Source organism: Agathobaculum sp. NTUH-O15-33, assembly GCF_033193315.1.
GTDB lineage: Bacteria > Bacillota > Clostridia > Oscillospirales > Butyricicoccaceae > Agathobaculum > Agathobaculum faecihominis_A.
Map to the genome: position 1 here is coordinate 1,993,967 of NZ_CP136187.1, position 57,671 is coordinate 2,051,637.

54 protein-coding genes, 1 tRNA gene, 1 pseudogene and 1 riboswitch (2 of these 57 running past the window's edge) are annotated in these 57,671 nt (G+C 54.7%); of the genes and pseudogenes, 14 read left to right on the forward strand and 42 right to left on the reverse strand.

What is annotated here, in order from left to right; all coding sequences use genetic code 11:
- The 9 genes from RWV98_RS10050 to RWV98_RS10090 form a co-directional block, all read left to right on the forward strand.
- On the forward strand, positions 1-131 hold the end of the coding sequence (locus RWV98_RS10050) for a cell division protein SepF (protein WP_280960640.1). The gene continues 331 nt to the left of window position 1, outside the view; only the last 131 of its 462 coding nucleotides appear in the window; its start codon lies off the left edge, out of view; the stop codon is at positions 129-131.
- 11 nt (positions 132-142) lie between these two features.
- Complete coding sequence (locus tag RWV98_RS10055) at positions 143-403, forward strand: YggT family protein (protein ID WP_280960641.1); 261 nt, start codon at positions 143-145, stop codon at positions 401-403.
- A 160-nt stretch (positions 404-563) separates the two neighbouring features.
- Positions 564-1,250 carry a DivIVA domain-containing protein gene (locus RWV98_RS10060; RefSeq protein ID WP_317865649.1) on the forward strand — a complete coding sequence of 229 codons (687 nt, stop codon included), beginning with the start codon at positions 564-566 and terminating at the stop codon, positions 1,248-1,250.
- Positions 1,251-1,285: 35 nt separating this feature from the next.
- Entirely contained in the window at positions 1,286-4,075 is a 2,790-nt protein-coding gene (gene ileS / locus RWV98_RS10065) for an isoleucine--tRNA ligase (protein ID WP_317865651.1), read from the forward strand.
- A 66-nt stretch (positions 4,076-4,141) separates the two neighbouring features.
- The gene (gene lspA, locus RWV98_RS10070; RefSeq protein WP_317865653.1) at positions 4,142-4,633 is read left to right on the forward strand and encodes a signal peptidase II; all 492 of its coding nucleotides are present in this window, start codon (positions 4,142-4,144) and stop codon (positions 4,631-4,633) included.
- Positions 4,626-5,546, forward strand: coding sequence for an RluA family pseudouridine synthase (locus tag RWV98_RS10075; RefSeq protein ID WP_317865655.1), 921 nt, complete (start codon positions 4,626-4,628; stop codon positions 5,544-5,546). Before lspA ends, RWV98_RS10075 begins: the two co-directional genes overlap by 8 nt.
- Entirely contained in the window at positions 5,543-6,352 is an 810-nt protein-coding gene (locus RWV98_RS10080) for a Cof-type HAD-IIB family hydrolase (RefSeq protein ID WP_317865657.1), read from the forward strand. The genes RWV98_RS10075 and RWV98_RS10080 overlap by 4 nt, the downstream gene beginning before the upstream one ends.
- Positions 6,353-6,491: 139 nt before the next feature.
- Complete coding sequence (locus RWV98_RS10085) at positions 6,492-7,100, forward strand: toprim domain-containing protein (RefSeq protein ID WP_280962119.1); 609 nt, start codon at positions 6,492-6,494, stop codon at positions 7,098-7,100.
- Positions 7,101-7,144: 44 nt separating this feature from the next.
- Positions 7,145-7,274: riboswitch (FMN riboswitch) on the forward strand.
- 96 nt (positions 7,275-7,370) lie between these two features.
- Complete coding sequence (locus RWV98_RS10090) at positions 7,371-7,985, forward strand: ECF transporter S component (RefSeq protein ID WP_280962120.1); 615 nt, start codon at positions 7,371-7,373, stop codon at positions 7,983-7,985.
- Between the two features lie 51 nt (positions 7,986-8,036).
- Here the strand turns inward: RWV98_RS10090 and holA are convergent, their stop codons facing one another.
- The 15 genes and pseudogenes from holA to RWV98_RS10165 form a co-directional block, all read right to left on the reverse strand.
- Positions 8,037-8,969, reverse strand: coding sequence for a DNA polymerase III subunit delta (gene holA, locus RWV98_RS10095; protein WP_317865661.1), 933 nt, complete (start codon positions 8,967-8,969; stop codon positions 8,037-8,039).
- Entirely contained in the window at positions 8,944-9,090 is a 147-nt protein-coding gene (locus RWV98_RS10100) for a hypothetical protein (RefSeq protein WP_317865663.1), read from the reverse strand. Before RWV98_RS10100 ends, holA begins: the two co-directional genes overlap by 26 nt.
- 3 nt (positions 9,091-9,093) lie before the next feature.
- Entirely contained in the window at positions 9,094-11,343 is a 2,250-nt protein-coding gene (locus RWV98_RS10105) for a ComEC/Rec2 family competence protein (protein ID WP_317860494.1), read from the reverse strand.
- A gap of 41 nt (positions 11,344-11,384) precedes the next feature.
- Positions 11,385-11,724 (reverse strand): annotated as a pseudogene (locus RWV98_RS10110) (histidine triad nucleotide-binding protein).
- Positions 11,725-11,745: 21 nt separating this feature from the next.
- Positions 11,746-14,379: an alanine--tRNA ligase gene (gene alaS, locus RWV98_RS10115; RefSeq protein ID WP_317860495.1), complete on the reverse strand. Its 2,634-nt coding sequence runs from the start codon at positions 14,377-14,379 to the stop codon at positions 11,746-11,748.
- Between the two features lie 247 nt (positions 14,380-14,626).
- Positions 14,627-14,869, reverse strand: a complete 243-nt coding sequence (locus RWV98_RS10120; protein ID WP_317860496.1) for a hypothetical protein — start codon at positions 14,867-14,869, stop codon at positions 14,627-14,629.
- A gap of 86 nt (positions 14,870-14,955) precedes the next feature.
- Positions 14,956-15,957 carry a hypothetical protein gene (locus RWV98_RS10125; protein WP_317860498.1) on the reverse strand — a complete coding sequence of 334 codons (1,002 nt, stop codon included), beginning with the start codon at positions 15,955-15,957 and terminating at the stop codon, positions 14,956-14,958.
- Positions 15,899-17,263 carry an S-layer homology domain-containing protein gene (locus tag RWV98_RS10130; protein WP_317860500.1) on the reverse strand — a complete coding sequence of 455 codons (1,365 nt, stop codon included), beginning with the start codon at positions 17,261-17,263 and terminating at the stop codon, positions 15,899-15,901. Before RWV98_RS10130 ends, RWV98_RS10125 begins: the two co-directional genes overlap by 59 nt.
- Positions 17,264-17,281: 18 nt before the next feature.
- Positions 17,282-18,523 carry an ABC transporter permease gene (locus tag RWV98_RS10135; RefSeq protein WP_280962126.1) on the reverse strand — a complete coding sequence of 414 codons (1,242 nt, stop codon included), beginning with the start codon at positions 18,521-18,523 and terminating at the stop codon, positions 17,282-17,284.
- Entirely contained in the window at positions 18,520-19,281 is a 762-nt protein-coding gene (locus tag RWV98_RS10140) for an ABC transporter ATP-binding protein (RefSeq protein WP_317860503.1), read from the reverse strand. Before RWV98_RS10140 ends, RWV98_RS10135 begins: the two co-directional genes overlap by 4 nt.
- 12 nt (positions 19,282-19,293) lie before the next feature.
- Entirely contained in the window at positions 19,294-21,249 is a 1,956-nt protein-coding gene (locus RWV98_RS10145) for an efflux RND transporter periplasmic adaptor subunit (protein ID WP_317860505.1), read from the reverse strand.
- Positions 21,250-21,459: 210 nt separating this feature from the next.
- Positions 21,460-21,738 carry a hypothetical protein gene (locus RWV98_RS10150; protein WP_317860507.1) on the reverse strand — a complete coding sequence of 93 codons (279 nt, stop codon included), beginning with the start codon at positions 21,736-21,738 and terminating at the stop codon, positions 21,460-21,462.
- A 22-nt stretch (positions 21,739-21,760) separates the two neighbouring features.
- Positions 21,761-21,970, reverse strand: coding sequence for a hypothetical protein (locus tag RWV98_RS10155; RefSeq protein ID WP_317860509.1), 210 nt, complete (start codon positions 21,968-21,970; stop codon positions 21,761-21,763).
- Positions 21,971-22,114: 144 nt separating this feature from the next.
- Entirely contained in the window at positions 22,115-23,593 is a 1,479-nt protein-coding gene (spoIVA, locus tag RWV98_RS10160) for a stage IV sporulation protein A (RefSeq protein ID WP_317860511.1), read from the reverse strand.
- 15 nt (positions 23,594-23,608) lie between these two features.
- Entirely contained in the window at positions 23,609-25,084 is a 1,476-nt protein-coding gene (locus tag RWV98_RS10165) for a DUF3794 and LysM peptidoglycan-binding domain-containing protein (protein ID WP_280962131.1), read from the reverse strand.
- A gap of 230 nt (positions 25,085-25,314) precedes the next feature.
- On the opposite strand from RWV98_RS10165, the gene RWV98_RS10170 reads away from it, so the two are divergent.
- Positions 25,315-26,703 carry a diguanylate cyclase domain-containing protein gene (locus tag RWV98_RS10170; protein ID WP_317860514.1) on the forward strand — a complete coding sequence of 463 codons (1,389 nt, stop codon included), beginning with the start codon at positions 25,315-25,317 and terminating at the stop codon, positions 26,701-26,703.
- A gap of 167 nt (positions 26,704-26,870) precedes the next feature.
- On the opposite strand, the gene RWV98_RS10175 is transcribed toward RWV98_RS10170, so the two are convergent.
- The 4 genes from RWV98_RS10175 to RWV98_RS10190 form a co-directional block, all read right to left on the reverse strand.
- Positions 26,871-27,017, reverse strand: a complete 147-nt coding sequence (locus tag RWV98_RS10175; RefSeq protein WP_280962133.1) for a hypothetical protein — start codon at positions 27,015-27,017, stop codon at positions 26,871-26,873.
- A gap of 101 nt (positions 27,018-27,118) precedes the next feature.
- Positions 27,119-27,646, reverse strand: a complete 528-nt coding sequence (locus RWV98_RS10180) for a dUTP diphosphatase (protein ID WP_280962134.1) — start codon at positions 27,644-27,646, stop codon at positions 27,119-27,121.
- Between the two features lie 95 nt (positions 27,647-27,741).
- Positions 27,742-29,103, reverse strand: a complete 1,362-nt coding sequence (locus tag RWV98_RS10185; protein ID WP_317860517.1) for a sensor histidine kinase — start codon at positions 29,101-29,103, stop codon at positions 27,742-27,744.
- A complete protein-coding gene (locus tag RWV98_RS10190; protein ID WP_317860519.1) occupies positions 29,103-29,813 on the reverse strand; it encodes a response regulator transcription factor in 711 nt (236 codons plus the stop codon). The genes RWV98_RS10185 and RWV98_RS10190 overlap by 1 nt, the downstream gene beginning before the upstream one ends.
- 132 nt (positions 29,814-29,945) lie before the next feature.
- Here RWV98_RS10190 and RWV98_RS10195 point away from each other — a divergent pair, with 132 nt between their 5' ends.
- From RWV98_RS10195 to RWV98_RS10205, 3 genes are read left to right on the forward strand one after another with little or no spacing between them, the layout of a single operon-like run.
- A complete protein-coding gene (locus RWV98_RS10195; RefSeq protein WP_317860521.1) occupies positions 29,946-30,860 on the forward strand; it encodes an ABC transporter ATP-binding protein in 915 nt (304 codons plus the stop codon).
- Complete coding sequence (locus RWV98_RS10200; protein ID WP_317860523.1) at positions 30,857-31,606, forward strand: ABC transporter permease; 750 nt, start codon at positions 30,857-30,859, stop codon at positions 31,604-31,606. The genes RWV98_RS10195 and RWV98_RS10200 overlap by 4 nt, the downstream gene beginning before the upstream one ends.
- Before the next feature lie 2 nt (positions 31,607-31,608).
- The gene (locus RWV98_RS10205) at positions 31,609-32,343 is read left to right on the forward strand and encodes an ABC transporter permease (RefSeq protein WP_317860524.1); all 735 of its coding nucleotides are present in this window, start codon (positions 31,609-31,611) and stop codon (positions 32,341-32,343) included.
- 78 nt (positions 32,344-32,421) lie between these two features.
- Here the strand turns inward: RWV98_RS10205 and RWV98_RS10210 are convergent, their stop codons facing one another.
- From RWV98_RS10210 to RWV98_RS10320, 23 genes are all read right to left on the reverse strand, one after another.
- Positions 32,422-32,889 carry a helix-turn-helix domain-containing protein gene (locus tag RWV98_RS10210; protein ID WP_280962139.1) on the reverse strand — a complete coding sequence of 156 codons (468 nt, stop codon included), beginning with the start codon at positions 32,887-32,889 and terminating at the stop codon, positions 32,422-32,424.
- Between the two features lie 213 nt (positions 32,890-33,102).
- Entirely contained in the window at positions 33,103-33,363 is a 261-nt protein-coding gene (locus RWV98_RS10215; protein WP_317860527.1) for a copper amine oxidase N-terminal domain-containing protein, read from the reverse strand.
- Positions 33,364-33,612: 249 nt separating this feature from the next.
- Positions 33,613-33,688 (reverse strand) — tRNA-Pro (locus RWV98_RS10220).
- Between the two features lie 145 nt (positions 33,689-33,833).
- On the reverse strand, positions 33,834-35,054 hold the full coding sequence (tyrS, locus tag RWV98_RS10225; RefSeq protein ID WP_317860529.1) for a tyrosine--tRNA ligase: 1,221 nt from the start codon (positions 35,052-35,054) through the stop codon (positions 33,834-33,836).
- A gap of 55 nt (positions 35,055-35,109) precedes the next feature.
- Positions 35,110-36,849, reverse strand: a complete 1,740-nt coding sequence (gene recN, locus RWV98_RS10230; protein ID WP_317860531.1) for a DNA repair protein RecN — start codon at positions 36,847-36,849, stop codon at positions 35,110-35,112.
- Positions 36,850-36,879: 30 nt separating this feature from the next.
- Complete coding sequence (locus tag RWV98_RS10235) at positions 36,880-37,335, reverse strand: arginine repressor (protein WP_280962143.1); 456 nt, start codon at positions 37,333-37,335, stop codon at positions 36,880-36,882.
- A gap of 18 nt (positions 37,336-37,353) precedes the next feature.
- Positions 37,354-38,205, reverse strand: coding sequence for an NAD(+)/NADH kinase (locus RWV98_RS10240; RefSeq protein ID WP_280962144.1), 852 nt, complete (start codon positions 38,203-38,205; stop codon positions 37,354-37,356).
- A 3-nt stretch (positions 38,206-38,208) separates the two neighbouring features.
- Positions 38,209-39,006, reverse strand: coding sequence for a TlyA family RNA methyltransferase (locus RWV98_RS10245; protein WP_317860533.1), 798 nt, complete (start codon positions 39,004-39,006; stop codon positions 38,209-38,211).
- The gene (dxs, locus tag RWV98_RS10250) at positions 39,003-40,868 is read right to left on the reverse strand and encodes a 1-deoxy-D-xylulose-5-phosphate synthase (protein ID WP_280962146.1); all 1,866 of its coding nucleotides are present in this window, start codon (positions 40,866-40,868) and stop codon (positions 39,003-39,005) included. Before dxs ends, RWV98_RS10245 begins: the two co-directional genes overlap by 4 nt.
- A 33-nt stretch (positions 40,869-40,901) precedes the next feature.
- Positions 40,902-41,645: a DUF21 domain-containing protein gene (locus tag RWV98_RS10255; protein ID WP_317860535.1), complete on the reverse strand. Its 744-nt coding sequence runs from the start codon at positions 41,643-41,645 to the stop codon at positions 40,902-40,904.
- Positions 41,646-42,744: 1,099 nt separating this feature from the next.
- The gene (locus RWV98_RS10260; RefSeq protein WP_317860537.1) at positions 42,745-44,193 is read right to left on the reverse strand and encodes a 4-hydroxyphenylacetate 3-hydroxylase family protein; all 1,449 of its coding nucleotides are present in this window, start codon (positions 44,191-44,193) and stop codon (positions 42,745-42,747) included.
- 28 nt (positions 44,194-44,221) lie between these two features.
- A complete protein-coding gene (locus RWV98_RS10265; RefSeq protein WP_317860539.1) occupies positions 44,222-45,529 on the reverse strand; it encodes an acetyl-CoA hydrolase/transferase family protein in 1,308 nt (435 codons plus the stop codon).
- A gap of 16 nt (positions 45,530-45,545) precedes the next feature.
- The gene (locus tag RWV98_RS10270; RefSeq protein WP_317860541.1) at positions 45,546-46,667 is read right to left on the reverse strand and encodes an iron-containing alcohol dehydrogenase; all 1,122 of its coding nucleotides are present in this window, start codon (positions 46,665-46,667) and stop codon (positions 45,546-45,548) included.
- 13 nt (positions 46,668-46,680) lie between these two features.
- Positions 46,681-47,472, reverse strand: coding sequence for a 5-deoxy-glucuronate isomerase (locus RWV98_RS10275; protein ID WP_317860543.1), 792 nt, complete (start codon positions 47,470-47,472; stop codon positions 46,681-46,683).
- 73 nt (positions 47,473-47,545) lie between these two features.
- Positions 47,546-48,613: a zinc-dependent alcohol dehydrogenase gene (locus RWV98_RS10280; RefSeq protein ID WP_317860545.1), complete on the reverse strand. Its 1,068-nt coding sequence runs from the start codon at positions 48,611-48,613 to the stop codon at positions 47,546-47,548.
- Positions 48,610-49,407 carry an MBL fold metallo-hydrolase gene (locus tag RWV98_RS10285; RefSeq protein ID WP_317860547.1) on the reverse strand — a complete coding sequence of 266 codons (798 nt, stop codon included), beginning with the start codon at positions 49,405-49,407 and terminating at the stop codon, positions 48,610-48,612. The genes RWV98_RS10280 and RWV98_RS10285 overlap by 4 nt, the downstream gene beginning before the upstream one ends.
- A gap of 158 nt (positions 49,408-49,565) precedes the next feature.
- Entirely contained in the window at positions 49,566-50,270 is a 705-nt protein-coding gene (locus RWV98_RS10290) for an ABC transporter ATP-binding protein (RefSeq protein ID WP_280962154.1), read from the reverse strand.
- Position 50,271: 1 nt separating this feature from the next.
- Positions 50,272-51,021, reverse strand: coding sequence for an ABC transporter ATP-binding protein (locus tag RWV98_RS10295; protein ID WP_317860550.1), 750 nt, complete (start codon positions 51,019-51,021; stop codon positions 50,272-50,274).
- 15 nt (positions 51,022-51,036) lie between these two features.
- Complete coding sequence (locus RWV98_RS10300; protein WP_317860552.1) at positions 51,037-52,056, reverse strand: branched-chain amino acid ABC transporter permease; 1,020 nt, start codon at positions 52,054-52,056, stop codon at positions 51,037-51,039.
- 16 nt (positions 52,057-52,072) lie between these two features.
- Positions 52,073-52,948 carry a branched-chain amino acid ABC transporter permease gene (locus RWV98_RS10305; RefSeq protein WP_280962157.1) on the reverse strand — a complete coding sequence of 292 codons (876 nt, stop codon included), beginning with the start codon at positions 52,946-52,948 and terminating at the stop codon, positions 52,073-52,075.
- Between the two features lie 71 nt (positions 52,949-53,019).
- A complete protein-coding gene (locus tag RWV98_RS10310; RefSeq protein WP_317860555.1) occupies positions 53,020-54,321 on the reverse strand; it encodes an ABC transporter substrate-binding protein in 1,302 nt (433 codons plus the stop codon).
- A 142-nt stretch (positions 54,322-54,463) separates the two neighbouring features.
- Positions 54,464-55,759, reverse strand: coding sequence for a helix-turn-helix transcriptional regulator (locus RWV98_RS10315; protein ID WP_317860557.1), 1,296 nt, complete (start codon positions 55,757-55,759; stop codon positions 54,464-54,466).
- 288 nt (positions 55,760-56,047) lie between these two features.
- Positions 56,048-56,764: a GntR family transcriptional regulator gene (locus tag RWV98_RS10320; RefSeq protein WP_317860559.1), complete on the reverse strand. Its 717-nt coding sequence runs from the start codon at positions 56,762-56,764 to the stop codon at positions 56,048-56,050.
- A gap of 322 nt (positions 56,765-57,086) precedes the next feature.
- Here RWV98_RS10320 and RWV98_RS10325 point away from each other — a divergent pair, with 322 nt between their 5' ends.
- On the forward strand, positions 57,087-57,671 hold the 5' portion of the coding sequence (locus RWV98_RS10325) for a thiamine pyrophosphate-dependent dehydrogenase E1 component subunit alpha (protein WP_317860561.1). It continues 372 nt past the right edge of the window; 585 of the gene's 957 nt are visible here — the first part of the coding sequence; the start codon lies at positions 57,087-57,089; its stop codon lies off the right edge, out of view.

Genomic DNA, 57,671 nt, shown 5'->3' on the forward strand with positions numbered 1-57,671 from the left:
GCGGAGTGGCTTATGCCAATGAAGGTAAAATAAAAAAAGTTGCAAACAGCACATACATCATAACGCCGTATAACGTCGATATCATGGGTGATCTGATCGATGAGCTGGAAAACAACGGCATGTACTTTTAAGGCTGAATAACGTGAATCATTTTGTAATTTATCTGGTTTCGTCCATCATCCGGTGTTTTGAGTTTATGTTCTTCGCGCGTGCGATCATGTCTTGGTTCTCTCAGGGCAGTAAGATTCAGGAGTTTCTTTATCTCATCACAGAGCCGGTCATTATGCCGTTTCGCGCCTTGTTCGATCGCTTACAGATCCTGCGCGGCTTTCCGCTGGACATACCGTTTTTTGCAGCGTTTTTAATGCTGGAGTTACTACAGGTTTTACTTTACAGCCTGTAGGCCTTTTCAGCGGGTATGCCGCAGCAAACTGACGAAACCATGGTTTCGGTTCGAGGTGGTCGGGTTCGCCCGGCCATTTTACCGTGTTTAACGGCAATATAGAAAGATAAGCAGAAAAAGCGCCGGGTAAACCGGCGCGAAAGTACGGAGGAAAAACGATATGACGGTGCAGGAAATTCAGGAAATCGGTTTTGAAAAGGCGGTCTTCGGCGGCTATGATATGAAGTCGGTCGATACCTTTTTGGAGCGCGTGGCCGAGGAATTTGCCGCGATGCAGAAGGAAAACGCCGCGCTCAAGGCCAAAATGAAGGTTCTTGTCGATAAGATCGAGGAATACCGCGGCGTGGAGGACGGCATGCGCCGCGCGCTGATGAGCGCGCAGAGCATTGCGCAGGAAACGGTCGACAAGGCCAAGGCGGAAGCGGAGCAGATCCTTGCCGCCGCCAAAAACGAAACGGAAAACAAGGTCAAGACCACGCAGGGCGAAATCGCGCTGGAAGAGCAGAAGCTGAAAACGGCGCGCAAATATACGTCGGACTTTATATATCGCGTTTCCGCGGTCTATCAGGCGCAGGCAAAGGCGCTGGCCGATCTGGCGAAGGCGGAAAAGCTTGTTCGCGAGCAAGCGCCCAAGTCCCCGGCGCAGCAACAGACCCAGCCGCTCGACCAGCAGGTGGGGCAGCAGGTATCCAATATCATCGAGGATGAAACCGCTGAAAAGGGGGATGAGCCGGTCGCGGAAGCGACCCGCCGGATACCCATGCCGGATAGCGGCAGAACAGAAAAAAACTTTGATTTTGGCGAACTGAAATTTGGGAACGATTACGATCCCAAGGATGTTAAATAAGGAAAGCCCAAACACGAAAGGACGGACACGACGGTATGTCGCAGGATTACAACCAGACGATCAATCTTCCCAAAACCGATTTTCCCATGCGCGCAGGTTTGCCAAAGCGCGAGCCTGATTTTCTGGCAGGCTGGGAAAAGGACGATCTTTATCAGACACTGATGCAAAAGAACGAAGGCAAGCCGCTCTTTGTTCTGCACGACGGCCCTCCGTATGCCAACGGCAATCTGCATATGGGGCATGCGCTCAACAAGATTCTAAAGGATTTCATTGTGCGCTATAAAAGTATGGCGGGCTTTCAGGCGCCCTATATCCCGGGCTGGGATACGCACGGCCTGCCGATCGAGCGGCAGGCGATCAAGGCCTACGGCATGGATCGGGACAAGGTGTCGACTGCGGAGTTCCGCTCTAAGTGCGAGGAATTTGCACAGGCGCACGTCGATACGCAGCGCACGCAATTCAAGCGCCTCGGCGTAATCGGCGAGTGGGATCGCCCGTACCTGACGCTGACGCATGATTACGAGGCCAGCCAGATCGAGATCTTCGGCGAGATGGCGAAAAAGGGCTATATTTACAAGGGCCTAAAGCCCGTCTACTGGTGCCCGCACGATGAGACCGCGCTGGCCGAGGCTGAAATTGAATATCAGGACGAGCCGTGCTCGTCCATCTATGTAAAGTTCCATGTGACCGACGATAAGGGCAAGATCAGCCCGATTACCGGCGGTCTGGATCATGTATACTTCGTCATCTGGACGACGACGACTTGGACGTTGCCGGGCAACTTGGCAATCTCGGTCAATCCCGCGTTTGCGTATGATCTGGTGAAGGTTCCTTCCGGCGATATCTATGTGCTGGCCAAGGAACTGGCCGCCGCGGTCATGAAGGCGGCGGGGATCGATTCGTATGAGGTCGTCGGCACGCTGATGGGCTCGGATTTAGAGATGATGCGCACCAAGCATCCGGTTATGGATCGCGAAAGTGTCATCCTCTGCGGCGACCATGTCACGCTTGACGCCGGTACCGGCTGCGTACACACCGCGCCCGGCTTTGGCGCGGACGACTTTGTCGTCTGTCAAAAGTACGACATTCCGATCATCGTCCCGGTCGACGGCAGAGGCATCACAACAAAGGATGCGGGCAAGTATGCCGGTATGTACTACGAAAAGTCCACGCCCGTCATTTTGGAGGATCTCAAGGCTTGTCATGCGCTGCTGGCGATTGAAAACATCGTGCACAGCTATCCGCACTGCTGGCGCTGCAAGAACCCGATCATTTTCCGCGCGACCGAACAGTGGTTCTGCTCGATCGACGCGCTCAAGGACGATGCGGTGAAGGCCTGCGCCGGTATCAAATGGATCCCTGCTTGGGGCGAGGAGCGCATGACCTCGATGATCCGCGAACGTTCGGATTGGTGCATTTCGCGCCAGCGCGTCTGGGGCGTACCGATTCCGATCTTTACCTGCAAAAAATGCGGTAAGCCGCTCGTAAGCGAGCAGACGATCCGCTTGGTTGCCGACCTGTTCCGCGAAAAGGGCTCGAACGCTTGGTTTGAACTGGACGCAAGCGAGATTCTGCCCGCCGATGTCACTTGCGAATGCGGCAGCCACGAGTTTGAAAAAGAAACCGATACCATGGACGTTTGGTTCGATTCCGGCTCGTCTTGGCGCGCGGTGATTGAAAACCGCGAGGGCCAGCAGACCCCGGTGGATGTTTATCTCGAGGGCAACGACCAATACCGCGGCTGGTTCCAGTCCTCCATGCTCACCTCGATCGCAACACAGGGCAAGGCGCCCTACAAGACCGTCATCACACACGGCATGATCGTGGATGAAGAACGTCAGAAAATGTCCAAGTCGCTTGGCAACGGCATTGCGCCGGACGATATCCTTAACCAGTACGGCGCCGACGTCATGCGCCTTTGGGTCGCTTCCGCCGATTATCGGCAGGATATGCGCATTTCCAAGGACATGCTCAAGCACTTGTCGCAGAATTATCTGAAAATCCGCAATACGGCGCGTTATATCCTCGGCAATCTCAGCGATTTTGATCCCGCAAAGGATCAGATCGCCTATGCGGATATGCCTGAACTGGATAAATGGGCGCTGATGAAGTTGAGCGAGCTTACCGCTAAGGTGCGCGCCGGTTATGATGCGTATGAATTCCACACCGTCTTCCACGCGATTCATAACTTCTGTGTGGTGGATATGTCGAATTTCTATCTGGATGTGATCAAGGATCGTCTGTACTGCGACGATACGACCGGCTTAAGCCGCCGTTCCGCGCAGACTGCGATGTACCTGATCCTCAACGCGCTGGTGCGTATGCTCTCGCCGATTCTTTGCTTTACTGCGGATGAGATCTGGCAGGCTATGCCGCACGGCGAGGGAGACGATACCCGCAATGTCGCCTATAACGATATGCCTTCCGCCTGCGACGCCTATACGTTCGATGAGGCCGGCATGGCAAAGTGGAGCAAGCTTACCGCTTTCCGCGATGACGTGAACAAGGCGCTTGAGGGCGCGCGAAACGAAAAGGTAATCGGCAAGCCGCTGGAAGCCAGCGTCACGATTTACGCGTCTGAAGAAGACGCAAAGATGCTTAGCGGCTGCGGTCAGGAGCTGGCCGATCTTTGCATCGTTTCCGAACTCAAAGTCGTTTCCGGCGAGGGCGAGGGGATGGCGAGCGAATACTTCCCGGGCCTGACGATTGCGGTTCAGCGGGCCGCTGGCGAAAAATGCCTGCGCTGCTGGAAACAATCCCACTCCGTCGGTACGGATGCCAAGCATCCGGCGCTGTGCGCGCGCTGCGCACAGGTCGTCGGCTGAAATGAAAAGGGGAAGGGGGAACAGAAATGTATCTGTTCCCCTTTTTTACGAAAAGGAGTTTCATCTATGCCTTTCTTCATCATCGCGGCTGTGCTGATGATCGCCGCCGATCAGGCGGTAAAATACTGGGCGCTGACTGTTTTGCAGCCACAAGGGACGATCCCGGTGATCGAAAACGTATTCCATCTGACCTATGTAGAAAATCGCGGCGCGGCGTTCAGCCTGTTTGCGAAGTTTGACTCTCCATGGCTTTTTGTCGTGCTCGCAACGGTGATCACTATTGTGATCATCTATGTGCTGCACAAAGGCGTCATCCAGAGCAATCTGGGCCGCTGGTCCCTTGTGCTGGTTGCCGCCGGTGCTCTAGGCAACGCGATAGACCGTGCGGTACGCGGTTTTGTGGTCGATCTTTTTGACTTTCGACTGATCCATTTTCCAGTGTTCAACGTTGCCGATATTTTTATTTGTTTGGGCGGGCTGCTGTTTGTGATCTACGTGCTGTTCCAGCATAAGGATAAAGAACCCGCCGTGGCTCAGGAGACGGAAGACCATGAATGAGCATATCCTTTCTGCTATGTCGGAGGACGCGGGCAAGCGGATCGATAGTTACCTATCGGAGCAGATCGAAGGATTGACCCGTTCGGCGGCGCAGAACCTACTCAGCGACGGTGCGGTCGTCGTGAAGGGGAAAACGCTGAAAAAGAATTACAAGCTGCTTGGCGGCGAACAGATTACCGTTACCATACCCGCGCTCCGCGAAACTGAGCTGCTTCCTGAAAATATACCGCTTGATATAGTCTATGAAGATGCGGATATCATCGTGGTCAATAAGCCGCGCGGCATGGTCGTTCATCCGGCTGCTGGAAACTGGTCGGGCACGTTGGTCAATGCGCTGATGTATCACTGCGGCGACAGCTTATCCGGCATTAACGGCGAGCACCGGCCCGGTATCGTGCACCGGATTGATAAAGATACGAGCGGTCTGCTCGTGGTCGCTAAAAACGATGCGGCTCACCAAGGCCTAGCCGCCCAAATCGCGTCACATAGCGCGTTTCGCGGCTATGAAGCAATCGTTGTGGGATCGCCGCGACTCGATGAAGGCGTGGTGGATAAGCCGATCGCCCGCCATAAGACCGATCGCAAGAAAATGGCGATCATCGAAGGCGGCCGCGAAGCGGTGACGCATTATCAGGTCATCAAACGGTATCACGGCTATACGCACCTGTCGTTCCAACTGGAAACCGGCCGCACGCATCAAATTCGCGTACACATGGCGTCGCTGGGACATCCGATTATCGGGGACCCGTTGTATGGCCTGAAAAAAGATCGTTTTTCGAGTATCGGGGGACAGTGTCTGCATGCCGCGCGTTTGACGCTGCGGCATCCCAAAACAGGGGAACTGATGGAATTTTGCGCCCCGCTGCCCCTATATTTTACAGAAATTCTTGCTAAACTGGAGCGTATGGAATGAAAAAGTTTGAAGGCGTCCTTTTGGCCTGCGACATGGACGGCACGCTGCTGGACAGCGACCGGCGCATTTCGCCCCGCAACGAGCAGGCACTCCGTCACTTTACCGAGGAGGGGGGACTGTTCTCTCTGGCGACCGGCCGCGCGCCTAAAGCGATTTTAGCCTATCTGCCGCAGCTGCCGTTTAATGCGCCGTATAGCCTGCTGAACGGCTCGCTGGTGATGGATGAACAGCATAATGTGCTGCGCTGCGCCGGCATGCCGGCGGACACGAAGGAACTGATCAGCGTAGCATTGTCAAATTTTTCACAAATTGGTTGTGAAATCTTTGTAGATGACCGGATCCTGATCCGGCAGATGGGTGAAGTCACGGCGGAACACCTACGGATCTTAAAGCTCGACTACGAATTGGTCGCACAGGATGAGCTTGGCGACACCGCCGACTGGTGTAAGATCAACTTAACCGGAGACCCGGCCGTGATGCGGCAGCTGAGAGAGCTGCTACAGCCTTACGCGGATCGGTTTTGTATCTCTTCCAGCATGCCGTCGTTCTGTGAGATCACAGCGCTGGGCGTACACAAGGGTACAGCCTTGCGATCGATCGCAGCGCGCTGTGGTGTGGCTGAACAAAACATCTATGCGGTCGGCGACAGCTATAACGATGAGATGATGCTGCGCACCGCGCATATCGGATTTGCACCTCAAAATGCCGAAGCAGATATCGTAAAGGTTGCGGACGTTGTCGTCTGCGATAACAATCGCGGCGCCGTGGCCGATGCTGTGGAATGGCTGGACAAACAATACACATAAAATAAAATTCAGAGGGCCGTCCTGATTTGGTTGGTAGACCCCTCCCCTCAATTATACAAAATCTTTATTTTGTATAATTGGATATATACTTTTTACCTGCCTTGAACGACTCCCTCCTTGTTTAGGAAGTTCTGTGTTTATGAAAACACGCATCAAAGAAGCAATATTGGTTGAAGGACGCTACGATATCAACACCGTTCGTCAAGTCGTTGATACCGTTGTGTTGGAAACCGGCGGTTTTCGTATCTTTAAGGATGACGAAAAGCTAAATCTTCTACGCCGGATCGCGGAAACGCGCGGGCTGATCATCCTGACGGATTCGGATGGCGCGGGCTTTGTCATTCGAGGTTATTTAAAGGGTGCACTCGCGGCTGGTACGATCAAGCAGGCCTATGTGCCGGATATCGCCGGTAAGGAACGCCGCAAGCGGCATGGTTCCAAGGAAGGAAAACTTGGTGTGGAAGGCATGCGTCCGGAAACGATCTTGGAAGCGCTGCATCGTGCCGGCGCTACCTTTTTAGACGGCGATGGATCGTATGCCGCCCAGCACCCGCCCCTCACCAAAGCCGATCTATATCAAATGGGCTTGACCGGGCGACCGGACAGCGCGATCCGCCGCCGCGCTCTGCTGCGCGCGCTGCGCCTGCCCGAGCATATGACCGCGGGCGCCCTACTGGATTTCGTCAACGCTGTGGGCACGCGCGAAGAAATTGATCGAATTTTAGCGGATTTTTCGGATAGTCATTGACAAATGTGAGCGACAGCGCTATACTGATACCGTAAACTAAATCAGTTCTGTTTCAGGGCGGAGTGAAATTCTCCACCGGCAGTGAACGGGGTTTTCCCCGATAGTCTGCGAGCCGCAAGGCATGATGGGTGTGAATCCCAACCGACGGTATAGTCCGGATGAAAGAAACAGGTGTATTTCGGTACGTCTGCACGCCCTTGGACTTTTATGTCCAAGGGTATTTTTGACCCCGTTGAAAGCAGAACTCCTATAAAAAGGAGATCGACGACTATGACAAAAGCAAGTAAGATCACGTACACCGCGGTATTTGCCGCCATCGCCACCATCCTGATGTTTTTTGAATTCCCGCTACCGCTCATGCCTCCGTTTCTGAAGGTCGACCTGTCCGGCGCTGTAGTGCTAATCGGCGCGTTTATCTTTGGCATCGGTCCGGCCATTACCATGATCGGTATTAAGGATCTGATCCATTTAACCATGTCGCAGACCGCCGGTTCCGGTGAGTTGGCAGATTTCCTCATGCTTTCCACGCTGGTTGTGGTTGCCGTACTGCTCTATCGTACGCATAAAAGCCGCAAGATGGCGGTGCTGGGCTGTGTGCTGGGCGGCGTCGCCATGTCGTTCGTCGGCATGCTGACCAATTACCTGCTGATTATCCCCTTCTATTCCACGATGATGCCTCTGGAAGCGATCTTTGGCATGTGTGCGCAGGTCAATCCCTCTATTACCGGTATGGCGGGTTATTTGCTGTTCGGTATTTTGCCGTTTAACCTGATTAAGGGCGCGATCCTGACTTTGATCACCATGCTGGTCTATAAAAAGCTTAGTGTTTTTATTAAATCCAAGCAGATCTCGTTCCACCATGCAGGCACCGAGGTCAACCGTTAATTTGATTTAAAGCGATAAAAAAAGCGTTCCGAAGCTTTTCGGAACGCTTTTTTATCGCTTTTTGTCGTTTTTAAAATTTGCTGCAAGCGTGAGTAACGTCAGTTCTATTTGCTTTTGACGGTCCACGGCGCTGCCCTTGAGCGCGGCGTCTGTCTCTGCACAGATGGCCGCGGCGCGGCGCAGCCAGCTCAGCGGCACTCGCCGCGCGGACGTTTGAATGCGGCGCGCATAGTAGGGGGATTTTGTGCCAAGAAGTTCAAGGAGCATCCGCTCCCCTCCCCTTGCCTCGTCGCAAAGCTTCGCCCCGTAAAGGCGCTGGATATGACGCAGAATGACCGTAAAGATCATGACCTCGTTATTTTTCTGCGCGATCAGATCGCCGGTAAGGGCAACGGCGCGGTCGAACCTTCCCTCGGTGATCGCGTCGGTCAGGTCAAATACGACAGCCTCAAGCACGCGGGAACAAACGGAATCGATGTTATATTTTAAAATCTCGCCGGTCGTGGCATGCGCTGCTGCTTTTTCGATTTCGCCGGAAAGATTGGTCATGGAATTGCCGCACAGGAAAATCATGTAGGAGCAATTTTCCGGCGAAATCGCCCGATCAAGCGCGCGGCACCGGCGCTCGATCCACGCGCAGAGCTCTCGTTCCTCCAAGTGGTCGAACTGAGCGAAGCAGGCCTTTTTTTCAAGCGCTTTATATAGCTTGGTGCGCTTATCCGGCTTGCCGTCCATGACATCGTAATAAAAGACAAGGCATAAATAGTCGGGCAGATCGGAAAGAAGACCGGGCAGCAGATCGGCAAAACCGCCGGGCGGCTTCCAAAGATCGAAATCGGTGACGACGACCAGCTTTTTTTCCGCCATGGCCGGGTAGCTGTCTATTGCTTCGGTCAGTAGCTCCGGCGTAAGGGATTTGCCTTCAAACTCTGTCAAATTGAACTCCGCAAAGGTCGGATCAACGACCACTCGCTTCCAGCTCACTTAGATAGTGTTCCTTCATATAGGTCTCTTCGCCGGAAATAAGGTAGAGCGAACCGACGCTCCCCTCCCGCAGGTCGCGGATCAGCTGCGCCTTCCCTTCGGACGCGTTTTTTGCCGCCAAGGATTATTCCTCCTTCCAAGGATAAACTTGTTCGATCTCTCCGACTTCATATGGCGTCACCACAGGAATCCCGTCAAACCGGCCTATCGCGGGCGCACCCGATGCCAGCAGGATACTTTCCGCGCCTGTTTTCGCAATTGTACGGCGCAATAAATCCGGGTCTTCGATATGGCTCTGCGAGAGCACAAGCGTTTGCCCGTGCACCTCGTTTTCTTGCAGAAATGCAGCAAGCTGTTTTTGTGTGGGACTGTGCAAAATCAGCGTATGTGTGCCGATCTGCACGCCAAGCTTTCCATCGGCGACTGAAAAAACAGTAAGCGGTAAGCGGCTCGAAACCTGCTCTTGCCCGCTCACCTGTGTCACCGGCACTTGAGTTGTATCCAGCAGTTTTATCAGTTCGGTATTGTGTTTGGTTTGTTTATAACCTGCGGGGATCACGATCATACCGACAGCCGTATCCTGCAACAGTTGCGGCAGGTCGCGCGCATGTCCTAGATCCACGGCGGTCAGGACCAGAGTATCGATCTGGTCGAATTCGTGCCACGCCATCCATTCGCGGACTTTGCCAGCCGCATCCCGATAGCCGCTGCCGCTGCAATCGATCAACGCCAGATCCGAGCCCGCACGGGATACCAGCACAGCCTGCCCTGTGCCGCAGGGCAAATACGTGACCGTATAATGCCGTTCGGCGTAGGATGACCCCAGCACGGTACAAAGGCAGATCGCGCCGCAGAACACAGGCAGCGCAACGCGCCATTTCACGCGCTGCGTATCGAAGGTCCAAAGGAGCACAGCGGTGAAAAAGAGTAAGACCGACGCCATGCCAAAGGCATCGCCCCAGTGAATCAGGCCAAACGGAAGCATGGCAACGCTGTTTGCAACAAACAAAACATACCGCAGAAACGGCGCGATTAGCGCACCAGCCACATGAGCGGCGCCGGGCAGTATAGGAAATAACAGGCAGGCGGCAAAACCGCCGACAAAGCAAAGTCCTGTTACGCCAACGACCAAAAAATTGCTGAGCAGCGACAACACAGAGACATAACCGAAGGAAGACAGCAGCACCGGTGTGGTGAACAAGGTGGCGCAAACCGTACACGACACCGCGCCAGCCAGCACGGAAAAGGCGCCGCGCAGTGGACGCGGCCATTTCTCAGCCCCCTGCATCAGCCTGCGCTGCATTCTGCCGGACAAGAGGATCAGACCAAGCGTTGACAAGAAGGACAACTGCAAGCCTAGGCTGGCGATCGCATGCGGATTGGCCGCAAGCAACACCGCCAAAGCGATAAAAAGCGAATTGAGACTGTCCGCCTGTTTTTTAAAGCAGAACGCGCCCGCTGCGATGCAATACATGATGCCCGCGCGGATTACCGAGGGCGTTGCGCCGGATACCGGAATGAAAAACAAAATGAGCAGCACGGAAAGCGGCGTGCCCCACCTTCTTCCGAATAGCAAAAAGCAGAACCCAACCAAAAAGCCCACGTGCAGTCCGGATACCGCCACGAGGTGACTGAGCCCCGCCTTGCGCAGCGCGATAGCATCCCTATTTGACAGACCGCTTTTGTCGCCGAGCAATAAGGCGGTGAGCAAGCTGCTTTCCCGTTCGGGCAGAAGCTGCCGTATCGCGGCACGGCATTGGCCGGCCAAGCGCTCCGGCAAGAAAATAAGCCGATCGCGCTCACTGCCGGTAACAGCGAAAAAGGCGGGCGAACCGTCCTTTTGGTCCGCATCCTTGGCATAGGAAGCGGCGATAAAACATCCATCCGCCGCCTGAAAGCGAAAACGGTCAAAGCCCTCGGCATCGCTCGCACGGTAAAACTTTACCGTTGCCTGTATCGTGTCGCCCGTTTGAAGCGGCTTTTCAGTCAGCGGTAAATAGCACTGGGTCTTAAAGGCGCGCGGTACCATGTCCCCTGCTTTGACACGAAGGGTCGCTCGCTGACTGTCTTCGTAAACGGTTGGATCATGGCACAGTACTGCGGAAACCGTTATGGTTTTACCGTTCAAAGCCTGCACCGGACGAACAAGAAGCAAATCATAAACCGCTAGATAGGCAAAAGCGCTTGCCGCGGCAAGCGCAATCACCAATACCGTTCGTATACGGGGCCGTTCCAAAAACACCGCCAGCGCCACAAGCAGCGCCGCTAACACGAGCAGCAGCAGGCGCAGATCGATGCTGACGCCATACAGCACCCCAAGGGAAAATGCCGCCGCGCAGACCGGCACGCAGAATACAACTGGCCGTTTGGTCATGCGGGCGGCACCTCCCCTTAATCAGCAAATGGTTTGATCGATCAGCCCGGCGGCCAAGTCATATCGCGGCCCGCGAGCACGTGGAAATGCAAATGGAATACGCTTTGTCCCGCCTGCTCCCCAATGTTGGAGACCACGCGGAAGCTTTCCAAGCCCAGTTCTTTCGTGATCTTGGCGATCACCTCAAAGCAGTGCGCAACGACCGCGCTGTTTGAGGCGTCGACCGCGGCGGCGGATTCGATATGCTGCCGCGGTATGACAAGAAAATGCGTGGGCGCCTGTGGATCGATATCGTAGAAGGCGTAGCAAAGGTCATCCTCATAGACCTTTTTTAGATGGGATCTCGCCCGCCGCGATCTTGCAAAACAGACAATTCATGATCATACGCTCCTTTCAAGAATTTCAGAGGAGAGAATCAACGATATTGTTGACTGCCTCGAGCGCCTCTTCAAGCTTCGCGGCGTCCTTGCCGCCCGCGGTCGCGCTGTCCGGCTTACCGCCGCCGCCGCCGCCGCAGATCTTCGCGACTTCCTTGACGATCTTGCCCGCGTGCGCGCCCTTTTTCACAGCTTCTGCACCGCAAACACAGAGGAAGCTCACCTTTTCGCCCGCCACGCAGGACAGGACGGCGACCATATTGGGCGCCTTTTCCTTCACGCTGTCGCCCATGGTGCGCAGCATATCGGGCGTTGCGTCGTCCAGCTTAGCCGCCACCACATTGACGCCCTTTACATCGCGCGAAACATTGAATAGGTCCACCATTTGCAGATTCGCCAGCTTGGCGTTCAGGCGTTCAACGTTCTTACCCAGCTCGCGCAGCTCGGTCACCGTTTGGCCGACCTTCTGTACCAGCTCAACCGGCGTAGTCTTCAGGCTCTTGGCCGCGTCTGACAGCAGCTGCTGGTGCTCGTCGATCAGGCTGAGCACAGCCTTGCCCGTCACAGCCTCGATACGGCGCACACCGGCGGCCACTGAAGCCTCTCCGATGATCTTGAACACGCCGGCCTTAGCCGTATTATCCAAATGGGTGCCGCCGCACAGCTCTACCGAAAAATCACCGGCCTGTACCACGCGCACGGTAGCGCCGTACTTTTCGCCAAAGAGCGCCATCGCGCCGCGCTTCTTGGCTTCCTCGATCGGCATTTCCTCCGTCTTGACCGAAAAACCGGTGAGGATCGCGTCGTTTACGATTGTTTCCACCTCGCGCAGCTCGTCCTCGGTCAGAGCGGCAAAATGGGTAAAGTCAAAACGGATATGGTCGGCGGCGGTGTAGGAGCCTGCCTGCTCGACATGGTCGCCCAGCACCGTGCGAAGCGCCTTTTGCAGCAGGTGGGTCGCGGTATGCGCACGGCAAATTGCTTGCCGGTAGGCGGGATCGACTTCGGCCTCTACCTCGTCGTCCACCGAAAGGCTGCCCTCGGTCACGCGGCCAATATGCATGAACTTGCCGTCCTTGGTCTTTTGCACGTCAGCCACAGCCGCAATGCCGTTCTTGCCGACGAGACGGCCGTGGTCGCCGATCTGGCCGCCCATTTCCGCATAGAAGGGCGTATGATCCAAAACGATTGTGATCTTCTCGCCGACAGAGGCCGTACCGGAAGGCTCGCCCTCGCAAATGATAGCCAGCACTTTTGCGGCCTCACGCAGCGTGGTATAGCCATCGAATCGGGTTTTAATCGCTTTGTCAAGACCGAGGTCCTCGCTCTGCCAGCCAAGATCGCCCATCTTCTTGCGATCTTCACGGGCGCGCTGACGCTGTTCGTTCATCAGGCGGTCAAACTCGGCGCGGTCGGTCGTCATGCCCTGCTCTTCCAAGATTTCGAGGGTCAGATCGATCGGGAAGCCATAGGTGTCGTACAGCTTGAATGCGTCGGACGCCGGAAGCATGCCGGATGCCTTGGAAGCCGCGATCATATCGTTTAGAATGGAAAGTCCGCTGTCAATGGTCTTATTAAAGCTAGCCTCTTCATTTTCAATGACCTTATGAATATAGACTTGCTTTTCGACAAGCTCGGGATAAGCGCCGCCCGATTCTTGAATGACCGTGTCCGTGATCTCGGAAAGGAAGGGACGGTTGATACCGAGCAGCTTGCCGTGGCGCGCGGCGCGGCGCAGCAGGCGGCGCAGCACATAGCCCCGGCCCTCGTTGGAGGGAATCACACCGTCGCAGACCATCATGACCGTGGAGCGGATGTGATCGGTAATGACGCGCAAGGATACGTCGGTCTTGTCGCTGTCGCCGTAGTGCTTGTCCGCGATCTTGGAGATGTGGGTCGTGATATTGCGCACGGTGTCCACATCGAACAGAGAGCCTACGCCCTGCACCACACAGGCCAGACGTTCCAGACCCATGCCGGTATCGATATTCTTCTGCTTCAGCTCGGCGTAGTTGCCCTGTCCGTCGCTTTCAAACTGGGAGAAAACGTTGTTCCAGACTTCCATATACCGGTCGCAGTCGCAGCCGACCGTGCAGCCGGGCTGGCCGCAGCCAAACTCAGGGCCACGGTCATAATAGATCTCAGAGCACGGACCGCACGGGCCGGAGCCATGCTCCCAGAAATTGTCCGCTTTACCAAAACGAAAGATCCGTTCGGACGGAATGCCAATATCTTTGTTCCAAATTTCAAACGCCTCGTCGTCTTCCTCGTAGATCGAGGGATACAGGCGGTCCGGGTCGATGCCGACCCAATCGGGGCTGGTCAGGAACTCCCAGCTCCACGCGATGGCTTCCTTCTTAAAATAATCGCCAAAGGAGAAGTTGCCCAGCATCTCAAAGAAAGTGCCGTGCCGCGCGGTCTTGCCGACGTTTTCGATATCGCCGGTGCGGATGCACTTCTGGCAGGTTGTGACGCGGTGGCGGGGCGGCTCCTGCTCACCAGTGAAGAAGGGCTTCATCGGCGCCATGCCGGAGTTGATGAGCAGCAGCGAGGGATCGTTCTGCGGGATGAGCGAAAAGCTCGGCAGACGCAGATGGCCTTTACTTTCAAAAAAGCATAGGAACATTTCGCGCAGTTCGTTTAAACTTCTGTATTGCATGATATTCCTCCAAATAATAATAACGAAATAAAAAAGCCTCCGCCCCTGTCTGTTAGGGGCGAAAGCGATCCTTCCGCGGTACCACCCTAATTTGCCCGCGTTCGCGGGCATCTTAGCGATCCGGTATCGGGGATCAAAACCGGCCTGCTTTTCACAGGCTGCTCCAAAGTGGCTGCTTTCCGCAAGCGGCTGGGGGCTTTCACCAATTCCCCTTCTCTTGAAACCGCTGCCGTGAAAACTCGCTTTGTCATCGCACTTTTCGTATGAACGGATATATTATACCGCTTTTTACCGCTTTCGTCAATAAAAAACCGGCCTTAAAGGCCGGTTTTTGAAAATAAAATGCCGTCATGGCGGACAGCGGCAGCACGATGCACCACATGCTGACCAAATTTAGCTTTGCGCCAAACGCCGTGTCATCCCCGCCGCGAATGATGCCGGTATCGCAGGCCATTTGGTATGCCGTGCCCACCGTGGCAATGGTCAGCACATTCAAGAACTGCAACGGTCTTGACGATCGGCTTCAGCTCCCCTATAAAAAAGCCGGGATGCCATGCATCCCGGCTTTTTTATAGATTAAGAGGCCATAATAACGCGAATTTTACCGCCGTCTGAAAGTGACTTATTGGCATATAAGCGGAAATCCTTATAATTGATTTTTGCACTGGAAAGCGAGATGAACTCCTTCCGTGCGCTAACATACACACCAATATCATCAGCGAGTTCAAAATATCCGTCCTTGGTACGCACACCGGTAGATCCTTCAAAGGCATCTATACCAACAGTATCGATAAGTGATAATGGCAACGTAGAGAAGGAGGAATTCGCGATTTCTGTACTATATCCCTTGGGTACGCCTATCGGACCGCTACCAGCGCCGGAATACAACGATATGACCGGGAATGTGTCAACAACAGATTGTCCGTCCTTCCAATTTGTAACAGCATATTTATAGGTTTCATGATCATTCTTATATTGACGCTGTTCTTCGGCAGACATGTTTTTCCATACATCTTCGTCCGGTTTTGAGTAATCACTAATAATATTTCCCATACCATATACCCAGCTTTCTCCTGTCACATCACCCAGTATAATATTGGTGATGGATCCGGAATTATCCGCAACAGTGTAGCGAATATCACTGGATGGAATAGACGATAGATGGATATCGGACAAAGAAATCGCATTGAGTGGCGAACCGCTCAGAACCTCCTCATAAATCCGTACCTTGGGAGACACGGTGCGGTCTCCTAATTTACCGGATTCGACTGTCCAGCTTCCGGGCTGCTTACTGTTTAACGCAATGCGCGTTAAATACGCCTTACCGTTAGAAGAAGATCCTACGGATACAAAGTATCCATTTAAAGAGCTAAGCTTTTCACCTTCGCATTTCGGTTTAATGGTTAAACCATTTGTCAGCAAAATAGTAACTTCACTATCCTTGATATTCGTCACAACGCCCTGCATATCGGCGCTCACCGTATTTTTCGGATAAGCCGCGACCACGCCGCCCGCCGCGTCAAACAGCAGGGTGATGTAATCGTCCAGCTTCCAGATCCGCAAAGGTTTTGGCGGCATTGTCCGAGATCGTGTAGTCTGTGCCAAACATGCTGACCCTCTGCGGGTAGCTGAACGTGGGCTCGCCCTTGTCATAGCGGCCGGAAAGGCGCGTATCGGATACGAGCGCCTGCTTATTCGTCGGATCGAGCGTGACCACATCGTACTTCTTCACGCCCGTGCGGTCGATGGTCACACCGTTTTTGACGATGGTAAAGTTGTTCGGAATGTTAGCGGAGGTTTGCAGACCGTAAACGAACGAGTTGGCATTCGCGGACACGGTCGTCGTCGGCAGGTAAGCGATCAGTGACAGTTGACCGTAGCTATTGTAAAACAGCTGCAGCTTGCTGCCGGCAGGAACGTCGGCCCATGCCTCGGACAGCTTCTTGGGCGTGGAGATTTCGCCGGTATAAAGCAGCGTATCCCGATCCGGTCGAATGGTTTCCTTTTCGGTTTTGATGCCGTCCGGACCGATGCTCTGCACGATCACCGTTTCCACCTTGTTATGGTTGGGCACGATGCCGATGGCAACGGAATCGTTATCCTTATCAAAGATCACAGTACCGCTCAGACCGACCATCGATTGATCAAGCGAGCCGATTGTTGCGCGGGTCTGCACATCGCTGTTTTCAAAAAACAGCGCTTCTCCGGCGCGCAGCTTGGAATTGGTTTCGCTGGTCGCGAGCAGAATGCTGTTCTCCACCACGCCGCTGGCCACCTTTTTCAGCAGCAAATCGCCATCTTTTTGCTTGACGCCAAGGGTGTTAAGCAGCATTTGCGCCGCGTCCGCACGTTTGACGGCGGTCTTGGAATCCGTAACGGACACATCGTCCGTCAGGCCCAGACTCTTGGCCTTGGCGATATAGTCCGACGGCCAGAAGGGACCTACGTCTTCCTCGGTATAGGCCAGCATGCGCAGCAGCATGGTACAGGCTTCGCCAAAGTTCACGGTCTTGTCCGGTCCAAAGTTGCCGTCCGCGTAGCCGCGGATGATGGATAGCTTTTTCAGCTCCGCGTGACGAACCGCGGCGTTGATGTAGGGCGCGGCCCAGTGCGAGCTTTTCACATCCGGGAAAATCGTATAGCTGCGAAACGCGCTCACATCGTCAACGCCCAAGGCGGTCACGGCCAGCTTACAGAACTGGGCGCGCGTCAGCTCGCTGTTTGGATCGAACCGGTCGCCGCCCACGCCCTGCATAATGCCGAGCGCGCTCAGCACCGATGCGGTCTGCGATAGCTTGGCATCCGAAACATCCGCAAACGCGGCGGAAGCGGATGTCAAAAGCATCGTCAGCGCAAGCGCAAGGCTTAATAATCTTTTTTTCATTCCTAGTGATTCCTCCCCTTACTGCGTGCGCAGCGCATCGACAGGCTGTAGATTGGACGCTTTATTTGCCGGATACAGGCCGAACAAAATGCCGAGCAGCGCGGAAAACAGAAACGCGCCGATGATGAGCGGCACCGACGGCAAAACGGTGAACTGCTCGACCTGCGGCATCCACATTTGCTGCTGCATCTGCTGCGCGAGCAACAGATTGCCGATGATCGCGGATAAGAAGCAGCCTAAAATAATGCCGATAATACCGCCGCAGCAGGATACGACCGCCGCCTCGATCAGGAACTGGCCGATGATATCCCGTTTGCGCGCGCCGATCGCCATGCGAATGCCGATCTCGCGCGTACGTTCGGTAACGGAAACGAGCATGATATTCATAATGCCGATGCCGCCGACCAGCAGAGAGATGCCGGCCACGCCCGCGCCAAGCAGCGCCAGCTGATTGCTGGAAGCTTCGGCCTGCTCCTGATACTGATTATTGGAATAAGCATCAAAGTAGCCGTTGTTCTGGTCGTAACGCGTGGACATAAATTCCTTGATCTGGTCGATCGCAGGCTGAATGGAATCCTTGTCCTTAGCCTGAATATAATATTGTTTGCTGCCGCCCGAATAGCTCATCATCCGCTGCTCCAACGAATAGGGCAACACGATCATTTGATCCTGCGAATTGAGCTTACCGCCGTATTTTCCCTTATAAACGCCGACAACCTTGAAGCTCATACCGCCGATGCGAATGGTCTGGTCAATCGGGCTCATGGCGCCAAAAAAGGATTTGCGCACCGTTTCGCCGATGACGCACACCTTCGCGGCGTTATTGCAGTCTGTTTCGGACAGATCGCGACCGGCGGTTATCACGTTATTGGTACAAACGCCGTAATCCTGATTGCCGAAATAGATCTGCGTGTTATTGACATCCAGCGTCTTGGAACGATATTTGATGCCCTTGTTCTGCCAATCCCAATACTGGCTCTGCGGCGACCACGCCGAAACCTTGTCGGACATTTCGTTATCCAAATACTCCTCCATGGCCTTCCAGTCCGCGTTTTTCGGACCGTAGCCATAGATCTGTATCTGGTTGGCGCCCATCGCTTCAAACTGCATACGCTGCAGCTTGCTCGTGCCCTGAATGGAAGCGACAATCGCGATAACGGAAGCCACGCCGATGATGATGCCAAGCATGGTCAAAAACGAACGCACCTTACTGTTGGAAATTGATTTAAAGGCCATGCGGACTGTTTGCATCCAGTTCATTGGACGGCCCCCTTCCCCGGCTCATCCGAAATGATGTGGCCGTCCTGTATGGTGACGATGCGCTTTGCCGACTGCGCCAAATGATTGTCATGCGTGATCAGAATGATCGAGGTGCCCTGCCGGTTCAGCTCGATCAGCTGGTCCATGATTTCGCGGCCGGAGGCTGAATCGAGGTTGCCGGTCGGTTCGTCCGCCATGATGATCGGCGGCTTGGCCGCGACCGCGCGGGCGATCGCCACGCGCTGCTGCTGGCCGCCGGACATTTCGCCCGGCCGATGATCCATTCGCTTTTCCAAGCCGACCTTGGTGAGCGCATCCACCGCCAGCGTATGCCGCTCTGCGCGGCCCATACCGCGGTAGATGAGCGGCAATTCGACATTCTCCTCGGCGGTCAGTGCGGGGATCAAGTTAAAGCCCTGAAAGATAAAACCAATCTCTCTGTTGCGAATGCCGGAAAGGACGGAGGGCTTCATATCGCTTACCGCTTGACCGTTGAGCTGGTAGCTGCCGTAGGTCGGAATATCAAGGCAGCCCAAAATATTCATCAAGGTGGATTTGCCCGAGCCGGACTGGCCGAGAATGCACAGAAACTCGCCCCACTTGACCTGCAGCGAAATGCAGTCCAGCGCGCGCACTTCGTTTTCCTTGCCCTCGTTATAAATTTTGCTGAGCTGCTGCACATCGATCAGCAGATCGGAAGCAGACTCTGCTTCCTGCTGCGCGATATCCTCGATGGGCGGCGCTTTTCTATGAAACATGTGGCAGCCTCCTTAACCGACTGCAACGGTCATGCTATCGTTCATCTCCGCATACAGATCGTCCGGACCGGCCAAATAAACCTCGGCGCCCTCGTCGATGCCCCAAAGGATTTCGGTGTTCGCCGCGTCCGCGATGCCCACTTCTACCGGGACAAGCACAAATTCGGGCGGCACATCGGTGCCCTCGGGCAGCGGCAGCGCGTTTTCAAAGGTCTCGCCCTCGGCGGGCTTCGCAAATACGGCTGCGCCTTCTTCGGTATTGACGACCGCGCTGGAAGGCACCATGACACAGTCCATCGACTGGGCAGTCGTAATCTTATACTGCACTGGGTAATCCGAACGCAGCGTCTGCCCTTCCATGGGATCCAGCGTGATAACCGCAGGGAAAGTCGGCATGCTGCCTTGCCCGCCCGACTGATCCTTGGTGGCCTCCATCGAAACTGATTCGACCGTACCGGTCAGCATTGCTTCCCCGTCGTTGGTGTACATGGTCATGGTGGCCATCTGGCCGGGCTGTACGGCGGAAACGTCGGTCGCGGTGATCTGCGCGTTAACAATGATATCGCTCAGATCAGCCACGACACAGAGCGCGCTCGTGCCTTCCACATCTTGACCGGCCGATACCGGCAGGCTGACGACAACGCCGTCGATCGGAGACTTAATGGTCGCGTTTTCGATCAGCTTTTTCAGTTCAGTGATGCGGTCCTGCTTGGTCTTTACTGTCTTCTGCGCGGTGGTTACATTATTGCGCGCGGATACCACATCGCTCTGCGCGTCCTTCACATCGTTCTGCGCGCTGTCGCTCGTCAGGCGCATAATAACCGCGCCGCTCGAATAATTGTAATAATCGATGCCGCCGACCGAGGTGATCTCGCCGGACACCTCCGCCGTAATCGCCTCTTCGCGAGAATACTTGAGCGTGCCGGACTCGGCGGGATAAACTTCGTCGCCCGCGCTTGTCTTAATTACGGCGGTCGCGTTCATACCGTCGGTCAGTGTGCCCGGGTTGTCCACCGTGATGATCGCGCGAAACAGCTTAACGCCCTCGGCGGATACTTTTTCGGCCTGCTCGATCGAACTGACCTTGCCGGTCACCTCGCTCATGGCCGAGGGGATGGAAACCGTGGCTTCCTGACCGGACTGGATATCACTCATGTAAGCGGTGCTGAAATATAGGGTCAGCTTCATCGAACTATCGTCGACCATGTAGCCGATCACTTGGCCGCTGGAAATCTGCTGGCCCACCTTAAATTCAGGCGCGGCCGAGCCGTCCTCCTTCAGCCCCGGAATGATCTTGCCGGAAAACGGCGCGGTGATCGTCAGCTTGCCCAGATCCTTCTGCGCGGCGCTGACCTTGTTGAGCGCCTTGGTCACATCGGACTGCGCGGTGGCGACGGCGCGCTGCGCGTCGGCCAGTTCTTCCTGCGCGGTGGTCAGCTCCTTGCGTGTCTCGGTCGGGTCGACGACCAATAGCTGGTCGTTTTTCTTGACCTCGTCGCCCACTTCAACAAGCACCTTGCTCACCTTGCCCTTGAGATCCTTGCCAAGCTCCTCACGCTTTTTAGCGGCGGTATAGCCTTCGCCCTCGATATACGTTTCCAGCATACCGCGCGTGGCGAACGCCGTCTTGCTCGCGGCGCCGTCGTCAGCGGGCTTGCGGCTGCGCATGACGAGGAAAATACCCAGACCGATCAGCAGCGCAATGATCAGCACTGTGATGCCGATCCGCACGCCGCGGCTCAGCTTGTGCTTCTTTTTGTTCATCTTATCCGCGTATTTGTTGCGCTTTGGGCCTTCGGACGCGGGGCTCTCTTCGCCCTCGGTTGCGGGCGCGGACTCCGCGGGCAGCGTTTCTTCGGGAACGGCTACTTCGCCCTTTGCCGATTTGGCGATCGAGGTGCCTGCCTTAGCGACATGGGCCCCGCCCTTCTGCTCGGCGGGGTTCTGCTGCTTATTTTCTTCGCTCATAAACGAATCCTTCCTTTATACATCCAAGTATTACTCGGTCCGGGAGTGTACTAAGCTGTCTCATACACCCATCATCATACCTTGCGCAGGTGGAACTGTCAAGCGATGTTTGGCATCATTTTAGCATCATTTTGACGTAGACAGAGCGGCGCTTGTTCCGCTCTGCGCGCAATGCCGTAAAAACTGCCGCCTATGCGATGCGGTAGTCGGCTATGACAGCTTATCCGCAAAAAAAAGTTCCACTCGCTCGGGCAGCTCGTCCAATCCGCAGTCATTGATAAAAATATGGTCATAGCAAAAATCGAGTACGCCGTCATCCGAACGGTTGCCAAGCAGACCGCGCTCGTCTTCCAGCGAGGGCCGCCGCACGAGCAGCGCGGCGCAGCCGCTGCCGACGGCTTGCCGAAATCGTTCGATCTCCGCAGGTTCGCGAATATGGACGAACAGCAGTTCATCCGGGCCTGTAAGGAACTTTTTATATTGTTCCATACAGTAGCAAAAGGAAAGATCGTTAAATTCCGTACACACCTCTTTCAGACGAGAGAGCAAGCGCCGCGCCGCGGGCGTTTTTTTCTCCGTCCCAACCAGCCGCGCGCGCCACGGTTAGGATTGGCGTGATGGACGAAATGTTTTGCACCTTCCAGCGCTTGGCAGCCAGTTCGCATACCGTGTCCTTGCCCACGCCCCCGCTGCCGTTTATGATAAAAACATGTTTCTTCATGTTTCACCCCACATATGCCTTAATACTTTTCAATTTTAGCACAACATATAGCGCAAGGCAAGCGGTAACCCGGGATAACTCTGCCAAAAATACACAAAAAACGACCCCGGACACCGAACCATTTCGGCTTCAGGGTCGTTACCGTCACAGGATGATACAAATCAGCCCGCCGGCGCTTTCGTTAATAATTTTTTCCAGCGTTTCGCGGATTTTCCCGCGCGCGTCGTCCGGCATGCGGCTCAGCTTGTGGGAAAGCTCCTCGCGAACGAGCTCGCTGAGCGATTTGCCGAAGATATTGGTATCCCAGATCTTTTCGGGCTGCTCTTCAAATTCGCTGAGCAAATAGTGCACCAGCTCTTCGGATTGCTTTTCCGTGCCGACGATTGGGTTGACCTCAGCCTTGATGTTGGCACGCAGCAGGTGCACCGAGGTAGCCGAGGCTTTCAGGCGCACGCCGTACCGTCCGCCCTGCCGCACGATCTCCGGCGGCTCAAGCGACAGCTCCTCGACCGAGGGCATGACGATGCCGTACCCGGTCTGGTACACCTGATCAAGCGCGCCGCGGATGCGGTCATACTCGCGCTTGACCTTAGAGAAATCGTCCAGCACGGCGATCAAGTCGGCGGCGTCGCCGATATGAATGCCGGTCTGCTCGCCAACAATGCCGTAAAACACACTTTCCGGGATATCAAAGCGCAGCTGCGCCTGCCCCGTGCCGAGCGCGAGCTGATCGACTGTGGCGCGGCCGATATACTCGTTTTCCGCCAGCACGCCGCACATGGCGCGAATATCGCGCATGCACTGGCCCGGACGGGCCGCGGAGCGGATGGCGTGGTAAATGCTCGCCTGTACCGGATGGCTGGGCGGCAGCGAACCGACATAGCGCGGCAATACAAAACTGATCTCCTGAACCGGAAATTCATACAGCACCCGCTGCAAAACGTCGGCTATGCCCGCTTCGTCCAGCGCTAGGCAATCCACCGCGATCGGATCGACGCCATATTGCTCGCGCAGGCTGTCGCAGGCAAAGCGCGCCGCTTCGCCCTGTGGTTCGGCGGAGTTGACCAGCACGACAAACGGCTTGCCGATCTCGCGCAGTTCGCGGATGACGCGTCCTTCCACCGGTTCATAGCTGGCGCGCGGAATCTCGGTAAAGGTGCCGTCCGTCGTCACCACAAGGCCGATGGTGGAATGCTCGCCGATCACCTTGTGCGTGCCCAGCTCGGCGGCCTCGGCCAGCGTCATCGGCGCTTCGCGCCATGGGGTGGATACCATACGCGGCGCGTCGTCCTCCATGCTGCCGAGCGCGCCGTCCACCAAATAACCCACGCAATCCACCAGCCGCACGCGGCAGCCGCCGCCATCCGGCAGCGCGATCTCGGCCGCTTCCTCTGGAACGAATTTGGGCTCCGCCGTCATGATCGTCCGCCCGGTGCCGGACTGCGGCAATTCATCCCGCGCCCGCTCGCGCTTATATACGTTCTCCATGTCGGGCAGCACCATGGTTTCCATAAAGCGCTTGATAAACGTTGATTTGCCTGTGCGCACCGGGCCCACTACGCCGATGTAGATATCGCCGCCCGTCCGTGCGCTGATCTGTTCATAAATCGCGTTGCTTTCCATTGAATCCCCCACCTTTCAGCCTCCAATCGGAATCAGCAGCATGGTCTCGGCCGCCGTCTGCGCATCCGCGGGCAGTTCGTTTGCCCGGCGTATCGCCTCCATCGTTGTGCCGCAGGCTTTGGCGATATCCCACAGCGGCTGCTCGCGGTCGATGTAGCGCAGCTTGAGCGTCACGCCGTCCGCCGCGCAGGGCGCGTCGATCTCGTTTAGTTCGGTGATGCAGCGGAACGTACATTGCTCCTCCGCCGCGATCTGACCCTTTGCGGAAAGGGTTAACATCATGCCTTGCTCGCCGGAAGGCGCGCCCCGCGCCACAAGTTCCAGCTGCGAAAGCTCGCCCTGCCCGGAGCATGGGATTGATACGGGCAGCATCCGCTGGAGAAAACAAAGCTGCTGATCGTCGTCCAGATAAAGCACCTGCACAGCGGCGGTCATCTGGGCCTTTTCCCCGTCCGCGCGCTTCGCATCGCAGCTAAACGCCCCGGCGGAAACGATATGGGATACGTGCCGCGCGGTTTGCAGCGTTTCCGTCGTCTCACCGGCAAAGGCGGTGGCGGGCGGCGTTGAACGCAGCACGGTCTTTTCCTGCGAAAGCTGCAGCTCCTTGCCCGGGATGTACAGGTCGTCGATATTTTGCAGCGTTTGGGCGCGCCGCATCAGCAAAAGAGCCGCCGCGTTGACCGTATAGGAAAGCAGGCCGTCCGGCTCAAGGCGGCAGTCCAGCTCCCGTGCGGTCAGGCTGGCCGACAGGCTGTCGCCCTCGCCCACCTCGGGCATCTCGAGGATCTGGGTAAAAGGCGTCGCGCTGGTCAGAACGCGCACAGCGTCGTCCTCCTGCAAGGCAAGGCAGGTGATGCTGGCCTCGCCTTTCAGCACCGCTTTGCCCTGCATGGCGCGGCACTCGGTCGCGCGCAGCACGCATTCGGCGTGCAGAAGCGACAGCCCGGCGGCGTCCGGCATAGTCACGTCCTCCAGCACTGTAATCGGGCAGGTTTGCGCCTGTTCGATCAGCGTGACAAGGCGCGGCGTGCAGCGCAGCTCCGCCTGCGGCAGGTCGACCCCCTCGGTCACATTGCATGTCGTTTTTTGGTACCCCTCGGATTCAAAGCAGAGGGATGCGTTTACCGTTAGCTTACGGCTGTTTACCGCTACGGCCTCCACGCTTGCCACCCGGCAGGTCGCCAGACACACCGCGTCCGTGTTCAGCGCTTCGCATTCCTCGATATGCGCAAAGCTGATCGGGATATTCAGCAGCCGCAGGCCGCCCCCCTCCTCCGGCTGGTAAACGACGGTCGTACGCACCATACCGGAAATCAGCAAGCGCCCATTTTGCGGCGTTTGATCCTTGACGGACGCGACCCCATACGCACACACCACGCGGCCCACGTCCGGGTAGGTGTCTGGCACGATCGCGTCGGCCGATTCGGTGCTCATAGCGGTGCGCTGCAGCCGTCTGTCATAATAGCAGATGCTTGTTTGGTTCAGTTCCATTGTGCTGCTCCTCCTTTTCACTGCTGCTCCTGATAAACAATATGTCCACCCCGCCGTGAATATGAAAAAGCTCTGCAAAAAAAGAAAGCGCAGAGGCGTATCCCGCCACGCGGACCGTTGAAGGCCGGTTCACATAACTTACCGCGCACACACTTCGTGTGTAGCTTGCAAAGCGTTCGGCAAAAGGGTACAATAGTAAATAATGCCTCAATCAGGCGGAGGAACAATATATGACTGATGAAGAGCGAATCAGGCAGGTTTTTCAGGATTTTGAGGATGGCGGTCTGGTATCTAAGGATATCGATAAGGTTTTAAGCTGCATTGCAGATCGTGTCATTGGGATCGGCATCGGCGAACAGGGCTTTGTCCGATCCAAAAGTGATATTCAAGAAATATTCGCCAGCGGGCTTCGTGAAGACGACTGCGCGGCTTACTCGCTGCAATATGCGCGGCTGGATATTTTGATCCATGACGGGCAATTTGCCAACGCCTGCGGCGAGGTGATCATCCACCGATCGGAAAACGGAAACGTTACCAAGAGCAAGCTTTTGCAAACGCTGATCTTTGTCAAAGAGGGTGGCGATTGGAAGATATGCGGGCTGCACGCGTCCGCCCCCGCGATCACGGCGGAAAATATGGAGGCCTATCCGCTCAAGGTTGCGGAAAATTTGCTGCAAAACATGCGCAAGGAGATCGGTGAAAAAGCCTTTATGGCGGAGCAGCAGTTCCAACAAGCGGTTTTGGCGGACACGGTCGCGTTTTACATCGTCAATTTTTCCAAGAACTGCTTTGAACAATGTCAGGTGAACCAAACCATTTGCGCCTATGCCGAGCCGGGCACGCCGTACGAAGCCTTTGTGCGCGAAAAGATACCGGAGTATGTGGCGGAGGAAGACCGGGAGAAATTTTTATCCAAGCTTTCACTGGGCAGCGTTTTAGACGCCATCGAGCGAAACGAAACCGAGATCAGCTGCGAATATATGCTGAGCCGCCCCGGCGGCAGCTCCTTTTGGGCCGTGACCGTTATCCGCCTGATCACCGACTGTATCACCGGCGAACACAAGGGTATCATGTATGTTAAGGATATCGATCAGCAGAAGCGCCGGGAACTTGAGATGAAGAACAAAGCGGAGCGTGACGACTTAACGGGGATCTATAACCGCACGGCTTTCGTACATCACGTGGAACGCCTTTTATCCCATAGAACGCAAGCGACAGGCGCGTTTTTCATGCTGGATATCGATCGATTCAAAGAAATAAACGATACCTTTGGGCATCCCTTTGGGGATTTTGTATTGGTATCCGTCGCGGAGGCGCTCAAGGAGCAGTTCCAAGCAGGCGGCATCCTCGGCAGGCTGGGCGGGGATGAATTTGGCGCGTTTGTGCCGGAAGAAACCGCCCAGACCTTGGCCGAAGGGCGTGTGGCCGTATTGATGGAAAAGCTGCTGCAGCTGCAAGCGCCGCAAAACATATCCATTCCGATTTCCTGCAGTATCGGCATCGCGGATGCCGAGGGCGCCCGCGCCTTCGCGCAGCTCTATCAGCAGGCGGATGAGGCGATGTACCGTTCCAAGCACAGCGGAAAGGGCCGCTGCACGATCTATACGCAACAGCAATAGCAAATGAAACCGCACGAAAAGGGGCCGCAGCGCACGATGCTTTTCATCGTTTCGCCAAGGCCCCTTTTGTCATGTAATCATTTATCTATATGGAACAGCCTGCTTAGGATACCGCGCAGATACTTCGGACTCTGCCATATCACTACCTTCATTCCGCCACCTCCCCTTCACCATCTTGCAATGAACACGCCGGCCACGATCAGCGCAAGGGAGAGCAGCACCAGAAACAGCCCCAGCGGCAAGATACAGCCGAACACTACGCCGGCGCCAAAACTTATGAGTGCAAGGCCGATCGCCTGACCACGGCAAAACATTGCGCATCACGCTCCTATCAACAGTATAGGCGCGTTTTTGCCAAGGTGTTACAGCCCCACAAAGAAAAAGAACACCCGTAAAAACGGATGCTCTGCCGGGTCTAATCTTGGTTCTTGGCGGATTTTGTCGTGCTGCCAAAGCCGCCGTGCCGCTCGCCGACGGCGTTGTCGTCCTGCGTAATGCCGAAGGGCACGAAAATGCCCTGTGCAAAGCCGTCGCCCGCGTTGACGTGCAGCGATTTGCCGATCTTGGAATCGTTGGTCATTTTAATAAAGATATGCCCCTCGTTATCCGCATAGGCATAGTCGCTGTCGATAATGCCTACGGTATTGTCCATCTGCAGCCGGTAGCGAAAGCCCAGCCCCGAACGCGGGTAGAGCTGCAACACCCAGCCCTCCGCGATCTCAGCGCGGATGCCGGTCGGGATGCGAAGCGTTTCTCCCGGTTGAAGAGAAAAGGAAACGGGCGCGAAAAAGTCGTACCCTGCCGAGCCCGCGGTCGCGCGGCGGGGCAACCGTATACTCTCAAAAATCGCTTGCGCGCGGGAAGGGTCGCAGTGCGTTTGCTCGCACCAATCCGCCAGAAAGCGAAAATTACTAACCTTGTAAAATTGTGCGATTCTTTGCATATCGTCCACTCCCCTTTCGAGTCTTTATTGTATCACAGCGATGGACAAAGCGAAAGAGCGGCTGCGAAAAAAATGTCGAACAACGCGCCTCTTCTTCACATGGGCAGGCTGATCGTCACACAAAGCCCGTGTAACAGATTTTCAAACAGCACCGCGCCGCCATGCGCCTGCGCGATCTGGCGGACCAATATCAGCCCCAGCCCGTGCGCGGGCAGCGTATCCTGATGGGGGGTGCGCAAACGCGCCAGAACATCGGCCGGCAGCCCTGCGCCGTTGTCCGTCACCAGAATATGACAGGCGTTTGCCGTGCGCCGCAGCGATAGGCGGATGGAAACAGTGTTCCCGTTGTGCGCCAGACTATTGCGCAACAGGTTTTCGACCGCCCTTATGAGCAATTTTTCATCACCATAAATGGACAGCTCGCCAAGCTCCGGCGGGATTCGCACTTCGATTTGCGCGGCGGCGTCTTCCGGCAAGCTGTTGAGCGCTTCCGCCGCGACGGTGCGCAGCAGCGCGGCCGGCCGCAACAGTATTTTCTGCAAAGGCTGCATTTCATATTCGAGCTTGGAAGCTAAATTTAAATCGCTAACCAGACGCCCCATGCGCTGGCTGTTTTGACGGATCAGCGCAGCCTTTTGGCGGGCGTCCGCCGGAAGCCGCGCATCCTCCTCCAGCTGCGCCGCGCTGCCCTGCACCAGCGCGAGCGGGGTGCGGATATCGTGCGATACGCCGGCGATCCATTCGGTGCGCGTGCGGTCGCGCTTATCGAGCAAGTCGCGCTGTGTGCGAAGCTTTTGGGAAGCGCGGTTCAGATCGGCCGAAAGATCGCCCAGCACGCCGCGCACGGGCAGCTCGACCGGCTGCTCCTCCGCGAGCTGTTCGATCCCGCCTGCGAGCGGGGCCGCCGCGCGATACATGCGCCAGCCCAGCAACAGCGCCAACAGCAGCGCCGTGAGCAGATTGAGCAGCAATACGCCGGGAACCCAGCGGATGCCTTGCCGGATCAGGAAAGAGGATGTGGTGACCGCATATTTCCATTCGCTGCCGCGCGCGCTTGCCAGCACCAGCAGGCCGTCCCCATCCGACCAGACATAGACCGGATAATCCTCCAAATACCAGCGGGCAAAGGAAGCGATATCGCTGGCGCTGTAATGGCGCGGCAGATCTTCCGGCAAGCGGTCGCCCCAAATAACATTGCCTTGCTCATCCAGCTGCATGGCCCAAACGTATCGCTCATCCAGCGCGCGCCGTGCCTCGTCTGAAACGGCAACGGAACCGTCCGCCTGCCGGGAGACGCCATTTGCGATCAATGTCACGCGGTCCTTGGTCTCGGGCGCGCTCTTTTGACAAAGCACGCCAAAGGCAATAAACAACGAAAAATTGAGCAGGAGCAAAAAAAGCCCCACACCGATAGCCGCGCCGACGTAGCGGCTGAGCATTTTGGTCAGTCCCCGCATCAGCTATCCTCCCGTTTTAGCTTATAGCCCAGTCCGCGCGCTGTCAGCAAATACCGGGGGCGCGAGGGCTCCTCCTCGATCTTTTCCCGCAAGCGGCGAATGTGCACCATCAGCGTGTTCTCATAACCGAAGTTCTCGTCACCCCAAGCCGCGTAGCAAAGGGCGTCGATCGTTACGATATGGCCGCGGTTATCCGCAAGTTTACGCAGCAGAGCGTATTCCTTGGCGGTCAGCGCCGTCTGTGTGCCGCCGCGCGATACCGTGCCGCTTGCCCAATCGACCGTTGTGGCGCCCAACCGCAGTAGGCCGTCCGCACATTTTAGGCGGTCGGCATAGGCGCGGCGCAGCACCGCGGTCAGGCGGAGCACCAGCTCCCGCGGCAAAAAGGGCTTTGCGATATAATCGTCCGCCCCAAGTCCCAAACCGCGCAGCCGGTCTTCGTCCGCGTCGCGCGCGGAGAGGAACAGGATGGGCACGTCGCGTCCGCGTCGCAACTCTTCAATGAGGCTAAAACCATCGCCGTCCGGCAGCATCACATCAAGCAGAACCGCGTCCGGCCTCCATTCAGCAAACTGCCGCCGCGCCTCTGCGCAGCTTTGCGCCGTTAGCATATAGGTAAAGCCGGCGTCCCGCAGGATATCGCTGATCATGCGGCAAAGCGCCGGTTCGTCGTCTACGATCAGAATTTGAAAATTTGATAAAGCATTCATTTTACTCACCATCTTTATCATAGCACAAAAGCGCCGCCTTGCTGCAAAATGTAAGGAAAAAGTAAGGCAGGCTTCATGCTGCCGTAAGGTAGCTGCTTTATGATACGGTATGGAAAGGAAGTGTGCAATGATATGCGCAATATGATCGAAACAGAGGACTTGTGCAAGGCTTACGGCGGTAAGCTGCGCGTGAAAGACCTGCGCCTCGCCGTGCCGGAGGGCGCAATATACGGATTTCTCGGACCAAACGGCGCGGGCAAATCGACAACGCTGAAAATGGTACTCGGCCTAGCCCGGCCGACAAAGGGCACGGTCACGGTTTTCGGCAAACGGATGGAGCCGAAAAACCGCCTTGCGATCCTGCAAAGCGTTGGATCGCTGATTGAATCCCCTTCCTATTATGGGCATTTGACCGGAGAGGAAAACCTGCATATTTTACAGACCCTGCGTCGGCTGCCGAAGCAAGCGGTCGACGAGGCGCTGCAAATCGTGCGTTTGACCGGACAAAAGGATAAAAAGGTATCGCAGTATTCACTGGGCATGAAACAGCGGCTGGGCTTGGCGGCCGCGCTGTTGTCACGGCCGCGTTTGCTCGTGCTGGATGAACCGACCAACGGTCTTGATCCGGCGGGCATACAGGAGATGCGCGAGCTGATCAGCGATCTGCCGCGTCGATTTGGCATGACGGTCGTGGTGTCCAGCCATTTGCTGAGCGAGATCGACCAGATGGCGACCCATGTCGGCGTGATCGCGGACGGCGCGCTGGTGTATCAGGATCGAATCGAGAGGCTGCACGAGCGAAGCGAGCACCGACTCGCTCTGCGCACGCTGCAAAATACGCAGGCGCAAAGCGTGCTGTCCGGTCACGGCGTACCCTGTGAAACGCTGGACGATTACCTGCTGCTACCACCCTTTGCGGATGAAAAGACGGCATGGTGTATGCGCTTGCTGCTTGAAAACCATATCGGTATCGTACGGCTGGAGGACCGGCAAAAAAATCTGGAAGATCTATTTCTAGAGCTGACGGAGGGGGCTGCCAGTCTGTGAAAGTATTGCAAATGGAGTTTTATAAGCTAAAGCGCCGTAAAATATGGCTCGCTCCGCTGCTGATGCTCACCGCGCAGCTGCTTTGGGGGCTGTGGTCCTTTTCCGACATGAGCGCCAAGGAGCTTTCACAAGGCTGGGCCAATATCCTATATAACTTTCCGATGCTCAACGCGATGATGACCCCGGTGATCGCCGCGGTGATCGCATCGCGCGCGGCCGATATCGAGCATAAGGGCAATACCTATAAGCTGCTTCAAACCGTCGCTTCTCCCGGGCGGCTGTTCGATGCCAAGCTGCTCTGCGCCGCCGGCTGGCTTACGGCAGCCATCGTGCTGCAGACGGTGACGATCACGGTTTTCGGCATGATGCGCGGCTTCGCGGGAGCCCCGCCGGTCGATGAGATTGCGCTTTATTTCGTGTCCACATTAGCGGTCTCTCTAACCATTCTGCTGTTTCAGCTGATTCTGTCCATGCTGGTGCCCAATCAGATGATCGGCATGATCCTCGGTCTGGTCGGCGCATTCATCGGGCTGTTCTCGCTCTTTTTCCCGCAATCATTCCAAAAGCTGTTGATCTGGGCGTATTACGGCGTGCTTTATACCGTGCGAATGGATTGGGATCGCGCGACCCGTGTGGTTGATTATTATTTTGTTCGCTATGATTCAACAGGTCTGCTTTGTATTTGCCTATTTTTCATTGCCCTATATGCGATCGGGCGGCGGCTGTTTATTCGCAAGGAGGTGTAAGTATGTTGATCAGATCGTTTCGCGCCGAATGCATCAAACTGCGGCGCTCCTTTATTTGGCTGGCGCTGGCCGTGCTGCCGTTGCTCTCCGCCGTAATGGGTACATTTAACTATCTAAACAATCTGGGTATTTTGACCCAGCAGTGGTATTCGCTCTGGACCCAGCATTCGCTGTTTTACTGCGCCCTATTCGCACCCGCGCTAACCGGCGTATACTGCGCTTATGTGTGCCGGTTGGAGCATCTGGGGCGCAACTGGAACAGTGTAATGACCATGCCGGTCGCACCGGCGCATATTTTCTTCGCCAAGCTCGCCATCGTTTCCCTGCTTTCCGTGTTGACACAGTTGCTGATCGGCGCATTGTTCCTGCTTTTCGGCAAGCTGGCTGGGCTGACCGCGCCCGTGCCTCCCGAACTCTTCTTATGGCTGATACGCGGCTGGTGGGCGCTGACCGTGGAGGCGGCTCTTCTTCTATGCGTGGCGCTGGTAATCCGATCATTCGCCATCCCTGTCGGTCTGGGCATTTTAGGCGGCTTCTGCGGGATCGCCGCTTTTGCCAAGGGCATTGGCGCGTATTTTCCTTTTTCTCTTTTGCAGCTTAGCATGTGCACGAACAAACCGGATGAACCGATGCAGTGCGCTCCCCAGCTGTTTGCGGCCACCTCCACCCTGTTTTTTTTAGCAGCTTGCGCATTCGGCGTGCTCTGGCTTAAAAAACGCGACGTCAAAACCGCATAATGCGCCTCAATGCGCCGTAAATATGGTTCATATGGTAATATAGGTGGAAGCAGGAATTCCACGAAGGGCGAAGCAGGGTTAGCTTCGCCTCGCTATGTTCCCATTCGCCAGTTTCTCTTCTTTCATATGCTGTCGTACCGCAAGCGTTTCGATTCTTTCAAGAGTGAAATGGTCAAGCAGTTCATTGTCCAAATCATCGAGCAGGTGTGAAGGTTCCGTATCCGGCGTATGATCTGAGCGCTTCACACAGTACCGGGCAAAGCAGTTAAGCGTGGCATAGCACGGTTGTGCACCCTCGATGCCTCCATTTTCGTCAAGTAGCTCATAATCACGTAGGTTATAACCAAATTTCAATTTCCTGATCGTTTTCAGCGTTGTATTCTGCACCCCGCGCTCTATTTTGCCTAGAAGTTTTATCGATATGCCAGCGCTGGCTGCCGCCTCATCTTGTGGATATACATTGGTGCGCGATAACGGCTTATCCGGTTCGGGCCGGTTTAATTCCCGCACCCGCAATGCATTTCTTGCAACGATGTCTTTTAACATGGGATACCTCCTTTTATTTATCAAAAGAAGCGTATCGCATTTTGTCATATTTTGAAAGGTACTCCGGTGCTTGACTATTTATGCATATAAAAGAAAGTCCAACTGCTCCGTAAAAAGAGCAGCCGGAACCTTGCGCAGTAACGGCAGAAGCGCGCTGGCTGAGGTATAGCAATAACCACCTTATTTTCATAAGGTGGTTATTGCTATACCATGTTAATCCCCTGTATAGACCGGCCGATCTTTTAAATACTTATTGATATTGCCCGTTGCGTATTCTCCGGGAATGTCGGGATCAATCACTTCAAATGCAATCGGAAAAATCCCAATGGACTTGGAGTCTTCATTCCAGTCAACTTTTGAATTTAAATATTCGCACACCGCACGCACCGGGAGCATCGTACGTCCGTCAATCAGTTGTGGCGCAACATCCAGTGTAACCGCACTGTCTGTTACATCTGCGTCACAGTAATACATAATTGGGTTGTCTACTTGCATCTGTTCAGATCGGATTGACCACGTACGCCACGCGTAGAGCGGACATATAGCTGTTACCGTCAAAATCCTGCACATATTGGGCACGCTTGCCCAATGCGGGGTGCACGACGTATAAAGACCTTGCGCAGCGCTCCGTCTTTGTCGTTGGTGACAGCAACCAGATTTGCATTTCAACATTGAAAAAGACTTGAAAACCCACGAAAAGTGAATTTTCAAGTCTCATTTATATGGTCCGAGTGACAGGACTTGAACCTGCGGCCTCTTGACCCCCAGTCAAGCACGCTACCAACTGCGCTACACCCGGATAATACAAGGAATAACTCAAAACCTTGCCTAATTAGAATACCAAATTTAAGTGCTCCTGTCAAGCATTTTTTCAAGTGTTCCGGAATGACTTAGCCGTGATTCTCGGCTAAGTCATTCCGGGCTGCGTTCTCAAAATATCTTGATCACAGGGTCGCCTTGTGGAAGGTCTTTTTGCCCTTTTTAATGATACATTCGTTTTCAAAAACCGATCTGTTCAGCATCTGCTTGGGGTCGGCTATCTTATCACCCGCAACGGATACGCCGCCGCCCTGCACCAGCTTACGCGCTTCCCCGTTTGAAGCGGCGAGACCGCATTTGACCAGCAGGGTCAGCACGCCGATCTCTTCGTTTATAAAATCGGCATCCGTGAGCTTTGTGGTAGGCATATTTTCGCTGGAGCCCCCGCTGACAAAGATGCTCTTTGCCGCGTCCTGCGCCTTGTCCGCCTCTTCCTTGCCATGCACGAGCGCAGTGAGCTCATAGGCAAGAATCTCCTTGGCGCGGTTAAGCTGCGCGCCCTCCCAGCCGTCCATCTCGTTAATCTGCTCAAGCGGCAGGAAGGTCAGCATACGGATACACTTGAGCACATCCGCGTCGTCGACATTGCGCCAATACTGATAAAAATCGTAGGGCGAGGTCTTGTTCGGATCGAGCCAAACCGCGCCCGCGGCGGTCTTGCCCATCTTCTTGCCTTCCGAATTGAGCAGCAGCGTGATCGTCATTGCGTGCGCGTCCTTGCCGAGCTTACGACGGATCAGCTCTGTGCCGAACAGCATATTGCTCCACTGATCGTTGCCGCCGAACTGCATGTTGCAGCCGTAGTGCTGAAACAGGTAGTAAAAATCGTAGGACTGCATGATCATGTAGTTGAACTCTAAAAAGCTAAGGCCCTTTTCCATGCGCTGTTTATAGCACTCGGCACGCAACATGTTATTGACTGAAAAGCATGAGCCGACATCGCGCAGCAGCTCGATATAATTCAGGTTCATCAGCCAGTCGGCGTTATTGACCATCTGCGCCTTGCCCTCGCCAAACTCGATAAAGCGCTCCATTTGCTTTTTGAAGCAGTCGCAATTATGCTGGATGGTTTCAACCGTCATCATCGAACGCATATCGGTACGGCCGGAGGGATCGCCCACCATGCCGGTGCCGCCGCCAATCAATGCGATCGGCTTATTGCCGGCCATCTGCAAGCGCTTCATCAGGCACAGGGCCATAAAATGACCAACATGCAGACTATCCGCCGTCGGGTCAAAGCCGATATAAAAGGTGGCCTTGCCATTGTCGATCATTGTTTTAATTTCTTGCTCGTTTGTGACCTGTGCGATCAATCCGCGGTCAACGAGTTCCTGATAGATACCCATCGTCACTTGTTCTCCTTGTTTTTAAATCTATTTTAAATACTTTTTAACCATAGATTCACGGCGCCCGTTCCTTGCGGCGTTCATCAATAAAGCCGGTCTCTCGATCCGTCTTATAGCGCTTCGCCTCATGGAGCAGCTCGGCGGCATTGCCGCGCGAGGCGTCGGTGATCGTTTCCCCTGAAAGAAGGCGTGCGATCTCATCGATCCGCCGCGCTTCATCCATCGGGCTGACATCCGTATAACTGCGCTCGCCCCGCACCGACTTGGAAATGCGCAAATGATAGTCGCCCATCGCCGCGATCTGCGGCAAATGCGTCACGCACAGGGTCTGCTTTTGTCCAGCGATCGCGCACAGCTTACGCGCGATCTGCTGTGCGGCGTGACCGCTGACGCCGGTGTCGATCTCATCAAAGATCAGCATGCCGACCTCCTCGCCTGCCATCAGCACATTTTTCAGCGCCAGCATGATCCGCGAAAGCTCACCGCCGGACGCGACCTTGGATAACGGTTTTTCCGGCTCGCCGGGATTTACCGATATCTCGAACGCGACCGTATCAAAGCCCTGCTGCGTCAGCTTGGTACCGGTACGTACCGCGATGCGCACCCGCACTTTTTCCATGTCCAGCTCGCCGAGTTCCCGCACGATCGCCTGCTCGAGCCGTCCCGCGGCTTCTACGCGGGCCTCGGTCAGACGGGCAGCGATTTTCTTGGCGTCCGCCAATTCCACACGATACTGCTCGCGCAGAGCGTCACGCCGGGTATCTGCGTTTTGCAGCCCATCGAGTTCTTCCGTTATCTTGGCGTGATAAGCGAGGATCTCCTCAATCGTACCGCCGTATTTCTGCTTCAGGCGATAGATCTCGTCCAGCCGCTGCTCCGTTTGGTCACGCTCCGCGGCGGAAAATTCTAGGTTGCCACAACCACCGGCCACACTGTCCCGCAAATCGGCGGCGAGATATCGAAGCTCCTGCGCGCGCTCGGCGATGCCTTCATACGCATCAGATATTTCTCCGATCGCCCCCAGCGCTTCGGCAGCGCGGTCGAGCAGAGAACACGCGCCGGCCGCATCGTCTGCATCCTCATCCCCCGCCAGCGCAAGGCGAGCCTCTTCAAGCGCCGCGGCTATCTTGCCCGCATGGTCAAAAAAGGCCTTTTGCTGCGCAAGCGTTTCATCCTCACCCGGCTTAAGCGCAGCTTGCTCAATCTCTTCCTTATGAAAAGAGAGCATGTCAACCCGTTGCAGACGTTCCTGCTCGCCGGTTTCCAGCGCGGTAATCTGCCGGCGCAGCTGTAGAAGCGATTGATAGCGCGGCTGATATTCCGCCAGCAGCGCTTCATTTTGCGCAAAGCCGTCTAAGTAATCAATGTGATACTGCTCGTCCAACAGCTTTTGTCCATCGTTCTGGCCGTGAATATCAATCAGATAAGGCGCAAGCGTCTTTAGTACCGCGGCCGTAACAGGCTTCATATTCACACGGCAGGCGCTCTTGCCGTCCGCGTTGATCTGCCGCTGGATATACAGGGTATCCGGCTCCTCGCCGGTCAGGTCGAGCTCCGCCAAAAGGCGGTTAAGGCCGGGTGAAAGCGCGGAAAATACCGCGCTGACAAAGCCCTTCTGCGCGCCCGAGCGGATTAGCTCGCGGCTGACACGACGGCCGAGAATCGCGCCCACGGAATCGATCACGATCGATTTACCCGCGCCGGTCTCGCCGCTCATCACGGTCAGGCCGGGTTCGAGTTCGATATCCGCCTGCTCGATCACGGCAATATTCTCAATATGCAGCAGCTCGAGCATGACAGCACCTCCCTTTCCAGCCGCTTATTTTCATTGTAGGATTTCCTGCGCTTCGCGGCAAAAGCGTTCCGCGCTTTCGTTATCCCGCATTACGGCGAACACCGTATCGTCCCCGCCGAGCGTGCCGATGACCTCGGTCGCGCGCATCGCGTCGATCGCCATTGCCGCCGCCTGCCCCAGACCGGGCAGCGTTTTGATGACGACCATGTTCTGCGCAGCCTGAATGCTGGTCACACACTCGCGGAAAATATTACGCAGGCGTACGGTAAAGCTCTCCGCCGTGCCGGATGTAGCCGCGGCGTATTTATATTTTCCGGTTTCAGAGGAAAGCGTTTTGATCAGCCGCAGCTCACGGATATCGCGCGAGATCGTCGCCTGCGTCGTATTGTAGCCCATGGTGCGCAGGTGGTCGGTCAGTTCCTCCTGCGTTTCTATCTCAAACCGATCGATCAGATCAAGTATCTTTGCTTGACGCTGAAATTTCATGCCGCATCCCTCCTCGCCTTATAATTTTTGCTGTAATATCTTGTAAAAGCTGTTGCCCTTCAGACGGATCAACTTCGTCCGCAGCGAAGAACGCGTGATCTCCACTTGATCCTCCGGACGAATGGCAAAGCCCTGTCCGCCGTCCGCGGAAACGAACACCTCGCTGCCGCCTTCGCACTGCGCGTTGATCGTGATGCGGCGCTCCGGTCCGAACACAAACGCCTTTGCTTGCAGCGCATGCGCGCAGATCGGCGTGACCGCAAGGTTTTCCGCGCTTGGTTCAATGATCGGCCCGCCGGCGGAAAGGCCGTAAGCCGTCGTACCCGTCGGCGTGGAAACGATCACGCCATCGCCGTTAAAGGCTGTGACGTCCTCATCATCCGCCGCAATGCGCACACACACCACACGAAAAGCGGTGCCCTTGGCAATGACGATATCATTGAGCGAATCGTTTTCATAGACCACGCGATCCCCCCGCCGGATCGCCACGTGCAGCATCATCCGGCTATCCAGCGTATATTCTCCGGTAAACAGCCGCTCCATGAGAGAAAGCTCGTCACGCTCCAGTTCGGTCATGAAACCGATATGGCCCAAATTGATGCCGAGCAGCGGTACGCCGTGCTGCGCCGCTGCTCGCGCGATGCGCAGCATGGTGCCGTCTCCGCCAAGAACCACCGCCGCATCCGACACACGCATGGCATCAACGGATTCCAGAAAATCCGCGCACTCGATTGTGCTCTCCAGCCCGCGCAGCCGTAGAGGCAGCAGCAAACGCGCCCCTTGCCCGCTCAGCAGCGAACAGACCTTGGGCAGGATACCGCGCACGCCTTCTTTGCGCATATTAGGGTAAACAAAAATGGTTTTGATCATTCTTTATCCATCCAATTCCTCGTGCGCCTGACGCACAATCTCGGAAAGGTCGGGAACGCTGTCCGTCCCCTGCTTTTGCAGATAACCCAAAAACTCAATGTTCCCTTCCGGCCCTTTGATGGGCGAAAAGGTGACGTTTCGTACGGCAAATCCGGCAGCGCGCGCATTTTCCACAAAGCCCTCGAGCACTTCTAAATGGATCTCCGGCTCGCGCACAACACCCTTTTTCCCCACCTTGCCGCGGCCCGCTTCAAATTGAGGCTTGATCAGGCAGGCGACGCGGCCCTGCTCCGACAGAAGCTCCGCCACGACGGGCAGAACGATACGAAGCGAAATAAACGAAACATCGATCACACACAGCGAAGGCGTGTCCGGTAATTGCTCGGGCGTCACATAGCGGATGTTGGTGCGCTCCATGCATACAACGCGCGGGTCCTGCCGCAGGCTCCAAGCCAGCTGGCCGTAGCCCACGTCGATCGAATAGACCTTTTCCGCGCCGCGCCGCAGCAGGCAATCGGTAAAACCGCCGGTAGACGCGCCCACGTCCATCACGGTCAGGCCCTTGGGGTCGATCTGGAAATAGTCAAGCGCCTTTTCAATTTTGTGGCCGCCGCGCGAGACAAAGGTCTTACCCATATCGCGCACTTCTATGTTGGCATCTTCCGGTATGGTCATGCCGGCCTTGTCCGCCTTTTGGCCATCCACATAAACCAGACCGGCCATGATCGTCGTTTTCGCGCGTTCACGCGACGGGACAAGACCGCGCTCAAACAGCGCGACGTCCAAACGCAGTTTACTCATTTCGCGATCGCCTCCCTCAATGTTTTTGCCAGACTGGCCGCATCCAAGCCACAGGCCCGGCGCACCTCCTCCACGCTGCCGTGCGGCAGAAATTGGTCGCCTGTGGAACAGAACAGCAAACGCTGCGGCGCACAGCTACGCGCCGCAAGCAGCGCGGCCAAATACTCTCCCATGCCGCCCGTTTGCACCACGTCCTCCGCGACCAGCACCGCACGATAGGCGCCCAGTTCTTGTAATAGCGCTTCGCCGGGCGACGCGGAAAGCTCGTTCCATTTATAAACAGCGATCTCACACCCGGTATCCGCAAGCGTATTGGCCGCCTGCAGCGTCTCCTCCAGCATCGTGCCATAGGTAACGATCGCGGCAGACTTACCTTCTTTGATACGAACAAACGGTTCGGATACCGTGGAAGCCGTGAAGGAAGCTTCGCCGCCGCGCGGATAGCGAATCGCGACCGCGCCGGTATCGTGATACAGCGCATGACTGAGCATGGCGCGCAGTTCGGCAAAGTTGCTCGGCGCGTAAATTTTCAGGCCCGGTACCGAGCGCAGAAAGGCCACGTCGAATACGCCGTTATGCGTCGCGCCGTCCGCGCCGACAATGCCCGCGCGGTCGACCGCTAAAACGACATGCAGCCCTTCGATCGCCACATCATGAATGATCTGATCATAAGCGCGCTGCAAAAAAGTGGAATAGATCGCACATACGGGCAAAAGCCCTTGCTTGGCCATACCGGCTGCCATTGCCACCGCGTGCTCTTCCGCGATACCGACATCAAAAAAGCGGCTGCGATAGCGTTCGGCAAAACCGGTCAGGCCTGTGCCGGATGGCATCGCGGCCGTAACCGCGCAAATGCGGCCATCCGTTTCGGCCAACCGGCAAAGCTCCTTGCCAAAGCAGGCGGAAAAATCCTGCTTGGTCTCTCCGCCTGTAATACCGGTCACTGGATTAAACTTAGAAACGCCGTGATAGGTCTCCGGGTCCTGTTCGGACGGCGTATAACCCTTGCCCTTCCGCGTCATGATGTGCAACAGCACCGGCTTTTTCATTTTTTTAGCCATACGCAGCAGCTCGCACACGGATTTTATATCGTGCCCATCCACCGGGCCGAAATAGGCAAACCCCATCTGTTCAAAGATCGAGGTCGGCAGCAGCAAAATCTTCAAGCGGCGCTTGATACGGGAAAGGCCATCCGCCAGCTTTTGGCCGCCGGGCATACGGCTCAGCACGCCTTTCACCCGTGTCTTTGCGCGCAGATAGCGCGGGTTGACACGTAAGCGGGACAGGTGGCGGTTTAGTCCGCCAACGTTTCGCGCGATCGACATATTATTATCGTTCAGCACAACGATCAGCGGTTCGCGGCTGGTGCCTGCGCTGTTGAGCGCCTCATAGGCCATACCGCCGGTCATTGCGCCGTCGCCGATCACAGCGATCACATGGTATTTCTGATTTTTCAGCGTGCGCGCGTGCGCCATGCCGAGAGCGACCGAGACCGAACTGGACGCGTGCCCCGTGATACAAGGATCCGCTGGGCTTTCTTCCGGCTTCATAAAACCGGAAAGGCCGCCGAATTGACGCAATGAATCAAACCCTTCGCGCCGATCGGTCAATATTTTATGCACGTAGCTCTGATGACCGACGTCATATATGATGCGATCCTTCGACGAATCGAACTCGCGTTCCAGCGCGACGGCCAGCTCCACCACACCGAGGTTAGACGCCAAATGCCCGCCCGTCTTTGAAACATGATCCACAATAAACTCGCGCAAAGACGCTGAAAGCGCGTCGAGTGAATTGTAGGACAGGTTTCGCAGATCGGCCGGGCTTTTTACATTATCTAAAATTCCGTAGCGTTTTTTCATACTTTCCCCTTGGGTGGCAGCTCCTTTTTTCGGCTATTTCTTTTTATCGAACGCGATGGGCAGCACAGAGAGCACCCTGCCGCATACCGCGAGGATCTTGCCGTTGTTGGCGATCGCAATGCCCTTACCGGCCGCCTTGCCGCCAATGGTCATGGCGGAGATCATACCGGTGATCGCAAGGGATATGATGACCGCGCGCAGCGCGCCCGCGCCCGCCGTCATGTGGGCGACGATGAGCGCGCCGGTCGCGCCTGAGATGATGCCAGCGATATCGCCGATGACATCGTTGCAGATGCTGGATACCTTTTCGGCGTTGCGCGTCATCCAGACCGCTTCCCTTGCGCCCTTCACCTTGCGGGCCGCCATGGAGTGAAATTCTTTTTCAGTCGCCGAAGTGGCGGCTACGCCGATCATGTCAAATACGATGCCCAGCGCGATGAAAAGAAACAACACGATAAACGAAGTGATCGTATTCGCGTTGTTGAGCGCTTCGCTTGAGAGATAGGACATTGTCATGCTCAGCACCAAGCTGACCGCCATGATCGTTACGACCCAGCGCACATTGATCAGACGCGGCGGGCGCGGCGCTTCGCGCTGTTTTTTTCTTCTGTTTGTCGGTTCCTTCCAAGGATGAAACTCCCTTTTGACGAAAATAACGCCCTTACGGGCGATGGTTAATAAAATAAAGTGGCGGCAGACAGAGTTAATCTTACGGCTTGAGGTTCGGTTGGTTTTCCCCGCGGGCTGCCATGCGTCGCCGCTATGGGGGTTTCCCATTAAAGCCCGTGCCGGGATGTTACCATCACCGGGACCGAATTGCCACTTAGTCCGTACTGCAATCCTCTGTCTGCCTCTTTTGGAACAGCCTAGGTGCTTTCCACAACAGGCAACGCGATTCTTAGCCTCTTTTGCAGCTATGGTTTCAAACGTCAATTCCCGCGGCGTTCCTGGCCGGGAAACCGCGGGCGGATACCTTATCCACCATAACCACGCAAGGCAGGCTACACTGCACACAGCGCTTTGACGTACCGCGCAAACGGGGGTTCAATCCCGTCGCGCGCGGCTGCCGCCGCACCGCAATACAGGTTTCATCCTGTACCGTAGGCCATCCGTCAACCCCCGAAGAGGTGCTATAGGTGTCCCACGCATACAGGTCTCCACGGCGGGAGGGTCGGTACTTCATGCCATTGAAGCGCGCCCTCGAGCCTTAACCTCCAGCATCCACCCCAAACTGGGCGTAAGAAGCAAACACCAGAGACTTCATCGATATGCCCTTCTACGGATTTTTAGGCCCGTCCTGGGAATCGCATGCGCTGACTAGGATACTGCGCCACTTTTTACACACTCGATCGCAACGTCTGTTTAACGTCGTTTATGTCTGTGCGTTTTCAATTATAACACTAAATACAGTGCGATTTCAAGAAAATTTTACTGTTTTTTGCGCACTTATATTATCTTTTAAGATCATCGAATTTTTTCTGCATCCATCAGTAGATTACAGCGTGCCACTTTCCGCGATATGCGCGGACACATCCTGATACATTTTTCATTCCGCAATGCTTCTGATAGCCTGATTATTATACCACTAATCAGAGGTCATCACAAGACGAAGACAAGTATTCCACTAAACCAGATTTGTACCCCATTCCAAAAAACAAATGACTGAAAAAGCATGAGGTCTCGTGCATCCGATACGCTGGGAACGCGCGTTCGCGCGAGATTCTTCACTTCGTACAGAATGACATTTGGGTACTCTTCTATTTTGCAACAGTTTTTTACAGCCCCTGCCACAGCGGCAGATATCTGATACTCTCTGAGTACACGCTACCATACTTAAGCACAGTTCTATTGAGCCGCTATCTTAAGAACCTTATTTTTATAACGAAATACGCGCAATGTCCCTTGCCAGCTGCTTTTTCATTTCGAGGTTGGACTGTCTTGCGATCATGATGCGCTGTGCCTGCGGCGAGCCCGCGCCGTGCATGGATTCGGGCAGATAACCGACAGCCGCCGTGCCCATGGTCATGTTTTCGATCAGGCGCAGCACGCGCATGCGGTCCTCGGTCGGCACGCTCGCCACGCCCTTTAAGTACTTCTCGATGTAATCATGTGTCGCGGGGTTGCGGTAGTCTGCTTCGGAGGGCTGGGTCACCATGACGCCGCCCGCGAGGTCCTGCGCGAGTCTGGCGATCTCGTACGGGAAGCGGGTCACGTTCTGCTTGCACACGTTGGCCAGCAGCAGATCGATCAGGTAGTTGCCCGCCTTGGTCTTGGTGCCCTGCGACGAGCACGCGATCCCGCAGCAGTACAGCGTTTCGTTCAGATGCGTCATCTCGATCAGCTTATCCTTGACGTGGCTGGCCTTGGCGGAACCCGCCATGTCGCCCGCGAGCGCGGTCGCCCCGATCAGTACATCGCCTACGCCGACCTTGCAGCCGCCATAGCTTTGGCGGTGGTAGCCCGCGAAGCGCTCCACCATCATGCCCGCGAAGTCCACTTCGCCGTTCAGGAAAATCATGTCGTTCGGAATGAACACGCGGTCAAAAATGACCAGCACCTCGTGGCCGCCGTACACCTTGTTGCCCACGTCGATATCGTTATACTCCTCGGTCTTACGAGTGTCGCAGGATTGCCGGCCGAGAATGAGCGTGATGCCGTCCGCGTCGGTCGGGCAGGCGAAGGAGATCGCGTAGTCCTCGTCGCCCTCGCGCATGGCGATGGTCGGCATGACGAGCACGTAGTGCGAATTTAAGTAGCCGGTCTGGTGCGCCTTGGCGCCCGTGACGTATACGCCGTCCGCCGTGCGTTCGACCACGTGCAGGAACAGATCAGGATCGGCCTGTTTGGAAGGCGAGAGCGAGCGGTCGCCCTTCACGTCGGTCATCGCGCCGTCCACGCCCCAGTCGTTGTTTTGCACCTCGGTCCAAAACCTCTTGAAGTTTTCGTGATAGCTTGTGCCGTGGGCCTCGTCGGTTTCAAAGGTGGTGGAGAACACGGCGTTGGCCGCGTCCAGACCGACGCAGCGCTGGAAGCAGGCCGCCGTCTTTTGCCCCAAAAGGCGCTGCATCTTGACCTTTTTGATCAGGTCGTCGGCGGACTGGTGCAGATGGGTAAACCGGTTGATCTTTTTGCCGGTTAAGCTGGAAACGGCGGTCATCAGGTCCTCGTACTGCGGGTCCTCGGCCAGCTCGTAGGTCGCGGCAAAAGAATTGAGCGAGGGCCGGACGACCTCGTCGTCCACCACGTTTTCCACCCTTTCGCCAAAGCGGTACAGGTTCAGGTGCAGCCCCCGCAGGGATTCCACGTATTGCTCTTTTGTCATCATGGCGTTTTTTCCTTCTTTCTTCAATAATTCAGCATGCGGGCGCTTCGCCGAAGCGTTTCTCAAACTCCTCCGAAAGTTCCGCACGGAATTTGGGGTGTGCAATGGCGATGAGCCGTATCGCTCGTTCACGCAGCGTTTGTCCGCGCAAAGCCGCGACGCCGTATTCGGTCACGATATAGCCCACATCGCAGCGGCTGGTCGTCACCGGCGCGCCTTCGGTCAACGTCGCGACGATTTTTGAGTGGTTACCGTCGCCTGTAGTCGAGTGCAGCGCAATGATCGACCGGCCGCCCTTGGACAGGTTTGCGCCGCGCACGAAATCCATTTGGCCGCCGATGCCCGAGATCTGCCGCAGGCCGATCGCTTCCGCGCACACCTGTCCCTGTAAATCGACCTCGACGCACGAATTGACCGAAACCACATTGTCGTTCTGCGAGATTACCGCCGGATTATTACAGATATCCACGGGCATCATGTGGAACATCGGGTTATGGTCGACAAAGTCATATAGCTTACGGGTGCCCATCAGAAACGTCACGCAAATCTTGCCGATATCGCGCTGCTTGCACTGTCCGTTGATCACGCCCGACTCGATCAGCGGGATGATGCCGTCCGAGATCATTTCGGTGTGTAAGCCGAGATCCTTTTTGTCCCCAAGAAACGTACACACCGCGTCGGGCAGCGCGCCGATGCCGAGCTGCAGGCAGTCTCCGTCGCGCACCAGATCCGCGATATACTTGCCGATCTGCCGGTCCTCCTCGCTGATTTTCGCGGGCGCTGATTCGGGCAGCGGCTCCCACGAGCACAGAAAAGCGTCGATCTCCGACACATGCACAAAGGTTTCGCCAAAGGTCACCGGCATATTGGGATTGACCTCGGCAATGACCGTCCGCGCCGACTTGACCGCCTGCGCGCCGTAATCGCACGAAAGGCCGAGCGATACATAGCCCCGCTCATCCGGCGGCGAGCAGGTGAACGCGAACACGTCCACCGGCAGCGACCCGTCGCGGAACATGCGCGGCACATCGGAGAAAAACGCGGGGGTGTAATCCGCCCGGTGCTCCGCAATCGCCTTGCGCGCCGGACCGCCGACGAACAGCGCGTTGTGCCGAAAGTGCCCTTCCATACCGGGCTGCAAATACTCGCCCGAGCCAAGATAGACCATGTGCGCCACCTCGACGCCGCTGAACTGATCGGCCAAACGCGCCATCGTCCGCTGAAATACAATCGGCTCGCCCACCGCGTGACCGAACACCACGCGGTCGCCGTCGCAGATCAGGGAGACCGCCTGTTCCGGGGTCATGGTGCACTTCTTATAGTGTTCTCTCCAGTCCATTTCCGTCTCCTCCTTCCTAAAACGCCCAGCGGTAGATCTCCAAAATATCCTGTTCGGTCAGCTCCACGTAATTATTGCCGAGCAGACGCTGTTGGGTCTCCAGCACATTCTTGGCGAACACCGGCAGTTCCTGTTCGGTCACGCCATGCGTGCGCAGAGGCGCTTTTTCGATCACTTGATCCATCAGCGCATACAGCGCGTCCAGCGCGTGTTCCGGTGTGCAGTCCAGTTCGTTTGCGAGCAATTCCTGCAGGCGGTTCAGCTTGCCCACCGGTTTTTTCTCCTGATATTTGCGCATCACATCCGCGAACATCAGCTGGTTGGCCTGTCCATGCGGGATGTGATGCACGCCGCCGAGCGGATAACTCAGCGCATGTACGGCCGCGCACCCCGCGTGCCCAAAGGCGATGCCCGCAAAGTTGGAAGCGCGAAGCAGCTCCGCCGCATAAGCCTTCCAGCCGTCCTTGCTTCCTGATGCGACCGCGCCGCGCCAGCTGCACAGAATGAGGTGCAGCGCCCGTTCGGAAAATACTTCGCTGATCGCACAGGCATTGGGGCTTAAGTAGCTCTCGACCGCGTGGATCATCGCGTCTACTGAGGAGGTGGCAAACACGCCATAGGGCAGGCTTTGCAGCATGCCCGGGATGAGCGCGGCCTCATCGGCAAACATAGACGGCGAAACGATCCCCTGCTTCACGCCCTTGGTTGTGCGGTTGATAATGGAGATATTGGTCACTTCGCTGCCCGTGCCGCAGGTGGTGGGCACGATAATGAGCGGGTGCACCTTGGTAAGCGACGCCATGCGGTCATACAGATCGTCCACACGGTCGTTTGACACCGCAACCGCCAGCACCTTGGCGATGTCGATGATTGTGCCGCCGCCCACGGCGATGATGCGGTCATATTCCTTATCCCGCAGCTCGTCCAAAATCGCGTCGACCATCACGTCTGTCGGCTCGCCCGCACCGTATCGCTCCTGAAACAGGGTCTGGCAGCCGAGGTCGAGCGCCGAGAGCGCCGGATGATAAAGGTATTCGTTCGTCAGGATCAGGTCTGTCCTCCCTAAACGCAATTCCTGCGCCAGCGCTCCGAAATCCGCGTACTCTCCTATTGCTGGTGCCAACTGAAAGGCTTTCATTTCTTTCGCCCCCTTAGATTTCTGGAAAATACTTGGCGTCCGGCGCGGTTATCCACTCGTATTCCTTCACCGTCGTGGTGACGATATTTTTATCATCCTGCAATCGGATACACCATAGGTAATACTCCGCGTAACCGGGCGCCGCCGCCTGCGAGTGGGTCACGTGTGCGGGCATGCCGGTCAGGTCGTTGTGCTTAACCTTATAGGCGTCGTCTCCAAACTCCGCCAGACCGTAGCCGTTTTGCGGCAAAAATTTGTAGTAATACATCTCCGGCTCCACATGCTGATGCGGCGGGTAGGATGACCACTTGCCCGGAAAGTGCACGACCTCGCCGATAAAAAAGTTGGTTTCCGGGCAGTTGGAACGGTCAAAGAAGGTACGCACCATCCGGGTGGAGCACTCGTTCATTTGGCCCGCGCCGCGTTCCTCGTTGGCGCACAGACAATCCTCGGGACGCATGAGCTTGGCTGCGAAGCTGCGCTTGTTCTCGGTGCGCGCAACCGCCACCTCGGTCTCGGTTTCAGCGGTGATCGTTACCTTGACGCACTGCGGCACATGCAGCAGAATCGCGCCTTCATGAAAGCAATCCTCACGCGCCACGGTTTCGCTCTTCCCATCCCACGCAAAAGTCACCTTGCCGGAGAGCAGATCATAAACGACCTCCTGTGCGTAGTCAAAGTGCATGACATCGCCCCCCGCCATTTTGACGACGCCGAACTCCATTCCCTTCATTTCCGGGTTCTCAACCGCGGAGATCATCTTATTATAGCCCTGCTCAAAAGAGCCGCTGCTGGTGTATTTCATGTTCTTAACTCCTTATAAAATCATTATCGTTTCATATTCGACCGAGCCGTTTCGGCATGCTTCCTGACAAAATTCAATCTGCAATCTTCAGGATCACCTTTAGGCACTGCTTATTTTTGACCAGTTCCATGGCCTGATGGATGTCTTCCATCGGCAGGACGTGAGAATAAAAATTCTTCGGGTTGATCTTACCCGCTTCAATAAGAGCAACCAGCTCCGCCATGAATCCAAACCGTTTATACGGCTGGCTATGGATATGTACCGAGGTGTTGTTTTGCAGTTTATGCATATTAAGCAAGTCTCTGCCTGCCCCCAACACCCCAAGCGCGCAAACCTTTCCGCCCTGCCGCAGATAATGCGAGCTTTCCTCAATAATGGAAACCGCTCCGACCGCGTCGTAAGTAAAGTCGAATTTTTCCCCCGCCAGCGCCGCCGACACTGCTGTCCGCTCAAAATTGATCGTTTGATCGACGCCAACCTCATTTTTAGCGGTTGCAAGGCGTGAATCAATGCTATCGACTGCGACGATACGCTTCACGCCGAGCGCGCGCATGATATACATTGACGCAAGCCCCATCGGGCCGCAGCCATAGACCAGCACGCTTGCCCCTTCTCCGATTCCGAAATCTCTTACCGCGCCAAGGCATTCGCACAGACTGAGCAATACGCCGCCATCGATCGGATCGATATGTTTCGGAATTTTCACAAAATTCGGCTCTACCCCAATAATTGTATTTCCGTTAAACGGCAGTTGATCTTTGGACCATCCGTCTTCCAACATTGCCAAGTGATCGGGAACCAGCGCATATTCGCACATATTGCCATAGGTCATCGAATAATCGCCGCAGGGACGGTTGACCGGATGAATCAACCGATCCCCCATATGCAGATACCGCACCTTTGCCCCGACTGCAACAATATCGCCGCAGCCTTCGTGCCCCAGTATGGTGGGATATGCCCCGAGGCCCTCTTCTTTGGTCAGGGAACCGTCAATGACGTGGAAATCAGTCCCATTGCAGAACCCGCAGGAATACATCTTTACCAGCGCCTCATATTCTCCTATTTGCGGCATCGGGATATCGTTCCGTACTGCAACGTCATTTTTGTCCCGTACCACGACCGCTTTCATTGTTTGCTTCATGTTTCGCCTTCTTCCTTCTGTTGGTTTGCTTTTTGCAGATTCTCCGCCCAGAGGGGTTTTTCTTCGCCCAGCCATTCCATTTGCGGCATGATTGCCGGATGGCGTTGATTCCGCATCCGAAAATTCTGCGCGGCGTGCTTTGCCAGACTGTGATATGCATAAATATCATCTTCTTGCAGGGGCAAATGATAAATATATATCCTTTCTGCATCCAGCTTTTCAAAAAACCTTTTCGATTCATCCCAGATCAGGTGATAGGCATTGCAGAAGACCGCGTTGAAGCGCCCAAACGGTTGCACAAGCCTCAGGTCCTCCTCCCTCCAACGGGAATCTGCCGCAACAAAAAAACGTTCTGTTCCCTGACAAACGATAAAACTGCAGTTCGGCAGCGCAAATAATGCCTTATTCTTCTTACCGATGCATTGATGCGGCGCCGCCACAGCATAAATCGTGAAGGCTCCTACTTCCAAGCGCTGTATCCTGCTGTCCACCCGGTCGGCATGCAGCGTGTTATCTGATTCACCGAACAAAAACACCGCCGGTGGCTGCTCGTGAAGGTGTCGGAAAAAGTGCAGCGCATCCCGATCACAGTGATCGCCATGCGCATGCGTAAACAGCAGCGCATCCACATGTCCAAATATTCCCTGACGTTTGAGCATTTGCCTTCGGATCGGCGCGGGCAGCGGGGAAAAGCATTGATACGGTCCCGCGCCGAACAAGCCATCAATCAGTATCCCTGTCCGATCCGCATAAAAAAACAGGCTGGAATTTGCAAAATGAAGAATCCTCGTCAACACATCGTCCTTCTTTCGACCCTTGCAGGCAAATAAAAAGAAGACAAGCCCTCTCAGGAAAGCATTGTCTTCTTTCAGAAGTTTTACAAATCACCTCCACGTATGCCTTCCCCGGCGGATTCTGCGCCTTAAGGCAATACGCCGCATTGCCCTGCTTTCTATAAACCGAGATATGCCTTTTTCAGCTCTTCATTATTGAGCAGCTCCTGACTGGTTCCTTCCATTACATTGCGCCCGATCTCCAGAACATAGCCGCGTGAAGCGATCTCCAGAGACGACATGACATTCTGCTCAACCAGTAGGATGGTGGTTCCCATCTGATTGATCTTTTGCAGCACTTCAAATATCTGCTCAACTATGACCGGCGCAAGACCGAGCGAAGGCTCGTCCAGCATCAACAGCTTGGGCTGCTGCATCAATCCTCGGGCGATCGCGCACATCTGCTGTTCGCCGCCAGACATGGAGCCCGCCATCTGCTTGCGGCGTTCATACAGCTTTGGGAACATTTCGTAGCACAGAGAGAGGGTGTCACTTCTCTTGTCGTGTACGCTCTTGAGATAGGAGCCAACCAGCAAATTATCTTCCACCGTCATGAACGGAAACAGCTTGCGTCCTTCCGGCACCTGTATAATACCGAGTTTGACACGTTCATACGGCGGCATATTGTTAATGCAGGTATCATTGAAATAGAGTTTTCCGGCGTTTACTTTGGTCATGCCTGAAATGGTGTTGATTGTAGTGGATTTTCCCGCACCGTTGCTTCCCAGCAGAGCAACGATTTCACCCGGATTAATCTCCAGCGAAACATCATAAAGTGCTTTAAAATTTCCATAACTAACATCAATATGCTCTACCCTTAACATATTACTCCTCCTGCTTCTGCGGTGAATTCTTACGAGACTTTTCACCCAGATAGGATTTAATGACTTCCGGATCCTTGGAAACTTCCTCCGGTAGTCCGCTGGAAATCAATTTACCCTGATTGAGTACATAGAGCCGATCCGACAGCGACATAACCGCTTTCATCACGTGTTCGATAAGAATTATCGTCACGCCAGATTCATTAATCTTTCTGACAAGTTCAATCACCATAGCGCTGTCCGACGGATTGAGTCCCGCCATGACCTCGTCGAGCAAAAGGATTTTTGGCTGGGTCGCCAGTGCACGCGCCACCTCCATACGTTTCAGTTCCGGCAGGTTCAAGTCACGGCCCAGCACATGCATGCGCTTTTCCATTCCCAGAAATTGCAGGATCTCCTTTGATTTCGTACGGGCTCGATTCACGTCCGCGTCGCGTACCAGCGCGCCCACCATCGTATTTTCCAGCACGCTCAAATCCGCAAACGGCTGCACAATTTGATAGGTTCTTCCGATTCCCAAATTGCACATTTTGTGCGCCGGCAGGTTTTGCACCTCTTTCCCTTCCAATAGGATCTTTCCAGAGGTCGGATGAAACGAGCCGGAAATCATATTAAAAATTGTTGTCTTCCCCGCGCCGTTGGCGCCGATCAAGCCAACGATTTCTCCTTTGTTTACAGTCATATCAAGGTTGCTGACAGCAATCAGACCGCCAAACTTTTTGACAAGATTGCTTACCGCTAAGATCTGTTCCATACTTCGCCTCCCATTTCAATCCAACGCCTTTTTTGTTTCGCGGTGTTCCGGATTCCTATGCTTCTTATAAAATGCCTTCATATTGGGAAGCAGACCGCCGGGCAGGAAGAATACAACGAGACACAGGATCAGTCCGTAGAGCAGCGGGCCAAGGCCGGAATATTGCGCGCCGAAGTAGCTTCGTGTTAATTCATTGATTGGGACCAGCAAGACCGCGCCCAGCAGCGGCCCCAAAATCGTACCCGCGCCGCCAACCACGGCGAACAGCATGATCTCCATGGAAAAGTCTGCGCCAAAGATTCGCTGCGGGTCGAGGAATAGGATAAGCTGCGCGTAGAAGGTGCCGCCGATCGCGGTAAAAACCGCGCTGATAAACATCGCTTTGAGTTTATAGCGGGTCACATCCACGCCCAGCGATTCCGCGGCATTCTGGTTGGTATTGATCGCCGCCAAATAGTAACCCGTTTTGGAATGACGAATGTAATAGGATACCATCAATACAACTGCGAGCAGCAGCAGAATCACATACAAATAATCCCTTTTGTCTTGAAACTGCATATCCAGCAGGCCGCCGTTTCTCCACTTTACCTGCAAGCCCTGCGCTCCTCGGGTCTCAAAGCCCAAAATCTTGTCCTGTGTTGTAATCAGCAATCGGATCACATGCAGAAACGCGATCGTCGCAAGCGTAAAATACGATCCGCTCAGTTTGAAGCAGGGGTAGCTGATCAGTATTGCCAGCAGGCCGGAAATAACGGCGCCGACCAGCATGCCGATCCAAGGCGTAACCTGATAGAGATTGAACATAAGCGTTGATATGTACGCGCCAATGCCGAAGTAGACCGAATGCCCAAGTGAAAACTGTCCGCCGAATCCGCCGATTATGTTCCAACTGCACGCCAAATATGCATAGAGGACAATCATGATCAGCGACTGGAGAATATAGCTGTTGTCAATCACAGCCGGGGCAACGAGCGCAAGCAGAACGACGGCAAGCGCGATAATCGTCTTGGGGGATTTTAAATTGATTGCTTTCATATTATCGCCTCCGTCATCAGCTTTTTTCTTTGCCCAGCAGCCCGGAGGGCTTGCAAAGCAAGATCACTACAAACAGCAGGAACAGGATAATCTGCGCATAGGCGTCGCTGAAAAACAGGCCGCCCACCTTCTCTGTCAAGCCGACGATCAGGCCGCCCAGCAGCGCCCCGGGGATACTGCCTTTACCGCCCATAACGACAATGACAAAGGCCTTAAAGCCGAAAACGAGCGAAACCGTCGGATAGACGGAGAAAAAGGGAATCAGCAGAGACGCGCTGACGCCGACCAGCCCTAACGAAATGCCGAAAGCAATCGAATATATCTTCTTCTCATTGATGCCCATCAGCGTGGCCGACGATCTATCCTGCGACGATGCGCGGAGCGCGCGCCCGGTTTCTGTTTTCATGAGGAAGAAATAAAGGCCCGTCGTGATGACCAGCGCGATCATGAAAGAAATGAAACGCGGAATCGAAATCATCATTTCTCCAAGAACGATGGATTTGCCCTGATAGATTGTAGGCGTGATTCTTGTGTTTGCGCTAAAGAGCAACAGCGCGCCGTTTGTGAGCACCATTGCCAGACCGATCGTAAACATCATAACGCTCATGGGCTCTCTGGCCTTTTCGCGCTGGAGTAAACGGTTAAACAGCCCTTTTTGCAGCACATAACCGACGATAAAAAAGACGGGTCCTGTAATGAGGATAGACAGATATGGATCCACTCCCGTGCTCGTCACCAAAACATTGGCTACATACATGGCAACCATCAGGAATTCGCCATGTGCCCAGTTAACAATACGCATTACCCCGAATGCCAGACTCAGTCCCGCGGCGATCGTGGCGTAAACACCGCCAAGGAGCAATCCGTCGATCAATGACTGGAGAAGTTGCATCACTTTCCCTCCCTGTTTTTATTAATTTAGCCTCATCTACCAGAGCAGATGAGGCCAAAAAGCATTAGCGATCAGCGTTCCGCCCAGGCCGGTACAGGCAGCACCAACGGAGATTCATCTCCAACAAGACTGTACGGCGCTACCAGTTGGAAACGTCCATCCAGAATCTGTACAGCTATATTGCAACTATAGATATTTTGGTTCGTCATGCCGTCCCGTTCACCGAACTTCACGCCTTCATAAGGCATCAGCAGCAGTTCCGGATCATCCGCAGTAATATCCGTGGCAAGGAAAGCCTCTCTGATTGCATCCGCGTCGGTGCTTGCCGCGCGCTCCAGAACATTCGCCATAACAGAAGCGTTGAAGTAGCCGAACGCACCGTACTCATCAAGTTCCATGCCGGTCTTTTCCGTGTACTTCTCATTGATTTTCTTGGCTTCTTCAGGCTTGTAGTCAAGGATACCGGTGCTCCACCCCGCATTGGTGATCGCATACTCAGCCGCCGCGCCCGCATTGGTGCAGAAGTCAGATACGGCAAAGCCGCCGCCGGTGGCAATCAGGGTGGTGTTCGCCTGATACTCGGAAAGCTGCTGCGCGAACAGGATCGCGTCGTTCAGATAGCATACCGGAAACACGACGTCTGGTTGTTCGCTTTTAATTTTGTTGATGATTGAACTCATGTCGGAGGTATTGGCCTGATAGGGTTCGTCGAGGACCAACGTGCCGCCCAAGGTGTTCTCCACCATATCCTTCAGCTGGATGTAATTCTCCATACCGTAGTCAGTATTCTCATATACGATGCCGTAGGTCTTGGGTTCAAATCCGTTTTGGCCGCTGTAATCCTGCAGGAATGTGCTGATGGTAGCCAGAATATCCGAGGTGCAGGAGTTGGCGCGGAATACGTATTGATAATCGTTCTTCATGATTTCGTCTGCCACACTGCTTAAAATTAAATACGGTTTCTGGTACCGCTCTGCGATCGGCGCCGTTGCCGCGCCGACGGAACTGTTATAGGGTCCGATCAGGGCGTCCACGCCCTCTTGATTGATCAGGCGCTCTATCTCGGTAACACCGGTCTCCGGTTTACCCAAAGTGTCTGCAAAAACCAGATTCACCTGCGCGCCATCCATCGACTGAATCCCGCCGGCCGCGTTGTAGTCTTCAAAGAATAATTCGATCGCGTCCTTCTGCTTGCTGCCCATAACCGCGGATTCTCCAGAAAGCGGCAGCAGCACGCCGATATTCACCGTTTTGGCGCCGCCTTGTTCCGTGTTGCCGCCTGCTTCGCCGGAAGAAGGCGAGCCGCCGGAGCAGCCTGCTATTGCCGATGTCATCATAGCCGTCATCAATAATAAAGCGAGCTTTCTTTTCATTTTTTCCTCCTATACCAGTTCCCGTTTATCATAGCAAATGGTTTCCGCCGTTGATATTGACTCTGTAGGGCTTTTTATTCAATAATCATTTTCTACGCAAACACTTCTTACAAATTTCTATCAGCCGTTTGACGTTACAAACTCATGCACATCCTCCATTCCTAAACTTGATCGGACTGACCCCGACTTCGCTTTTAAATATCTTTGCAAAATAGTTCTGCCCGGAAAATCCAACCGCCTCTGCGATCTCTGCTGCGGTTTTGTTTGTCGTGCGCAGCAAACGCTTCGCCTCCTGAATGCGTACATATTCCAAATAACGGCTGTAGGTCATCCCCAGCTTCTTTTGAAACAGTTGACTTAGGTAAGATTTATTTAAATGTGCTGCCACGGCTACTTCATCCTGCCGCAGCGGCCTCCAGTAGTTATGTCGGATATAATCCAAAACCTGCACGATCGGTTCCGATTCGTCATGATTGCCCTTCAGTTTGATCTTCAGCATACAGATGCCGAAGTTTTCAAGCGCCCCTTCCATTGCAGACGGGGAATCCGCTTCCATGATCTGCTCCACTACCGTACTTTGGCCGCTGTCGTAAATCCGATCGCCGCCGTTTTCTTCCAGCCCCGGCTCGAAAGCGTACAGCAACCGCATCACCGCATTTTTGATGCTGGATGGGCGACAGAATTCCGCATGCGCCTTCTGGACAAATTCTTTCAAGCGCAGCACGGCTTGATCAAAACAACAGACGCAACACAGCTTTTCTATTTCCCTCCGGCAGGCTTTCAGTTCGTTTAAGGGTACGCTTCTGCTGATACCGGGCAAGGACTGATGATAATATTGGCACGCACGCATCCTTGTCATGTTATTTTGCAGCTCGGCGCCGAGCTGCACCGTATTTTCGCAGGCTGCGCTGATATGTGTCAAAATAGCAAATCCAAATTTCGCGTGTAGCTGCTGCGCAAATTGTGTAAACCGTTGTTCCAGCGCTTGCGTTTGTTTTTCCTCCAGTAAAAGCGTAAAAATGCTCTGTGGTACGGAAAAAACGTGTCCCTCCCAGCCGCATTGCTTCATGCAGCTTAGAATGGCATCATGCTGATCCAGCAGAGACATGTTGAGCAATTTGGATACATCCATACTGAACAGGATCATCCCCACCCCTGTTGTCCGCTTGGGAAACAGCTCCTGAAAATACTTTCTATCCAGATCCCCACACAAAAGGCGCTCTAAAAATGCGTTATTTCTTTTCAGTCTTTCCGCCTTGATCTCATATACCGCGTTAATCCGAGGGACTGCGGAATGTTCGGCTGTACGTATCTGCGGTATGCCGGCTCTCCACTCCCCCTGACTGCTTCGCATCCGATCCGTTTCAGGCATGACACTAAACGGATAGATCTGAAAAGAAGCCTGTTTCCCTTTGCTTGCGAGCCGTATGTTTTCCAAAAGCTACACCTCCCTATTTTGTCGTCTTCATGCGTTTTATTTTTTACTTTTTAATTTATAAATATATATTAAGTTTTTATTTACAAAATGTCAATGCTTATCCCATTGCCGAATTATACTGATTTTGCAGCTAAAGTTTATATAATTTCACCATTTTTCATATAGCAGCCCAACTATTTTAGGATGCACTAACAGCTTTTCCCTAAAAGCTTCCGCCTTTTTAAGTGCATACAAAAAAGATCAACGCCCACAGGACCCATTCTCCTGCGGGCGTTGATCGATCGCTAATCAAATAAATTTCTCTGAGACCCTGTCATCATAAGCTTCCTTGGTCTGCCAAACAATGTTCAGCTGCTTTTGCAGTTCCTCATCAAAATGTACGTTATATGAAATTTTCGTATGGTTGTGAACCATATGGAGCGCTTCTTCCGTTTGATGGTTTTCCAAACAGTCCACAATACGCAGATGCTGTTCCAGCCCTTCTTTCAAGTTATCCGGCGAGGTGACGTGTAAGGTTTGCCATAGCTGTATCATCAAAATGATACGGTTATAGAGGGAATATAAAAGCTTATTCTTCCCAATTTCAATAATTTTTAAATGAAACTGTGCATCAAGCGCATGACGGCGCAGTATATCCCCCGCTTCATTGGCGGCGATACAGGCCTCTGCCAGCTCGCGCAGCTCGGCAAATTCGCGGATGCTGCCATTATATATGGCCAGCGGAATGGCAAGTTCATCATGCTGCCACCGCACCAGCGCAAGCTCTTGAACCGCATTTTCATCAATGACCGTCACCGTGGCGGAGCGGTTGGGGGTGATTTCAATCAACCCTTCCCATGACAGTAATCGAATGGCTTCTCGCACCGGGCCTTTACTAATGCCAAGCGTTGCTGCGATCGAGCTTTCCGGAATCTTCTCGCCCGGCTTGATCTGCAAGGTTAAAATCATATCGCGGATATATTCATATACTTGCTTTTTGATGCTGATATCTTCTATCTTGGCCATATAGTCACCCCTTGTACATTTATTATTATAAATATCATACCACACGTAATCTCCCGTAACAAGAAGGATTTTCAAGTGAATTTAATAGAATATGTATAATTTTTTCTTTTCAATCTAGTATTTTTGTCCAACAATCCGCCATGGAAGGGTATGAAGACTATTTATGCGAACGGACAGCGCTTCGCCGCCGCGAGGGAATTTTTCTAATTTGTCTAAACAAAAGCTATATACAATTTTATTTTTTCTATGTATTGTATATCTCGAAATATATTTATATTTCTATTTTATAATAATAAATTCAACAAAGGAGATGCTATTTAGGATGGGGAATCAATTGAGCAAACAGCTTGCACAAACCATGTATAGAGACATGTACAAGATCCGCCGGTTTGAGCAGGAAGTATTTGAGTTTTACAAAACCGGCCGCATGGCCGGTCTGGCGCATCTTTATATCGGCGAAGAGGCAGTTGCCGCCGGCGCCTGCGCGGCCATCGACTCCCGCGACTTCATTGGCTCCACCCACCGCGGACACGGCCATTTAATTGCGCGCGGCGCAGATATGAGCCGTATGATGGCAGAAATTTTGGGCAAAAAAACCGGTTACTGCAAAGGCAAAGGCGGATCAATGCACATTATGGCAATGGATCTCGGCATTCTCGGCGCCAACGGCATTGTCGGCGGCGGCATACCGATTGCCACCGGCGCCGGTTATAGCTGCAAATACCGCGGCACGGATCAGGTCGTACTCTGCTTCTTCGGCGACGGCGCGTCCAACGAGGGCACATTCCATGAGAGCGTCAACATGGCGGCGGCATGGGACCTGCCGGTTATATATATTATTGAGAACAATCTTTACGGCATCACGGTGGACAGCCGCCGAGTGACCAAAGAGCATGATTTGGCCAAG

Excerpts from the sequence above, each read along its gene's own strand:
- recN (WP_317860531.1), bottom strand. The coding sequence starts at position 36,849 with ATGCTCGAGCTGCTGCATATTGAGAATATTGCCGTGATCGAGCAGGCG.
- tyrS (WP_317860529.1), bottom strand. The coding sequence starts at position 35,054 with ATGGGTATCTATCAGGAACTCGTTGACCGCGGATTGATCGCACAGGTC.
- RWV98_RS10255 (WP_317860535.1), bottom strand. The coding sequence starts at position 41,645 with ATGGGAAACCCCCATAGCGGCGACGCATGGCAGCCCGCGGGGAAAACC.
- RWV98_RS10290 (WP_280962154.1), bottom strand. The coding sequence starts at position 50,270 with ATGTTAAGGGTAGAGCATATTGATGTTAGTTATGGAAATTTTAAAGCA.
- RWV98_RS10180 (WP_280962134.1), bottom strand. The coding sequence starts at position 27,646 with ATGCAAAGAATCGCACAATTTTACAAGGTTAGTAATTTTCGCTTTCTG.
- RWV98_RS10190 (WP_317860519.1), bottom strand. The coding sequence starts at position 29,813 with ATGAATGCTTTATCAAATTTTCAAATTCTGATCGTAGACGACGAACCG.
- RWV98_RS10075 (WP_317865655.1), top strand. The coding sequence starts at position 4,626 with ATGAATGAGCATATCCTTTCTGCTATGTCGGAGGACGCGGGCAAGCGG.
- RWV98_RS10205 (WP_317860524.1), top strand. The coding sequence starts at position 31,609 with ATGTTGATCAGATCGTTTCGCGCCGAATGCATCAAACTGCGGCGCTCC.
- RWV98_RS10155 (WP_317860509.1), bottom strand. The coding sequence starts at position 21,970 with ATGAAGAAACATGTTTTTATCATAAACGGCAGCGGGGGCGTGGGCAAG.
- RWV98_RS10210 (WP_280962139.1), bottom strand. The coding sequence starts at position 32,889 with ATGTTAAAAGACATCGTTGCAAGAAATGCATTGCGGGTGCGGGAATTA.
- RWV98_RS10150 (WP_317860507.1), bottom strand. The coding sequence starts at position 21,738 with ATGGAACAATATAAAAAGTTCCTTACAGGCCCGGATGAACTGCTGTTC.
- RWV98_RS10310 (WP_317860555.1), bottom strand. The coding sequence starts at position 54,321 with ATGAAAAGAAAGCTCGCTTTATTATTGATGACGGCTATGATGACATCG.
- RWV98_RS10060 (WP_317865649.1), top strand. The coding sequence starts at position 564 with ATGACGGTGCAGGAAATTCAGGAAATCGGTTTTGAAAAGGCGGTCTTC.
- RWV98_RS10130 (WP_317860500.1), bottom strand. The coding sequence starts at position 17,263 with ATGAAAAAAAGATTATTAAGCCTTGCGCTTGCGCTGACGATGCTTTTG.
- RWV98_RS10245 (WP_317860533.1), bottom strand. The coding sequence starts at position 39,006 with ATGAGTAAACTGCGTTTGGACGTCGCGCTGTTTGAGCGCGGTCTTGTC.
- RWV98_RS10295 (WP_317860550.1), bottom strand. The coding sequence starts at position 51,021 with ATGGAACAGATCTTAGCGGTAAGCAATCTTGTCAAAAAGTTTGGCGGT.
- RWV98_RS10265 (WP_317860539.1), bottom strand. The coding sequence starts at position 45,529 with ATGGACTGGAGAGAACACTATAAGAAGTGCACCATGACCCCGGAACAG.
- RWV98_RS10215 (WP_317860527.1), bottom strand. The coding sequence starts at position 33,363 with ATGTATTACTGTGACGCAGATGTAACAGACAGTGCGGTTACACTGGAT.
- RWV98_RS10260 (WP_317860537.1), bottom strand. The coding sequence starts at position 44,193 with ATGATGACAAAAGAGCAATACGTGGAATCCCTGCGGGGGCTGCACCTG.
- RWV98_RS10175 (WP_280962133.1), bottom strand. The coding sequence starts at position 27,017 with ATGTTTTGCCGTGGTCAGGCGATCGGCCTTGCACTCATAAGTTTTGGC.
- RWV98_RS10125 (WP_317860498.1), bottom strand. The coding sequence starts at position 15,957 with ATGCCGCCAAAACCTTTGCGGATCTGGAAGCTGGACGATTACATCACC.
- RWV98_RS10320 (WP_317860559.1), bottom strand. The coding sequence starts at position 56,764 with ATGGCCAAGATAGAAGATATCAGCATCAAAAAGCAAGTATATGAATAT.
- ileS (WP_317865651.1), top strand. The coding sequence starts at position 1,286 with ATGTCGCAGGATTACAACCAGACGATCAATCTTCCCAAAACCGATTTT.
- RWV98_RS10270 (WP_317860541.1), bottom strand. The coding sequence starts at position 46,667 with ATGAAAGCCTTTCAGTTGGCACCAGCAATAGGAGAGTACGCGGATTTC.
- RWV98_RS10080 (WP_317865657.1), top strand. The coding sequence starts at position 5,543 with ATGAAAAAGTTTGAAGGCGTCCTTTTGGCCTGCGACATGGACGGCACG.
- RWV98_RS10165 (WP_280962131.1), bottom strand. The coding sequence starts at position 25,084 with ATGGAACTGAACCAAACAAGCATCTGCTATTATGACAGACGGCTGCAG.
- spoIVA (WP_317860511.1), bottom strand. The coding sequence starts at position 23,593 with ATGGAAAGCAACGCGATTTATGAACAGATCAGCGCACGGACGGGCGGC.
- alaS (WP_317860495.1), bottom strand. The coding sequence starts at position 14,379 with ATGCAATACAGAAGTTTAAACGAACTGCGCGAAATGTTCCTATGCTTT.
- RWV98_RS10140 (WP_317860503.1), bottom strand. The coding sequence starts at position 19,281 with ATGTTTCATAGAAAAGCGCCGCCCATCGAGGATATCGCGCAGCAGGAA.
- RWV98_RS10275 (WP_317860543.1), bottom strand. The coding sequence starts at position 47,472 with ATGAAATACACCAGCAGCGGCTCTTTTGAGCAGGGCTATAATAAGATG.
- RWV98_RS10195 (WP_317860521.1), top strand. The coding sequence starts at position 29,946 with ATGCGCAATATGATCGAAACAGAGGACTTGTGCAAGGCTTACGGCGGT.
- RWV98_RS10105 (WP_317860494.1), bottom strand. The coding sequence starts at position 11,343 with ATGACCAAACGGCCAGTTGTATTCTGCGTGCCGGTCTGCGCGGCGGCA.
- RWV98_RS10235 (WP_280962143.1), bottom strand. The coding sequence starts at position 37,335 with ATGAAATTTCAGCGTCAAGCAAAGATACTTGATCTGATCGATCGGTTT.
- lspA (WP_317865653.1), top strand. The coding sequence starts at position 4,142 with ATGCCTTTCTTCATCATCGCGGCTGTGCTGATGATCGCCGCCGATCAG.
- RWV98_RS10185 (WP_317860517.1), bottom strand. The coding sequence starts at position 29,103 with ATGCGGGGACTGACCAAAATGCTCAGCCGCTACGTCGGCGCGGCTATC.
- dxs (WP_280962146.1), bottom strand. The coding sequence starts at position 40,868 with ATGAAAAAACGCTACGGAATTTTAGATAATGTAAAAAGCCCGGCCGAT.
- RWV98_RS10085 (WP_280962119.1), top strand. The coding sequence starts at position 6,492 with ATGAAAACACGCATCAAAGAAGCAATATTGGTTGAAGGACGCTACGAT.
- RWV98_RS10305 (WP_280962157.1), bottom strand. The coding sequence starts at position 52,948 with ATGCAACTTCTCCAGTCATTGATCGACGGATTGCTCCTTGGCGGTGTT.
- RWV98_RS10090 (WP_280962120.1), top strand. The coding sequence starts at position 7,371 with ATGACAAAAGCAAGTAAGATCACGTACACCGCGGTATTTGCCGCCATC.
- RWV98_RS10135 (WP_280962126.1), bottom strand. The coding sequence starts at position 18,523 with ATGAACTGGATGCAAACAGTCCGCATGGCCTTTAAATCAATTTCCAAC.
- RWV98_RS10280 (WP_317860545.1), bottom strand. The coding sequence starts at position 48,613 with ATGAAGCAAACAATGAAAGCGGTCGTGGTACGGGACAAAAATGACGTT.
- RWV98_RS10145 (WP_317860505.1), bottom strand. The coding sequence starts at position 21,249 with ATGAGCGAAGAAAATAAGCAGCAGAACCCCGCCGAGCAGAAGGGCGGG.
- RWV98_RS10300 (WP_317860552.1), bottom strand. The coding sequence starts at position 52,056 with ATGAAAGCAATCAATTTAAAATCCCCCAAGACGATTATCGCGCTTGCC.
- RWV98_RS10240 (WP_280962144.1), bottom strand. The coding sequence starts at position 38,205 with ATGATCAAAACCATTTTTGTTTACCCTAATATGCGCAAAGAAGGCGTG.
- RWV98_RS10170 (WP_317860514.1), top strand. The coding sequence starts at position 25,315 with ATGACTGATGAAGAGCGAATCAGGCAGGTTTTTCAGGATTTTGAGGAT.